General features: G+C 73.2%; 44 protein-coding genes (1 of these 44 cut by a window edge). 19 read left to right on the top strand and 25 right to left on the bottom strand.

The window, feature by feature from the left end; translation table 11 throughout:
- The first annotated feature begins 339 nt into the window (after nt 1–339).
- Nucleotides 340–1182: an AraC family transcriptional regulator gene (locus AB0D94_RS11200; RefSeq protein WP_362049137.1), complete on the top strand. Its 843-nt coding sequence runs from the start codon at nt 340–342 to the stop codon at nt 1180–1182.
- Here the strand turns inward: AB0D94_RS11200 and AB0D94_RS11205 are convergent.
- The 5 genes from AB0D94_RS11205 to AB0D94_RS11225 form a co-directional block, all read right to left on the bottom strand.
- Nucleotides 1139–1816 (bottom strand): class I SAM-dependent methyltransferase, encoded by a 678-nt coding sequence (locus AB0D94_RS11205; RefSeq protein ID WP_362049140.1) that lies wholly within the window; start codon nt 1814–1816, stop codon nt 1139–1141. The two genes, AB0D94_RS11200 and AB0D94_RS11205, sit on opposite strands and share 44 nt — an antisense overlap.
- Before the next feature lie 38 nt (nt 1817–1854).
- The gene (locus AB0D94_RS11210) at nt 1855–5295 is read right to left on the bottom strand and encodes an endo-alpha-N-acetylgalactosaminidase family protein (protein ID WP_362049143.1); all 3441 of its coding nucleotides are present in this window, start codon (nt 5293–5295) and stop codon (nt 1855–1857) included.
- A gap of 163 nt (nt 5296–5458) precedes the next feature.
- A complete protein-coding gene (locus AB0D94_RS11215) occupies nt 5459–5833 on the bottom strand; it encodes a YbjQ family protein (protein WP_266939111.1) in 375 nt (124 codons plus the stop codon).
- 52 nt (nt 5834–5885) lie between these two features.
- A complete protein-coding gene (locus AB0D94_RS11220) occupies nt 5886–6548 on the bottom strand; it encodes a response regulator transcription factor (RefSeq protein WP_362049148.1) in 663 nt (220 codons plus the stop codon).
- A gap of 47 nt (nt 6549–6595) precedes the next feature.
- The gene (locus AB0D94_RS11225) at nt 6596–7822 is read right to left on the bottom strand and encodes a histidine kinase (protein WP_362049151.1); all 1227 of its coding nucleotides are present in this window, start codon (nt 7820–7822) and stop codon (nt 6596–6598) included.
- A gap of 442 nt (nt 7823–8264) precedes the next feature.
- On the opposite strand from AB0D94_RS11225, the gene AB0D94_RS11230 reads away from it, so the two are divergent.
- Nucleotides 8265–8831 (top strand): hypothetical protein, encoded by a 567-nt coding sequence (locus AB0D94_RS11230; RefSeq protein WP_362049154.1) that lies wholly within the window; start codon nt 8265–8267, stop codon nt 8829–8831.
- Nucleotides 8832–8906: 75 nt separating this feature from the next.
- On the opposite strand, the gene AB0D94_RS11235 is transcribed toward AB0D94_RS11230, so the two are convergent.
- The 4 genes from AB0D94_RS11235 to AB0D94_RS11250 are packed head-to-tail and all read right to left on the bottom strand — an operon-like array spanning nt 8907 to nt 12816.
- Nucleotides 8907–9248 (bottom strand): NTP pyrophosphohydrolase, encoded by a 342-nt coding sequence (locus AB0D94_RS11235; protein WP_362049157.1) that lies wholly within the window; start codon nt 9246–9248, stop codon nt 8907–8909.
- Nucleotides 9249–9264: 16 nt separating this feature from the next.
- Nucleotides 9265–11559 carry an RNA ligase gene (locus tag AB0D94_RS11240; RefSeq protein ID WP_362049160.1) on the bottom strand — a complete coding sequence of 765 codons (2295 nt, stop codon included), beginning with the start codon at nt 11557–11559 and terminating at the stop codon, nt 9265–9267.
- A gap of 57 nt (nt 11560–11616) precedes the next feature.
- Nucleotides 11617–12303, bottom strand: coding sequence for an epimerase (locus tag AB0D94_RS11245; RefSeq protein ID WP_362049163.1), 687 nt, complete (start codon nt 12301–12303; stop codon nt 11617–11619).
- Nucleotides 12304–12336: 33 nt separating this feature from the next.
- Nucleotides 12337–12816: a VOC family protein gene (locus AB0D94_RS11250; RefSeq protein ID WP_362049166.1), complete on the bottom strand. Its 480-nt coding sequence runs from the start codon at nt 12814–12816 to the stop codon at nt 12337–12339.
- A gap of 60 nt (nt 12817–12876) precedes the next feature.
- On the opposite strand from AB0D94_RS11250, the gene AB0D94_RS11255 reads away from it, so the two are divergent.
- Nucleotides 12877–13659: a YoaK family protein gene (locus AB0D94_RS11255; RefSeq protein ID WP_362049169.1), complete on the top strand. Its 783-nt coding sequence runs from the start codon at nt 12877–12879 to the stop codon at nt 13657–13659.
- Here the strand turns inward: AB0D94_RS11255 and AB0D94_RS11260 are convergent.
- On the bottom strand, nt 13628–14572 hold the full coding sequence (locus AB0D94_RS11260; protein ID WP_362049172.1) for a tellurite resistance/C4-dicarboxylate transporter family protein: 945 nt from the start codon (nt 14570–14572) through the stop codon (nt 13628–13630). The two genes, AB0D94_RS11255 and AB0D94_RS11260, sit on opposite strands and share 32 nt — an antisense overlap.
- A gap of 287 nt (nt 14573–14859) precedes the next feature.
- On the opposite strand from AB0D94_RS11260, the gene AB0D94_RS11265 reads away from it, so the two are divergent.
- The 6 genes from AB0D94_RS11265 to AB0D94_RS11290 all read left to right on the top strand — a co-directional run bounded on the left by AB0D94_RS11265 (nt 14860) and on the right by AB0D94_RS11290 (nt 20909).
- Nucleotides 14860–15903: a PP2C family protein-serine/threonine phosphatase gene (locus AB0D94_RS11265; protein ID WP_362049175.1), complete on the top strand. Its 1044-nt coding sequence runs from the start codon at nt 14860–14862 to the stop codon at nt 15901–15903.
- Between the two features lie 112 nt (nt 15904–16015).
- Complete coding sequence (locus AB0D94_RS11270) at nt 16016–16195, top strand: CsbD family protein (protein ID WP_362049178.1); 180 nt, start codon at nt 16016–16018, stop codon at nt 16193–16195.
- Between the two features lie 275 nt (nt 16196–16470).
- Nucleotides 16471–16878 carry a YciI family protein gene (locus AB0D94_RS11275; RefSeq protein WP_362049181.1) on the top strand — a complete coding sequence of 136 codons (408 nt, stop codon included), beginning with the start codon at nt 16471–16473 and terminating at the stop codon, nt 16876–16878.
- 71 nt (nt 16879–16949) lie between these two features.
- The gene (locus AB0D94_RS11280) at nt 16950–18089 is read left to right on the top strand and encodes a DUF6596 domain-containing protein (protein WP_362049501.1); all 1140 of its coding nucleotides are present in this window, start codon (nt 16950–16952) and stop codon (nt 18087–18089) included.
- A 272-nt stretch (nt 18090–18361) separates the two neighbouring features.
- On the top strand, nt 18362–19261 hold the full coding sequence (locus AB0D94_RS11285) for a GNAT family N-acetyltransferase (RefSeq protein ID WP_362049184.1): 900 nt from the start codon (nt 18362–18364) through the stop codon (nt 19259–19261).
- A gap of 148 nt (nt 19262–19409) precedes the next feature.
- A complete protein-coding gene (locus AB0D94_RS11290; RefSeq protein ID WP_362049187.1) occupies nt 19410–20909 on the top strand; it encodes a cellulose binding domain-containing protein in 1500 nt (499 codons plus the stop codon).
- 65 nt (nt 20910–20974) lie between these two features.
- Here the strand turns inward: AB0D94_RS11290 and AB0D94_RS11295 are convergent, their stop codons facing one another.
- Nucleotides 20975–21298, bottom strand: a complete 324-nt coding sequence (locus AB0D94_RS11295) for a DUF427 domain-containing protein (RefSeq protein ID WP_362049190.1) — start codon at nt 21296–21298, stop codon at nt 20975–20977.
- 137 nt (nt 21299–21435) lie between these two features.
- On the opposite strand from AB0D94_RS11295, the gene AB0D94_RS11300 reads away from it, so the two are divergent.
- Complete coding sequence (locus AB0D94_RS11300; RefSeq protein ID WP_362049193.1) at nt 21436–21687, top strand: EF-hand domain-containing protein; 252 nt, start codon at nt 21436–21438, stop codon at nt 21685–21687.
- A gap of 26 nt (nt 21688–21713) precedes the next feature.
- On the opposite strand, the gene AB0D94_RS11305 is transcribed toward AB0D94_RS11300, so the two are convergent.
- The gene (locus tag AB0D94_RS11305) at nt 21714–23783 is read right to left on the bottom strand and encodes a DUF2264 domain-containing protein (protein ID WP_362049196.1); all 2070 of its coding nucleotides are present in this window, start codon (nt 23781–23783) and stop codon (nt 21714–21716) included.
- 362 nt (nt 23784–24145) lie between these two features.
- On the opposite strand from AB0D94_RS11305, the gene AB0D94_RS11310 reads away from it, so the two are divergent.
- Genes AB0D94_RS11310 through AB0D94_RS11320 form a run of 3 tightly spaced genes read left to right on the top strand, consistent with a single transcriptional unit; the run spans nt 24146 to nt 33694 of the window.
- Nucleotides 24146–31570, top strand: a complete 7425-nt coding sequence (locus tag AB0D94_RS11310) for an amino acid adenylation domain-containing protein (protein WP_362049199.1) — start codon at nt 24146–24148, stop codon at nt 31568–31570.
- Between the two features lie 8 nt (nt 31571–31578).
- Nucleotides 31579–32829: an FAD-dependent monooxygenase gene (locus AB0D94_RS11315; RefSeq protein WP_362049202.1), complete on the top strand. Its 1251-nt coding sequence runs from the start codon at nt 31579–31581 to the stop codon at nt 32827–32829.
- Nucleotides 32813–33694: an SDR family NAD(P)-dependent oxidoreductase gene (locus tag AB0D94_RS11320; protein WP_362049205.1), complete on the top strand. Its 882-nt coding sequence runs from the start codon at nt 32813–32815 to the stop codon at nt 33692–33694. Before AB0D94_RS11315 ends, AB0D94_RS11320 begins: the two co-directional genes overlap by 17 nt.
- A gap of 39 nt (nt 33695–33733) precedes the next feature.
- Here AB0D94_RS11320 and AB0D94_RS11325 read toward each other — a convergent pair whose 3' ends face one another.
- From AB0D94_RS11325 to AB0D94_RS11345, 5 genes are all read right to left on the bottom strand, one after another.
- Nucleotides 33734–35014, bottom strand: coding sequence for a LuxR C-terminal-related transcriptional regulator (locus AB0D94_RS11325; protein ID WP_362049208.1), 1281 nt, complete (start codon nt 35012–35014; stop codon nt 33734–33736).
- A 14-nt stretch (nt 35015–35028) separates the two neighbouring features.
- Nucleotides 35029–36771, bottom strand: coding sequence for a phenylacetic acid degradation protein PaaN (gene paaN / locus AB0D94_RS11330; RefSeq protein ID WP_362049211.1), 1743 nt, complete (start codon nt 36769–36771; stop codon nt 35029–35031).
- A 227-nt stretch (nt 36772–36998) separates the two neighbouring features.
- Nucleotides 36999–37622 (bottom strand): TetR family transcriptional regulator, encoded by a 624-nt coding sequence (locus AB0D94_RS11335; RefSeq protein ID WP_362049214.1) that lies wholly within the window; start codon nt 37620–37622, stop codon nt 36999–37001.
- Nucleotides 37619–38887 carry an MFS transporter gene (locus AB0D94_RS11340; RefSeq protein ID WP_362049217.1) on the bottom strand — a complete coding sequence of 423 codons (1269 nt, stop codon included), beginning with the start codon at nt 38885–38887 and terminating at the stop codon, nt 37619–37621. The genes AB0D94_RS11335 and AB0D94_RS11340 overlap by 4 nt, the downstream gene beginning before the upstream one ends.
- A gap of 177 nt (nt 38888–39064) precedes the next feature.
- Nucleotides 39065–39805 (bottom strand): PP2C family serine/threonine-protein phosphatase, encoded by a 741-nt coding sequence (locus AB0D94_RS11345; RefSeq protein ID WP_362049220.1) that lies wholly within the window; start codon nt 39803–39805, stop codon nt 39065–39067.
- Nucleotides 39806–40000: 195 nt separating this feature from the next.
- Between AB0D94_RS11345 and AB0D94_RS11350 the strand changes: the two genes are divergently transcribed.
- Complete coding sequence (locus tag AB0D94_RS11350; RefSeq protein WP_362049223.1) at nt 40001–40663, top strand: HAD-IA family hydrolase; 663 nt, start codon at nt 40001–40003, stop codon at nt 40661–40663.
- A 20-nt stretch (nt 40664–40683) separates the two neighbouring features.
- Here AB0D94_RS11350 and AB0D94_RS11355 read toward each other — a convergent pair whose 3' ends face one another.
- Nucleotides 40684–41076, bottom strand: coding sequence for a luciferase family protein (locus AB0D94_RS11355; RefSeq protein ID WP_362049226.1), 393 nt, complete (start codon nt 41074–41076; stop codon nt 40684–40686).
- A 413-nt stretch (nt 41077–41489) separates the two neighbouring features.
- Here AB0D94_RS11355 and AB0D94_RS11360 point away from each other — a divergent pair, with 413 nt between their 5' ends.
- From AB0D94_RS11360 to AB0D94_RS11370, 3 genes are all read left to right on the top strand, one after another.
- Nucleotides 41490–43313, top strand: a complete 1824-nt coding sequence (locus AB0D94_RS11360) for a serine/threonine-protein kinase (RefSeq protein ID WP_362049229.1) — start codon at nt 41490–41492, stop codon at nt 43311–43313.
- Between the two features lie 149 nt (nt 43314–43462).
- On the top strand, nt 43463–44719 hold the full coding sequence (locus tag AB0D94_RS11365) for a Gfo/Idh/MocA family oxidoreductase (protein ID WP_362049232.1): 1257 nt from the start codon (nt 43463–43465) through the stop codon (nt 44717–44719).
- Between the two features lie 213 nt (nt 44720–44932).
- Nucleotides 44933–47320, top strand: a complete 2388-nt coding sequence (locus tag AB0D94_RS11370; protein ID WP_362049235.1) for a polysaccharide lyase 8 family protein — start codon at nt 44933–44935, stop codon at nt 47318–47320.
- Nucleotides 47321–47371: 51 nt separating this feature from the next.
- Here AB0D94_RS11370 and AB0D94_RS11375 read toward each other — a convergent pair whose 3' ends face one another.
- From AB0D94_RS11375 to AB0D94_RS11395, 5 genes are all read right to left on the bottom strand, one after another.
- Entirely contained in the window at nt 47372–48310 is a 939-nt protein-coding gene (locus AB0D94_RS11375) for a carbohydrate ABC transporter permease (RefSeq protein WP_362049238.1), read from the bottom strand.
- Nucleotides 48307–49167 (bottom strand): sugar ABC transporter permease, encoded by an 861-nt coding sequence (locus AB0D94_RS11380; RefSeq protein ID WP_362049504.1) that lies wholly within the window; start codon nt 49165–49167, stop codon nt 48307–48309. The genes AB0D94_RS11375 and AB0D94_RS11380 overlap by 4 nt, the downstream gene beginning before the upstream one ends.
- A 139-nt stretch (nt 49168–49306) precedes the next feature.
- Nucleotides 49307–50569 carry a sugar ABC transporter substrate-binding protein gene (locus AB0D94_RS11385; RefSeq protein ID WP_362049241.1) on the bottom strand — a complete coding sequence of 421 codons (1263 nt, stop codon included), beginning with the start codon at nt 50567–50569 and terminating at the stop codon, nt 49307–49309.
- A 183-nt stretch (nt 50570–50752) separates the two neighbouring features.
- Nucleotides 50753–51769, bottom strand: coding sequence for a hydroxyacid dehydrogenase (locus AB0D94_RS11390; protein WP_362049244.1), 1017 nt, complete (start codon nt 51767–51769; stop codon nt 50753–50755).
- A gap of 123 nt (nt 51770–51892) precedes the next feature.
- The gene (locus AB0D94_RS11395; protein ID WP_362049247.1) at nt 51893–55222 is read right to left on the bottom strand and encodes a DUF3376 domain-containing protein; all 3330 of its coding nucleotides are present in this window, start codon (nt 55220–55222) and stop codon (nt 51893–51895) included.
- Nucleotides 55223–55396: 174 nt separating this feature from the next.
- On the opposite strand from AB0D94_RS11395, the gene AB0D94_RS11400 reads away from it, so the two are divergent.
- Complete coding sequence (locus AB0D94_RS11400; protein ID WP_362049250.1) at nt 55397–56056, top strand: DUF4389 domain-containing protein; 660 nt, start codon at nt 55397–55399, stop codon at nt 56054–56056.
- A gap of 107 nt (nt 56057–56163) precedes the next feature.
- Nucleotides 56164–56361 carry a hypothetical protein gene (locus AB0D94_RS11405; protein WP_266939149.1) on the top strand — a complete coding sequence of 66 codons (198 nt, stop codon included), beginning with the start codon at nt 56164–56166 and terminating at the stop codon, nt 56359–56361.
- Nucleotides 56362–56397: 36 nt separating this feature from the next.
- Here AB0D94_RS11405 and AB0D94_RS11410 read toward each other — a convergent pair whose 3' ends face one another.
- Together AB0D94_RS11410 and AB0D94_RS11415 are read right to left on the bottom strand one after the other, a co-directional pair.
- A complete protein-coding gene (locus AB0D94_RS11410; RefSeq protein ID WP_362049254.1) occupies nt 56398–57159 on the bottom strand; it encodes a metallophosphoesterase in 762 nt (253 codons plus the stop codon).
- Nucleotides 57156–57304, bottom strand: the 3' portion of a protein-coding gene (locus AB0D94_RS11415; protein ID WP_362049257.1) for a hypothetical protein. The gene runs 106 nt beyond the window's last position; 149 of the gene's 255 nt are visible here — the last part of the coding sequence; its start codon lies off the right edge, out of view — the gene reads right to left on this strand; it ends in the stop codon at nt 57156–57158. Before AB0D94_RS11415 ends, AB0D94_RS11410 begins: the two co-directional genes overlap by 4 nt.

The following is a 57304-nucleotide window of genomic DNA, read 5'->3' on the forward strand; positions in this document are numbered from 1 at the left end:
AGGAGACGCTCCGGAGCGTCCCCGGCCCACACCCAACGCCCAACCCAGCCCCGCCGGCGATTGAGGCGCGGGGCCTGGGGCAGAGCCCCAGCAACGGCGCCGCACCCGCCAAGCCCCCGCAGGGGAAGCGGCGGCCCCGGCCCACACCCGGTAAGCACGGCGCAGCCGAGGCCGCACCCGCCGAGCCCCCCGCAGGGGAAGCCGCGGCCCCGGCCCACACCCGACGCCAAACCCAGCCCCGCCGGCGATTGAGGCGCGGGGTCCGGGGCGGAGCCCCGTAACCGGCCTGGCGAACGCGTCCCCTTGAGGGCGCCCGGCCCTGTGGATCACAATCCGCAGATGGCGACGCCTCCGTACAGCAGCTGGATGCGGTACTTCTCCCCCACCGCCAACCACCGCAGACTCGGCCTGGTCTGCCTCGGGGTGGGAGTGCAGCAGGGTGCGCTCCCGGTCGTCGGGCCCCGCGCCCTCGACCACCACGTCGCCGTGGTCGTGACCCGCGGCCGGGGCTGGTTCAGCCACGGCGGACGGCCCGCGCAGCCGGTGACGGCGCCCGCGCTGCTGTGGCTGGTGCCCGGTGTGGAGCACCACTACGGGCCCGATCCGCGCACCGGCTGGGACGAGTGCTTCGTGGACTTCGCCGGCCCGAGCGTGACCGCGTACACCGACCTCGGCTACGTCACCCCGGACCGCCCGGTGGTGCCCCTGAGCGGGACGGCCGGGGTGCAGCACGTGGTCGACGGGATCGTGCGGGCCGCCCGACGCGGCGGCCCGCTGCTGGAGGTCGAGGCCGCGGCGGCCGTGCACGCGCTGCTCGTGGCCCTGCGTTACGCCCGCGCCGAGGTCTCCCGGCAGGGCGACACCGTGATGGACACCCTGGTGCGGGACGCCCTGCTGCCGATATCGGTGGCCGAGCACGCCGCCCGGCTGGGGATGCCGCTGCCGCAGCTGCGCCGCGCGGTGCGGCGCAGCACCGGGGAGGGGGTGAAGGAGTACCTCCTGGGCATCCGGCTGAGCCGGGCGAAGGAACTGCTGGCCCGCACCGACCTGCCGGTCGCCGGGGTGGCCCGCCGGGTCGGCTACGAGGATCCGGCCTACTTCAGCCGCCTGTTCAGCCGCCGCGTGGGCATGGCGCCGGTCAGCTTCCGCGCCCAGCAGTCGGTACGGGGTCCGGTCCGCTGACCTGTCGCAGTCCGCGCCGCGCGTAGCAGAAGAGGTGCTCCTCCGGGCCCGCCAGGGCGTCGGCGGGCTGGAAGGGCGCGGTGTGGTGGTGCAGCATCTCCAGGCCCCGGTCGGCGAGCCTGGCGAGGTGGTCCTCCGTGGAGAGGCTGCTGACGGTGACCTCGTGGCCCATCCACTCGATTTCCAGGCCCCGGATGTCCCCCGGCACCGTGGCCATCACGAAGTAGCCGCCCGGCGCGACCCACGACGCCATGCGGTCCAGGGCCGCCGCGACCTCCGGCTGGTCCATCACCAGCAGCGGGAAGAAGGCGCACACCGCGTCGAATCCGCCCGGCTCGGGCGTGTACGTGCGCACGTCGGCCTGTTCGAAACGGGCCTGGGGAACGCGGGTGCGGGCCAGGGCGACCATGGCCGCCGAGACGTCGATGCCGGTCACGGCGCAGCCGGCCCGGACCAGTGCCTCGGCGGTGGGCCGCCCGGTTCCGCTGCCCACGTCCAGTACGCGGGCGCCGCCGGGCAGCCGGGCGGTGAGCCAGTCGAGGGCGTCGAGCTGTCCGGGCACCCGCCCGAACGCGTCCTCGTAGCGCTCCCCCAGCGCGTCGAACACCTCTGCCGCTGACTTGCGTCGGCTCATCGGGCCGCCCTTCGTCTCGGTGGAGCCACCGTACAAGCTCACGGGCGGTGGCCGACGTTGAGTTCCGCGACCGAGGTCCACGCGTTGCCGCCCACCTCGCGGGTGGCCTTGAGCCTGATGTAGCGCGCGGTGCGCGGGGCGAAGGAGACGTCCTGCTGGGCGGTGCTGTCGGGGAAGGTCCCGGAGGCGGCGGCCGGGCCCCAGGTGAGGCCGTCGGTGGAGGTGAACACCTGGTGGTCGGCGATGCGGCCGTTGCTCTGGTTCTGCCGGGGCAGGTAGTGGAGGGCCGAGACGTTGTAGGAGGCGCCGAGGTCGAGGGTGATCTCGTGGGGCATCGGCGCGGTGGCGGTGTACCACTGGGTGTGCCAGAGGGTGGAGCTGTCGCCGTCCAGGACGTTGGCGGCGCTGCCGTTCTCCGCGGCGGTCTCCTGGCTGTCGACCGCGTGCACGCTCATCTGGCCCTGCGGTACGAGGAGTTCACCGCCGTCGGCCGGTCCCAGATCGTCCACGGTCAGGTCGTCGAGGATGAGGTCGGCCTCGTTGTGGGAGTTCTCGGGGGTGACCTTGCGTACGCCGATCCAGGCGTCGGCCCCGGCGGTGAAGGTCTTGGTGAAGGTGGTGGGCGTACGGGCCTGGTTCAGGGCGGTGGTGGTCTCGGTGGAGCCGGATCCGGTGACGAACTGGTAGTCGCCGCTGAATCCGCTCTCGTAGCCGAAGGTCACCTTGTACGAGCGGCCCTGGGTCAGGCGCAGGGTCTGCGGGAGGGTCCGGTAGACGAGACCGGTGCGCTCCTCGTGCGACTTGAGGGAGTTCTGGCCGGAGATCACGTCGTCGACCAGTTTCCCGTTCCAGCCGGCCTGGGTGTACGGGGCGTTGCGCTGGGCGATGTGGGTGCGCGGGTCGGTGGCGGAGCCGCCCGCGCCGCCGAAGGCGAAGGGGCCCCAGCCGGCGTCGACGTTCTCGAAGTCCTCGGCGAACCAGTGGCCGCCGAGCGGGGCGCGGGCGGAGCGGACCACGCGGACGTCGTCGAGGTACACGGTGCCGGATCCGGCGGCCGCGGACAGTCTGAGGGTGGCGGTGGACCGGCCGGCCGGGACGTCGAAGAGCACCTTCATGCGCTGCATCCGGGTGCCGTTCTTCTCGCTGCCGCCGAGGCTGTTGGTCAGGGTCGAGGAGTCGGCGTACACGGAGGCCGCGGAGCCGCCGGCCGGGGTGACGGTCAGGGTGGTGGCGCGGCCCGTGGGGGCGGAGACCCAGACGGAGGCGGCGTAGGTGCCGGGGGTGAGGCCGGTGAGCTGCTGGGACACGGCCGGGGTGGTGCCGGGGGCGAAGGTGAGCTCGCTCTGGCCCTGGGAGTTGCGGGTGACGGCCGCGCCGGTCCCGCTGACGTTCCAGGCCGCGAGGTCGCCCGCGTAGAAGGAGGGGTCCTTGACGGGGGTGCCCTCGCCCCAGCCGGGGTCGGCCTGGGCGGGTGCGGCGCCGTTGGTGACCACGTAGGCGGTGCGGGCGGTGGCGTTGAGGGTGACCTGGTTGCCGGAGCCGACGGTGAGGTCGCCGACCAGCCGGCGGCCGGTGTCGGTGAGGGCGTAGAGCTTGGGGGCGTTCCAGCCGGCGGGCAGGGTCCACGTGGTGGAGCCGCCCTTGTCGTTCCAGTGGTAGAGCTTGCCGTCGCGGGGCAGCAGGTAGGTGTCGCCGGACAGGACGGTGCGGCCGCCGGTGGTGATCCGGCGCTTGTTGCCCGTGGTGGTGACGGTGGTGCCGTCGGCGAGGGTGACCGTGTCGGCGGTCCACTTCACGACCGGGGATTCCTGGAGGTACTTGGTCGGCAGGTTGACGCCGAAGGTGGTGTTCAGGAAGGCGGTGAAGTCCTTCTTGCCCTGCCAGCCCTCGTAGGCGGTGATTTCGGCGCCGCCGAGCAGCGGGTGGCGGGCGATCCAGTCGTCCTTGGTGTGGTTGGCGACGAACCGGGCGATGGTGGAGTTGATGCCCTTGAGGTCGCTGCCGCCGTAGTTGACGTCGGTGGCCCAGTGGTGCCAGAGGGACTGCTCGGTCAGGGTGTTGGGAAATTCCGTGGTCAGCTGGAGGCCGAGGCCGGAGATCTCGCGCTGGAGCTTGCGCGAGACGTATCCGTCGCCGTACCAGACGTCCACGTACAGGAAGTCGAGCCCGGGTGCTGCGGTCTTGAGGTCCTGGAGGCGCTTGAGGCGCTGCCCGGACTGGCCGTCCTTCCTCGTGTCCACGTAGTACGACTGGTCCAGCCAGTCCCAGCCGAGTCCGCCGCTCTGGTGGGCCGGGTCGAAGGTGGCCGAGACCGGGTACTCCTCGGTGGCGTTGACGTGCACCCCGAAGTCGGCGTTGTAGGCGTGGCCCGCGGTGGTGAGGGTGTTGAGGTCCACGGCGCCGCCGAGTTTGGAGCCGACGTTCTTGTAGTCCATGTGCGCCGAGTCGTGGCCCTCGGAGGCGTAGCCCTTGAGGAGGACGAACTGGCCCAGGCCGTCGGTGGCGAGGCCGACGCGCTTGGTCTCGTCGAGGGTCTGGGCGAAGGGGTGCGTGGCCTGGGAGGCGAAGTTGAAGGGGATCCGCTGCACGACGCGGTCCGCGGTGTCCTGCCAGCCGGTGGGCGGGGTCCAGATGTCGCGGTAGGCGATGGCGGCGTCCTGCCAGTCGACGACGGAGTCGGCGTTGCGGTCGGCCGTGATCGCGACGCGGGCGTACGGGAGCGGTTCGGTGTCGCCGTCCGCGGCGCCCGCGGCCCGGTGGAGCCAGGCGCCGCTCCACAGGCCGGCCCGGCGGTAGCCGCCCTGGTCGGTGATCCGTTTGCTGATCCGGCCGTTCTCGCGGGCGGTGCCGCCCGAGGGGGTGTCGTAGAGGGAGTTCGAGTCGATGGCGGCGGCCAGCTTGCCGGTGTTGGCCAGCCCGTACATCACGGTGGTGGCGGCGGGGTCGACGGGGGTGTTCGCGGTGACGGGGGTGAAGGTGTCCCCGGTGCCGGTGGTGGCGGTGTGCATGGTCGCCGTGGACAGCGCGGCGCCGGGCTGGTCGCTGCGGACGCTGACGAGGTGGTGTTCGGGGATCGCGAGGCTGCGTACGCGCAGGGCGGCGGTGTCCTCGATGGCGGTGACCTTGAACTCCACGACCGAACCGGTCACCGAGAGCCGGGACCTGATGGTCACTCCGGAGAAGGCGAGCGCGTAGTCCACGCCGGAGGCGGAAGGGGTGGAGGTCACGGTGGGGGTGTAGGTGGTCCCGTTGACGAGGAGCGCGCCGATGGGCTGCTCGTTGCCGTGCAGCACGTCCCCGGTTGCCCGCCGCGTGTAGGAGATGACGCGGGGGAAGCCGCTGTCCACGCTCACGGCCAGTTCGGGCGAGGTGATCGTGACGGGTGCGGCTGCCACGGCGGGCGCGGCCGGCGCGGCCACGACCAGGGTGGCGACCAGGCCGGCCACCGCGGCCGCGGCCGGCCAGTGGGGGGTTCGCATCGGGCCTCCGGGAGTCGGCGCTTCCTTGGCGGAAGACCGCTCGGTTCGAAGGCCCGGGCGGTCCGCTCACTGACGAGACAGCTTGCGGACCGGGTGCCGGGCAGGCCCATGGACAAAGCGGAGCGCTGTCCTGGACTTCCGTGCACGGGAGGGGCGTACGGGGCTACGCGGAGGCGGGAACGAGGACGACGGCCGTGCCGTACGCGCACACCTCGGTGCCGACGTCGGCGGCGTCGGTGACGTCGAAGCGCATCATCAGGACGGCGTTCGCACCGCGTGCCTTCGCCTGTTCGATGAGCCGGTCCATGGCCTGGTTGCGGGTCTCCACCAGGGTCTTGGTGAGGCCCTTCAGCTCGCCGCCGATCATCGACTTCAGCCCCGCGCCGATCTGGCTGCCGAGGTGGCGGGAGCGTACGGTCAGCCCGAAGACCTCCCCGATGACCTGCTCGACCCGGTAGCCGGGGACGTCGTTGGTCGTCACGACGAGCACACCGGTCTCGTGGGCCCCCGCGCCGCCGCCATAGTCTTCGATACCCATGGCACCCACTCTGGCGCCGCCCGCCGCCGCCCGCATCCGGAGGGCGCGGGGGTCAGGGCATCCGGGCGGCGAGGCCGAACTCGTGGGCCACGACCACGGCCTGCGCCCGGCTGGACACCTGCAGCTTGCTCATGCACCGGTGCACATGGGTCTTGACGGTGGCGGCGCTGAGGAAGAGCCGCCGGGCGATGTCGGTGTTGGAGAGCCCGGCACCCACCAGGCCGAGCACCTCGCGTTCGCGCGGGGTCAGTGCGGCCAGGCCCGGGTGCGGGGCGCGGGCGACGGGGGCGGCGTACGCGTCGATCAGCCCGCGCAGCGCCTGGGGGCTGAAGAGCATCTCGCCGGCGTGCACGGTGGCGATGGCGGCGAGCAGCCGGTCCGGCGGGGTGTCCTTGAGGAGGAAGCCGGCCGCCCCGGCCTGGATGGCCCGGAAGACGTACTCGTCGGAGTCGAAGGTGGTCAGGACGAGCACCTTGGGCCGGTCGGGTGCCGTCCCGTGCGCGGCGAGGATCTGCTCGGTGGCGGCGATGCCGTCCGTGCCGGGCATCCGGATGTCCATGAGGATCACGTCGGGGCGGGTGTCGGCCGCGAGCCGGACCGCCTCCTCGCCGTCCTCTGCCTCGCCGACGGTCTCGAAGCCGGGGGCGGCGGACAGCAGGGCGGTCAGCCCGGACCGGATGAGGAACTGGTCGTCGACGACGAGCACCCTCAGCATCCGCGTCCCTCCTCCCCCGTTGTCCGTCTTCGTTCTTCGTTCTTCGTTCACGTGCCACGGCCCGCGCGTGGCACCGGCACCCGCAGGCTGACCTCGAAACCGCCCTCGGGGGCGGGTTCCGCGGTCACCGTGCCGTGGTAGATCGTCGCCCGCTCGCGCATCCCGATCAACCCCTGACCGGCAGTTTTCCGGGTGGCGGCGGCCGGGCGGGGCCGTGGGCGGCCGCTCCCGTCGTCCTTGACGCGGACCTGGACCTCGTCCGCGGCGTAGTGGACGCGGACGGTGGTCCGGGCGTCCGGAGCGTGCTTGATCACGTTCGTCAGCGCCTCCTGGACCACGCGGTAGGCGCACAGGTCGATCCCGGGCGGCAGGTCGTACGCCGTCCCCGTGATGCGCACGTCCACCGGCACCCCCGCCTCGCCGACCCGCCGGACCAGCTCGTCCAGCCGGCCTAGCCCGGAAGCCCCTGAGGCGGTGGAGGTCCCGGGGTCGCCGGGGTCCGCCTGCGCCGCCGCGCGGGCGGGGTCCTCCTCGCGCAGGACCACCAGCATCCGGCGCATCTCCGCCAGGGCCTCGCGCGCGCTGGCGCCGATCGTGTCCAGGGCCCGGCGGGCGGTCGGCGGGTCCGAGGCGAAGACGTATCCGGCGAGTCCGGTCTGGACGGAGATCACCGAGACGTGGTGCGCGATCACGTCGTGGAGTTCCCGGGCGATCTGGATGCGCTCATCCCTGACCGCCCGGCGGGCCTTCTCCTCCTGCTCCAGGCGGAGTTGGCGGGTGAGCTCGCGCAGGCGGCGGGAACCGTCACCGGCGACCCAGCACACGACGGTGGCGACGGTCACGAAGGCCGCGCTCATCGCCCCGACGCCCGGCTCGGCGAGGCGGGTGCCCCACAGGAGCACCGCGAGCGTCGCGGCGGCGCACCTGAGCGACACCCGGCGGGGGCACAGGGAGGCCACCGTGTAGAGGGTGGTGAACATCCCGCAGGCGGCGACCACGTGGTAGTAGCCGAGGGTGAAGTAGGTGGCGACCCAGATCCCGGTGCTCACCATGACCGCCAGGGGGTGACGGCGGCGCAGCACGAGCGGCAGGTAGACCGCGGCGAGCAGGGCGTAGGCGAGCGCGTCGGTGTCCCGCCAGTAGCCTTCCGGATCCGGCCAGTTGTGGAGCAGCGTGGAGGACATCCACATGGAGCCCGCGGCCCACACGATCTCGCCGACGGCCGGAAGCACGGCACGGATCCGCACCGCCACCGGGTGTGCGGACAACTGCACGTCAACCCCCTTTGTGTACCACTCTGGTTGTACAGGGTCGCTCACCAGAGGGGTAGGCGGGTTTCAATCCGTGGATGGGCGCGCGCCAGGGGTGTCCGTCCGTAGATTTCGTCTCGCCGGTTCACCGGCCGGCAGTGGCCCCACCCCCTGGGCCCCGCCAGGCGGCCGTGCCCGTTCGGGGGCGGGCACGGCCGCTTGCTCGCCTGCGTGCCGGAGGCGGAACGGGCGAAAGGCCGGAGGCGGACCGGGGTCGGGACGGGGTCGGGACGGGGTCGGGACGCGCGCCGGACAATGCCCCGGATGGGGCATATCGGGCTAAATGGCGGTGAGTCATCCCGGCTGTACGCCCCTCGATGGCCATAGTCGTCCGTGGCAACCCCCCGGTTGCCGCCCCGTGCCGCGTGCCGCGGCCGGGCGGATGACTTCGAAGAGGAGCCGGCTCATGCTGAAGCCCACCAGGACCATCCTCGCTCTCGCCGCCGGAAGCCTGGTGCTCGGTCTGGTCGGGGCGGGCGTCGCCGTCGCGGACGACGGACCGAAGGCCACCACGCCTTCGCACGAGACCGTCGCCGGCGGGTCCGAGTACAGGTCCGTCATCGGCAAGGTCGTCTCGCGCGGCCCGCTGAAGATCCGCAGCAAGCCGACCACCCGCTCGGAGAGCCTCGGCGAGGTGTACCCGAACCGCACCGTCGAGATCGAGTGCAAGAAGCGCGGCGAGTCGGTCGACGGCAACCGCATCTGGTACCGCCTGCAGGAGAAGTGGAACGAGTGGGAGAACGGTAACGAGGAGAACGGTAGCGAGGAAGACGGCAGCGAGGAGGACGGCAGCGAGGAGAACGGCAGCGAGGAGAACGGGACCGGCGAGAACGGCACCGGGGGCAGCGGCGACTGGCAGAACCGCCCGAACCGCCCTGGCCAGCAGACCCCGCAGAGCCGTAAGTACGCCGAGGAGCGCTGGGTGGCCGCCCGCTACGTCCAGAACCAGTCCTCGGTGCAGTACTGCCGCTGACCCCCGGCCGCCGTCCCACCCGCCGTCCGGCGCCCGTCGGGGCGCCGGACGGGCCCGTGTGCGGGGCCGGCCCGGTCAGTCCGCCGGGCGTACGGTACGCGGACCCACGCACCGCACGCCGTACGCCCGGACCCGCTCGCGCAGTTCGCGGTCCGCCGTGACCACCACGCAGCCGCGGTCCGCATGGGCGGCGGCCAGCTCCACGATCCGGTCGTCCCCGCTGCCGGGCGCCGAGTCCACCCGTACCCCGGGCACGGACTCCACGCCCCGGGCGGCGCCCTCGACGACGAGGATGATCTCCTCGCCCTCGTTGCGCGCCGCCAGCAGATCGCGCAGCCGCTCGGCCGCGCCCCGGCGGTCCCGCCACCAGCCGTCCGGGACCGATCCGACGACGTTGGCGGCGTCCACGATCAGCACGCCACCCTCCCGCCCGTCAGAAGTCACCGTAGTTGACCTGCCAGGTCGGCAGGCCCATCCGGCGCCAGACGGCCACGACCCGGTCGCGGTCGTCGAGCGAGAGCCGCACCGCGTACCGGTGGCGTACGTGCGCGTCGAACAGCTCCGCCTTGACCAGGTCGTCGCGGCGCGTGTCTCCGGCCGCGCGCATCCACAGCTCGTCGTAGGGCACTTCGTGCCGCCGCAGCCAGGACTCGGTCTGCGGACGGTGCTCCTCGCTGCGCCCCGACAGCAGCACGATGACATCGCCGTCGGCGCGCCGGAAGGCGTCCAGCGCGTGCCGCACCGACTCGTTGAGCAGGTCGAGCTCGCAGCGCGAGAAGTCGTACGGCCCGCGGTTGCCGATCAGGGCGAGGGTGCCGTCGATGTCGCACATCACGGCCGAGGGCAGCGCCGGGTCCGGGACGTACTGCTGCACGGGCGGCACGGCCATTGCGCCGGACCCGCCGTTCATCCACTCCGTCGTCAGCCGCCAGCCGCCCTGGCGAGCCTTCTGGTGCTTGTCGGCCAGTATCCGGATGATCTCCTCGCCGACCTGGCGCTCCCGGGCGGCATCACGGCGCAGGCACTCCTCCAGCGGCACGTCGGTGAAGTCGTGCACGACGAAGGTGGCGAGTCCGCCGACCGCCGCCTTGAGCCGCTTGGGAATGTGCTTGGTCAGGTGGGTGTTGTCGACGACCACGTCGAATCCGCCGTCGACGGCCGCACGGACCGCCGCGTCCTGGACCTCCAGCACGGTCTTCTCGTGGGCGAAGGACCGGCTCCGCTCGGGGTCCGGCAGGTCGAGCATGGCCCGCAGGTCGTCCAGGTTGACCCGGCGCATCCGGCCGCCGGACTGCGCCTGGAGGGCGCGCGCGGCGGTCGTCTTGCCGGAGGCCGGCAGCCCCGTCATGACGTGCACGACGGGCAGCGGGGTCTCCCCTGCTTCCGCTTCCCGCGCCGCGTCGTCCCCTACGGCGGGACGGCGTACGGCGGAGGCCGCCGGACGGGCCGCGGCCGGTACGGCGGCGCGCGGCGCCGGAGCGGGCGCGGGAGCCGGCCGGCTCGTCCCCGCGGGCCCTTCGGCGCCCTCCCCGTCGGTGATGTACGCGTCGGCCACCTCCGGCCGTACCTGGCGCCAGGTGGTGAGCTCCGTCGAACGGCCGTCGAGCCGCTGGAACATCGCCGGGCGGACCTCCCGGTCCGGCAGTTCCTTGACGGCGCGGGCGAAGGCCCCCCGGTCCGCCGCCAGGTGCACGAGGCTCGCGTAGGCCGCGTCGATGGCGCGCTCGTGTGCCGCGGCCTGCTCCTCCAGCCGGGCGATCACCTCGCGGACCCAGGCGTCGAACTCGTCGGGTACCTGCTCCAGCAGCGCGTCCAGCGGCTTGCCGCCCGAGGCCTCGACCTCGGCAACGGTGCAGTTCAGGCCCTGCGCGAGCCGCTTGGCGGGCAGGCCGGCGAACCGCTGGACGCCGTAACTGCGCCAGATGTCCCGCTCGTTGACGCCGGTGAGCACCCGGTGCAGCCGTACGTACTCGGACAGCTTGGCCTTGGCGCGCACGCCGGAGGCGAAGCGCAGGACGAAGCCCTCGGCGTCCGTGCCGGTGGCCGCGGCGCCGCCGGGCATGGTGCTGGACTCGGTCAGCGCGATCAGCTCGTCGAGCGGCATGGCGGGCCACACGGTGACGACGGAACCGATGCCCTCCCAGTGGGTCGCGGCCTCGGCGAGCGGGACCTCGGTGCCGTCGCGGCCGAAGGCGGCGAGCAGGACGAGGTCACGGCGCTCGCCGTAGTTCACGACGATGCGGTTCTGCGGGTACAGGATCTCGGCGAGGTAGGTGACGCCGGGGCGCAGCGCGGAGGTGTCCTTGCCGTCGAGGCGTCGCTGGGCCCAGGTCGCCTGGGTGCTGATGAAGGAACCCTTGGAGGCGACCCGCCAGTGGCCCGCGTAGTGGAACACCACCGCGAGGCTGCCGTCGACCTTGTCGTACACCTCGAACGGCTCGTCGGGGAGTGCGGGTGCGTACGGCATGCCGGCCTGGTGCTCGCCGACGTTGAAGAACTTCGGGAGGGGCAGGGCCACGACCGCGCCGGTGGTGTCGTCGGCGACGAGTCCGCGGCAGCGCGTGGTGACCTGGTCCCAGACGCCTTGGTACTGGGCCGTCCGCGTGTACGTGTAGATCGACAGCGGCAGTTCGGGGTGCGACTTGCGGGTCACGTACCCGGCGGCGATCGACTCGGCCAGTGCCTGGGCCGGCACCAGGTCATGCAGAGTCAGGTGCTCCTGGCTCATGGGTTCCTCCCGGTTTGAGATGGTCCATTCTCATGTGCGGGAGGGGGTGCCCGGTAGTCAATTATGCCTGGTCGCCGCAGCGCCCAGTCGGTTGATGTCCCGGGGTCGCAGGATGCGGCCGGGAACCTCGGTGCCGGGCGTGGCGACGGCGATCATGGCGCGGCCGAGGTCCTCGGTGGTGACGACGAGGTTCGGCGCGACCCTCCGCAGCAGCGGGATCAGCGGTGCGGTGACCGCGTAGAGGACGCGGTAGAGCCGGGTCTTGGAGGGTACGCCGGGCGCGGGCTGGACGATGCCGGGGCGGAACATGTAGGCGTGGAAGGGCAGTTCCAGCAGGTCGTTCTCGGTCCTTCCCTTGACCCGGGCCCACATGGAGCGGCCCCGCTCGGTGCTGTCCGTGCCTTCGCCGGAGACGTACACGAAGGTCAGACCGGGGTTGGCGGCGGCCAGGGGGCGGGCCACGGCGAGCGTCAGGTCGTGGGTGACGCGCCGGTAGGCCTCCTCCTTCATCCCGAGGGAGGAGACGCCGAGGCAGAAGAAGCAGGCGTCGTAGGCGGCGAGGTCGAGGTCCGGCGCGGACAGGTCGGACGGGTCCTCCTGGACCCGCTCGCGCAGCTTGGGGTGGCTGACGCCGAGCGGGCTGCGGCCGACGGCCAGGACGCTGTCGACGGCGTCGTCGCGCAGGCAGGCGCGCAGGACGCCCCGGCCGATCATGCCGGTCGCGCCGAAGAGGATGACGTTCACCTGACGCAGCCTAGGGGCTAGTTCCTGTCCGGCCTAAGGGGTGCCTGGGCTCTCCGGGCTGCCGGGACCGTCCTGGCTGTCGTAGCAGATGCAGAGTTCGTTGCCCTGCGGGTCGGCGAGGGTGGTCCAGGTGAAGGGGCCCTGGCGGCCGTCGTGGAGGAAGGTCGCGCCCTTGGCCAGCAGGCGGTCGACGACGGTCTTCGGGTCGTCGGAGCCGATCTGGACGTCGAGGTGCACGCGGTTCTTGACCGTCTTGGGCTCGGGGACGTACTGGAAGAGGACGCGCGGCGCGCGGTCCGTGCCCTCCGGGTGGCGGATGGCGGTGCCCGCCTTCCAGACGAGGGTCCCGCGGTGGGTCGTGGTGTCGTCCTCGCTCGCGTGGCCCGCGGCGATCAGGCCGCGGATGAACGCTTCGTCGCTCGGCTCGACTTCCCAGCCGAGGGCGTCGGCCCACCAGTCGGCGAGCGGGTGCGGGTCGGCCGAGTCGATGGTCACCTGGAACGTGTACGCCATGCCGGGACCCTACTGAGATCGGTCCCCGGCTGCCACCGGAGACGGCCAGGGAGGGATCCGATGACGTCGACGGCCCGGCGCGGCATCCTGCGGCCGCTGGCCGCGCTGCTCTTCCCGCCGGGGCCGCACGGAGCGGGCGGGGCGGAGGGCCCGGGCGGGGCGGAGGGTCCGCACGGGGTGCTGCCTCCGCTGCTGGTCGTGCTCACCTTCGTGAGCGGGCTGGTGGACGCCGTGAGCTTCCTCGGGCTCGATCACGTCTTCGTCGCCAACATGACCGGCAACGTGGCCTTCCTCGGCTTCGCCCTCGCCGGGGACCGGGAACTGTCCGCCTCGGCCTCCGTGCTGGCGCTGGGCGCGTTCCTGGCCGGGGCGACGGCAGCCGGCCGGCTGCGGCGCGCGCGTCCGGCGCGGCTGATGTTCGGGCCGCTGGTCGGGGTGCAGGCCGTCCTCGTGGCCGCGGCCCTCGCGACGACGACGGCGACGACAGCGGTGACGACGACCGCCGGCGGCGCGGTCCAGTCGGCCGTCGTCGCCCTGCTGGCCCTCGGGATGGGGCTGCAGAACGCCGTGGTGCACCGGCTCGCCGTCCCCGATCTGACCACCACGGTCGTCACCCGGACCCTCACCGGCCTGGCCGTGGACCCGTGGGGAGCCGCGTCCGTACGGCGCCTGGTCTCGGTCGGCGCCCTGCTGTGCGGGGCACTGGCCGGGGGCCTGCTGACGCTGGGTCACGGGCCGCGGTGGACGCTGCTTGCGGCGGTCGTCCTGCTCGTGTGGGTGGCGGTCCTGGGCTTCCGGGCGCGTACGGGGATCAGCCCCGGTGGGCGGCCAGGCGCGAGCTGACCAGCGCGGCGAAGGTCAGCAGCCACGCGCCCACGGCGATCCAGAGCAGGACCTCGCCCAGCGGGCGCAGCAGGCCCACCCCGGTGGGTCCGGCCGCGGAGAGGCAGGCGGTGGCGGTCATGCCCAGCGGGAAGACGGTGGCCCAGCGCCGGATGTCGTAGCGCGCCCGGGGGTGGCGCAGTTCGGCGGCGAGCAGGACCGCGTACCAGACGAGGGACAGGCCGAGCGTCACCAGGGTGACGGTGCTCAGCGCGCTGTGCGCCCAGCCGGTCCATACGGGTGACGCGGTCAGTTTGGAGCCGGCCAGGGCGGAGATGGAGAGGGCACCGCCCGCCACCCAGTGGTCGCCCGCGCCCCCCGACACCTCGCGGAAGTCGAAGCGTACGAGCGCCTGCGCGTAGAGCAGCAGCCCGAGGCAGAAGGCGGCCAGGGCCGCCCAGGCCAGCCAGTCGTGGCGGCCGGTGGTGGAGAGGACGGCCGCGAGGACGGCGAGCCCCTGGGTGGCCACGCAGACGAGGAAGGCCGCACCGGGCATGCGGCGCCGCCAGTGGCGCACGACGGCGATGAGCAGGCCCGGCCACAGGGCGGCGGCCAGCGCGAGCAGCGCGGCGGCGAGGGTGGTCCAGCCGAGCGGGACCAGCCGGGCGCCGAGGACGGCGGTGGCGGCGACGGCGGTCAGCGCGGCCGGGGTGTCGGCCTCGGCCCGGAACCGCCCGCGGTCGCGGAGCAGCCGGATCGTGAAGTCCGCGGCGAGTACGCACCACAGCGCCGCGGCGGCGGCCAGTGCGGCCAGGGACAGCAGGTCGTATCCGGTCAGGTCCAGTCCGACCGAGAGGATTCCGGTGGCCATGACGGCGGCGCCCGCGGCCGGCGGCAGTCCGCCCCACCAGTCGCGGCCTGGTAGCAGGCTCACCCCTCAAGCGGACACCACCGGCCTGCGGCCCGCCAGCGGACCGGACGGGGTCGGGACCGGGCGACCGCGGGCCACCAGGCCACCGGGCCACCAGGCCACCGGGCCGCGGGGCCACCAGGCCACGGGGCCACCAGGCCGCCGGGCCGCGGGGGAAGGGCCCGACCACCCCTTTCCGACGGCCTGGCTTGGGGGCTTCCGGCCGTCGCGCGGTGTATGCAGGGGGGATGGACCTCCGGCTGCCGCGTACGACCCGTACGCCTCGTCATCGACCACGGCAGACGGGCCATGTGCAGCTCGCGGTCCCGTTCGCACTGATCGCTCTGGTGACCGTCGTCGACATCCTCGCCCCGCCCGAGGTCCACCTGGGGCCGTTCCTGGTCGCCGCGCCCGCCGTCACGGCCTCGTTCGCGGGGCCGCGGATGACGGGGTTCGTGGGGCTGGTCGCCGTACTGGCCCAGGTCGTGGTCGCCGTCGTGCGGACCAGCCTGACCGATCTGAACCACTCCTTCCAGGTCACCGCCCTCATCATGATCTCGGTGTTCGTGACCCTCTTCGCCCACCTGCGCGAGGTGCACGAGAAGGAGCTGATCCAGCTGCGCTCGGTGGCCGAGACCGCTCAGCAGGTGGTCCTGCGGCCGCTGCGCGAGCGGATGGGTCCGCTGCGCGTCGCGTCCGTGTACCTGGCCGCCGCGGCCGAGGCCCAGATCGGCGGCGATCTGTACGCTGCCGCCCGTACGGCCACGGGCACCCGGCTGATCATCGGCGATGTCCGCGGCAAGGGCCTGGAGGCCGTCGGGGACGCGGCGCTCGCCCTCGGGGCCTTCCGGGCCTCCGCGCACCAGGAAGCCGATCTGCCGGGGCTGGTGACGTACCTGGAGGGGGCGGTCTCCCCGGACCTCGACGACCCCGAGGACCGGGGCGAGGGCTTCATCACCGCGGCCGTCCTGGACATCCCCGACCGGGAGCCGGTGCTGCACCTCGTCAGCTGCGGCCACCCGCCGCCGCTGGTGCTGCGCGGCGGCCGGGCCGTCCCCCTCGTGGTGGACCGGCCCGCGCCGCCGCTGGGCCTCGCCGGACTCGTGGAATCCGCCTTCGCCGCGCAGTCGTTCGACTTCGCGGTGGGTGACGTCCTGCTGCTCTACACGGACGGCGTACTGGAGGCCCGTGACAGCTCGGGGGCCTTCTTCCTCCTGGAGGAACGCGCGGCCGCCCGTTCTGGCGCGGACCCGCGCGCCCTGCTGGAGGGGCTGTGCGCCGACCTGCTCGCCCATGCCGCGGACTACACCCTGGGAGACGACGCCGCGATGGTGGCGATCGAACGGCTGCCGTAGCCGCGGGGCGCCCCCGGAGGGTCAGCGCTGGCCGTTTTGTCACGGATTGCGCATCGGTGGCTCCGGACGCATGGTGGGCTTGCACATTCCCCTCAGGAAGGACGACCTCGTCATGGGCAAGGCAAAGGGCAAGGCCAAGCAGATGAAGGGCAAGCTCAAGGAGTCCGCGGGCGACGCCATGGACGACCACCGCATGCAGGCGGAGGGCACCGCTGAGCGGATGAGCGGCAAGGCCGAGGAGACGGTGGCGAAGGCCGGCGACAAGATGAAGAGGTCCAACGGCAAGCACTGACCGCCCGACGCCCCGGCATCCGCCCCGGGCCGCGCCCGCGTAGCCACCCGGGCGCGGCCCGGGCGCGTCTGCGTCCGCGCCTGTTCCGCCGGCACCGCCGCCGCCTCCGGGTGGCCGCGCGCCGCCCTGGACCCCGACACCGCGGGACGGCTCACCAGGCCCCTCTACGAGAGCCAGAAAAACTTCGCGCGGGGATGTCGAGAACCGGTGACCGGCTCCGTCCCCGAAGTGAACGCGGCCACAATGGGTCGCACAGCACACCGAGGAGAACCGCGATGGCCAAGTACCTGCTGCTCAAGCACTACCGAGGCGCCCCGGCTCCGGCCAACGACGTGCCCATGGACCAGTGGAGCCAGGAGGAGATCTCGGCGCACGTGCAGTACATGAACGACTTCGCGGCCCGGCTGGAGAAGACGGGCGAGTTCGTCGACGGTCAGGCGCTCGCCCCCGAGGGAGCGTGGGTCCGCTACGACGGCGAGGGGCGCCCGCCGGTCACCGACGGACCGTTCGCGGAGACCAAGGACCTCATCGCAGGCTGGATGATCATCGACGTCGACACCTACGAGCGCGCCGTCGAGCTGGCCGGGGAGCTGTCGGCCGCCCCTGGGGCGGGCGGGAAGCCGATCCACGAGTGGCTGGAGGTGCGCCCGTTCCTGACCGCGCCGCCCACCATCACGGAGTGACCTCTCAGGTGGACGAAGTGGACGGGATGACCGAGGTGGACGGGGTGACCGAGGTGGACGAGGTGACCGAGGTGGACCAGGCCCTGCTCCGGAGCCTCACGCCGGGCGTCCTCGGGATCCTCGTCCGCCGCGGAGCGGACTTCGCGGCGGCCGAGGACGCCGTGCAGGACGCGCTGGTCGAGGCGGTCCGCGTCTGGCCGGCCGACCCCCCGCGGGACCCCAAGGGCTGGCTGGTCACCGTGGCCTGGCGCCGGTTCCTCGACGCGACCCGGGCGGACGCCGCCCGGCGCCGGCGCGAGGACCTCGTAGACCAGGAGCCGGCGTCCGGGCCTGCGCCCGCGTCGGACGACACGCTCCAGCTCTACTTCCTGTGCGCCCACCCGTCGCTGACGCCGTCGTCCGCGGTCGCGCTCACGCTGCGCGCCGTCGGCGGGCTGACCACCCGCCAGATCGCCCAGGCCTACCTGGTGCCGGAGGCGACCATGGCGCAGCGCATCAGCCGGGCCAAGCGCACCGTGTCCGGCGTGCGGTTCGACCAGCCCGGTGACGTCGCCACCGTGCTGCGCGTCCTCTACCTGGTCTTCAACGAGGGGTACTCCGGCGACGTCGACCTCGCCGCCGAGGCCATCCGGCTCACCCGGCAGCTCGCGGCCGCGATCGACCACCCCGAGGTGGCGGGGCTGCTCGCCCTCATGCTGCTCCACCACGCCCGGCGTGCGGCCCGGACCACGCCCGACGGCAGCCTGGTGCCGCTCGCCGAGCAGGACCGCGGCCGGTGGGACACCGAGTCGATCGCCGAGGGCGTCAAGATCCTGCAGGCGGCCCTCGCCCGCGACCGGCTGGGCGAGTTCCAGGCGCAGGCCGCCATCGCTGCGCTCCACGCCGACGCGCCCACCGCGGAGGAGACGGACTGGGTACAGATCGTCGAGTGGTACGACGAGCTCGCGCGCCTGACCGACAGCCCGGTGGTCCGGCTCAACCGCGCGGTGGCCGTCGGCGAGGCCGACGGACCGCGCGCCGGCCTGGCGGCGCTTGCCGCGCTGGACGACTCCCTGCCCCGCCACACCGCGGTGGCGGCGTACCTCCACGAGCGCGACGGCGAACTGGCCACGGCGGCACGGCTGTACGCCGAGGCGGCCCGGAAGGCCCCCAACCTGGCCGAGCGCGACCACCTGACGCGCCAGGCCGCCCGGCTCAACTCCCGCCGGTGAGCTCGGGTTGACGGGCGACGGACCACGGTGCGGCCAGGGCGAGCGGGCGAGACCCGTTGCACCGTCCCGCGAACCCCTCCATCAGGGGGCGGAAATCCGTGGACGGACCCGCGGAAGATCTCGTACCGTGTGGCTTCACGCCCTGAGATGGACGGAAGGAGGCGAGTGCCGTGCGGTTCACACCTTTCCAGCGCTCCCTCTTCCGCTGTCCCGGCGTGGTTCGTGAGTTCTGACCGGGAGCGCTCCAAGCAGCCTGTATCCCGGAGGAATCCATGACCGATCCGGTCATCCGCGCGCTCTCCGCGAGCGACGCCCATCTCTTCGACGCACTCCCCGACCCCCTGGGCGCCCGTGAAGGCCATCGGCGTACCCAGTTCCGCCCCGACTGGAAGCGCGTTGCCCTGCGCGACGGCGAGGTCGTCGCACGCGGCGCGTGGTGGGGCGGCCCCGACGACTCGGAGCCCGTCAACATCAACTGGTTCGACGTGGCCGAGGGCGAGGAGGAGGCGGGGGCCGAACTCCTGCGCTCCGCTCCCTGGCAGGTGGAACTCGAGATCAACCTGCCCGGCGGCTGGCGGGAGAAGAGCGACCTGCGGGCCGGCGCCGAGGCGCGCTTCGCCGCCGCACGAGCCGCAGGGTACGAACCCCTGGTGGAACGCTTCCTGTACCGCTGGACCCCGGAGCGAGGTCTGCCCGAGCGGCCCGGACGCCTGCGCTTCGGCGCCGAACCCGACGACACCGTGTTCTTCGACGCGTTGCGCCGCATCCACTCCGTCACCCTGGACGCCCACGTGCTCAGGGCCGTCGAGGAGGGCGGCCTCGACCAGGCCGCCCAGGAGGAACTCGACTTCTTCCACTGGTGCCCCTCCCCACGGGAGTGGTGGCAGGTCGCGCACACGCCGGAGGGCGACCTGGCCGGCATCCACATCCCGGCCCACAACCCCTCCGGCCCGACCATCGGCTTCATCGGAGTCGTCCCGGAACAGCGCGGCCGCGGCTACGCCTACGACCTCCTCGCGGAGTGCACCCACTTCCTCGTCGAGCAGGGCGCGGAGTTCGTCAGCGGAGCGACGGACCAGGGCAACTTCCCCATGGCCGCGAACTTTGCCAGGGCCGGCTTCCCCGTCATCAGCGAACGCATCAACTTCCACCCGGCGGGCCAAACGGCCTAGCGAGCTCCCTTCCTGAGGTCCCGCTTACCCCTTCCTTAAGCGGAACCTAAGAGTCAACCACCCCGCCCCGAAACGGACGAATGTCCGTTTCGGGGCGGCTAGCGTGCTGCCGACCCCAACTCCCCAGTAACACAGAGGCAGGCACGCGATGAGCAGCACAGGCGGTCACCGGCGCAGGGCGAGCCGTACGGCCAAGGTCACGGGCGCGATCGGGGCGGCGGCGGTGATCGGCGGCGCGGCCTTCGCGTTCAACGGCACCGCCCAGGCCGCCTCGGTCGGAGCCGTGTACACCAAGTCCAGTTCCTGGAGCGGCGGTTACACCGGCCAGTACGTGATCAGCAACCCCACCGGGCAGAACCGGTCCGACTGGACCCTCCAGTTCGACCTGCCCGCGGGCACGAAGATCGACTCCCTCTGGAACGGCACCCACACGGTCGACGGACAGCACGTCACCGTGAAGCCCGCGAGCTGGAACCGGGAGCTCGCGGCGGGGGCTTCCGTCACCGTCGGCTTCGTGACGAGCGGCTCCGGCGCTCCGGGAGACCCGACCGGCTGCCGCATCAACGGGCTGAAGTGCTCCGTGGACCAGGGCGCCACGGCCCAGCCGAGCGGACGCCCCACCAGCCGCCCCACCCCCGCGCCGACACCGACGCCGACCGCGAGCACCTCCCCCACGTCCCGGCCGACCGCGACCGCGTCACCGGCCCCCACACCGACCGCCACCACCACTCCCCCCGGCGGCGGCGCTCCCGCGGCCGGCGCACGCTTCGCCCCGTACGTGGACACCTCGCTGTACCCCTCGTACGACCTCCTCGACACCGCGGCCAAGACCGGAGTGAAGGAGTTCCACCTCGCCTTCATCACCTCCGGCGGCGGGTGTGCGCCGCTGTGGGGCGGTGTCACCGATCTGGCGAGCGACAAGGTCGCCGCCCAGATCGGAGCGCTGCGGGCCGCGGGCGGGGACGTCCGGGTCTCGTTCGGCGGGGCCGCGGGGCACGAGCTGGCGCTGAACTGCGCCACCGTCGACGAGCTGGCCGCCGCGTACGGGAAGGTCATCGACCAGTACAAGCTCACCAAGGTCGACTTCGACATCGAGGGCGCGGCCCTCCCCGACACCACGGCCAACGCCCGGCGCGCCCAGGCCATCGCCCGGCTGCAGAAGTCCCACCCGGGCCTGGACGTGGCCTTCACGCTGCCCGTCATGCCCGAGGGCCTGACCCAGCCGGGGGTGGCGCTGCTGGCCGACGCCCGGACGAACGGCGTACGGATCGACGCCGTCAACATCATGGCGATGGACTACGGCCCGGCCTACAGCGGGGACATGGGCCAGTACGCGATCCAGGCCGCGACGGCCACGCAGGCACAGCTCAAGGGCGTCCTCGGGCTGTCCGACGCGGCGGCCTGGAAGGCCGTGGCCGTCACCCCGATGATCGGCGTCAACGACGTCGTCAGCGAGGTCTTCACCGTCGCGGACGCCACGCAGCTCGTGGACTTCGCGGCGGCGAAGGGGATCGGCCGGCTCGCGATGTGGTCGGCGACGCGCGACAAGCAGTGCCCGGCCGGGGCGGTCAACTACGCCGATGCCACGTGCAGTTCGATCCTGCAGGAGCCGCTGGCCTTCACCAAGGCGTTCTCCGCCCTCAAGTGACCGCCCGCCCGGCGGCGCCCCGCCTGACGCCCGGCGCGAGCGGCGCCGGGCGTCAGGGGGATCCGTCAGACGACTTCGGTGTCGTAGAAGCAGAAGTGGTCCGCTATCCCGGCCGCGACCGCCTTCGGCTCGGGATAGCCCCAGACCACGTCGTCCCCACCCGGCACCGACCAGTACACGGCTTCTCCCTTGAAGGGGCAGGGGGTCCGGGTGTCCGAAGGGGTCAGCAACTCGGTGCGCACGTCGGCGGCCGGGATGTAGTAGCGGACAGGGCAGCCGGTCTCGCGCAGCACCAGGGGCCGCCGGCTCTCGGCGAGCAGCCGCCCGTCCCGTACGACGCGGATGTGCTCGGTGCCCTGACTGATCGTGATGTCGTGTCCAGAAGTCATGGCGGTACCAGCGCGGCCGGGGGTCCCGCCTATTCCTCCCCTGCCCCCGGTCGTGCGGGAACCAGGGCGGCACCCGCGTCGTTCTCTGCCCACAGGGTGCATGGACCGGCCAGGCCCCTTCGGAAGGGGACCGTGTGATGAGTGAGAAGGCCCGCAAGCTGTTCGACGCGCTCGACCTGAACGCGGACGGCACCCTGACCAGGGCCGAAGTGATCTCCGCCCTGCGGACGAAGGGCCCCACCCTCGCGGCTCGGGGCGATCTTCCGTTCTGGGGCGTGAGCGACGCAGACGCCTCCTCGGCGCTCTTCGACGCCGCGAACCTGGACGGCGACGACGTACTGACCTTCGAGGAGTTCTCGAGGGAGGTCGACCGCCGCTTCGGCTGGTAGCCCTCGGTCGCCGCCCGCAGCCGCCCCTACTGCCTCGCCTGAGCTCCGGCTGGGCCGCACCCCGGCGGCAGGTGCTCCACGTGGAGCGGCGGGCCGAAGGAGATCCGGGTCAGCGAGCCGTCGTCCGCCCAGCGCACGTCGAGCGAGGCGGCGCTCGCGCCGACCTCGGTGACCGCCGCGGCCAGGGGCGCGGGCTCCGGCTCCCCCGTGAGCGTGGCCAGCGCCGCGTAGAGGGCGGTCCCCTGCGCCTCGGCCGTGAGCCGGGGCACGCGGGCCCACGGGGTGAAGGCGGTGCCCGCGGGCGCCCGGGGCTCGTCGGCGTCTCCCCAGCCGTGCAGCGGGTGGAGTGCGGACAGCAGGGGTTCACCGGGTCCGGTGGCCCAGCCGGTCTGCTCCACGCGCGCTCCGTACGGGGCCCCCTGGACCCGGTGCGCGCGCAGTTCGTACCGGCCCCGGACCACGGTGACGCTCTCCACGCGCAGCCCCGGCAGGGTGGGGGAACCGGCGCCGCCGAAGACCGGTCGGTGCCAGGAGGCGGCCCAGCCCCATCCGTCGCCGTGTCCGGCCCCGAGCGGGTGGATGCGGCGCCGGGTGCTGCGTACCCCTGACACGACCAGGCCCAGGTGGTTGTCGGCGGTGTTGCCGCGTGCCGTGGGGCCGGTGCGGGTGGAGTAGGCCTGGCGGCCGTAGTGCGGGTCGTCCTCCGCCGCGGACTCGGCCGCGTCCGGCTGTACGTGGTCGCTGCCGTGGTTGTGGAGCCGTACGATCCCGTCGGCGCGGGTGCTCTGCACCAGGAAGCCCGGCGCGGACAGGGCGAGGACGCGGTCCGGGCCCTCGCTCGGGGCGGGTTCCTCGGGCGCGGTCCACAGCGGGTGGGCGGCCGGGGCGAGCAGGCAGACGAAGGCCTTGGCGGCCCAGTAGGGCGAGGCCGGGCCGGAGTAGGGCTGGAGCGTCGCTGCGTGCGGGCCGTGCCAGCCGGGGTTGAGCAGGCCGGCCGCGCCGACGGCGCCCCGGTCGAGGAAGTAGCGCAGCGATCCGCTCAGCAGCCGCCCGGAGGTGCCCGGTGTGAGCGGGGTGTGGCCGGTGACCGCTCCGAGGGCGACGGCCGAGGCGGCGGCGAAGCGGTAGGTCAGGGAGCGGCCGAAGTGGAGCGGCGCGCCGTCGGCGCCGAAGAGGAGCCCGAGGCCGTCGAGGTGTTCGCGCAGCCGGGCGCCGTGCGGGGCGGCCGGGGCGGCCTCGGCGATTCCGGGGGCGTAGGCGGCTCCGGGGGCGTAGGCGGCTCCGGGAGCGTCGGTGGCCCCGGGAGCGTCGGTGGCAGCGGTGGCTTCGGTGGCGTCAGCAGGTCCGGGGGCACCGGCGGCAGCGGCGGCCTCCTCGCCCGCCGCGAGGTGGGCGTCGAGCACCGGGTACAGGTGCAGCGCCCAGCCGTTGTAGTGGTCGAAGGCGCGGCCGTCGCCGTCGGCGTACCAGCCCTGGCCCCGGTACCAGCCCTCCAGGAGGTCCAGGGCGCGGCGGCGCGCCCGGGCGGTCTCCTGGTCGCCGCGGCCCACCGACTCTAGGAATCCGGCCACCGTGTAGGGGAAGAGGTACCAGTTGTTGGGGGCGGGCCGGTGGCGCAGGGCGCCGCGCAGCCAGTGCTCCGTGCGGTCCTGGACCCCGCCGTCCAGGCGGTCCCACAGCCAGGGCCGGGTCAGCCGGAGGCCGAGGGCCACGGAGGCCGACTCGACCATGGGCTGGCCCTGGACGTGCAGGTCCAGGATGAGCGGCCAGGACTCCGCGTCGTCGCGCCCGGGGGTGCGGGTGCCCGCGGCGAGCCCGTCCGCGTACCGGCCGAGCCAGCCGTACGGGTCCCTGCCCTCGGCGCCCTCGACGCGGAAGGCGGCGGCGAGGAAGGTGCGCGCGTACCCTTCGAGCCCGTCGGAGCGGACCCCGGAGGCGGAGGGCCGGCCGGGCAGGTCGAGGCGGGCGCCGTGCGGCGTGGCCCAGCGCCAGGCGGCGCTCAGCAGCCCGTCCGCGGCCGCCTCCCAGTGCTCGCGCGCGTAGCCGGTGCGGGGGCTGAGCGCGTGGTCGGCGGCGGGAAGTCCGGTGATGCTCATACGCGGTGGCCGGCCTTTCACGGGGCACGGGGCCTGGGCGGGGGCACGGGCGGCGGACGGGGGACGGGTTTCTCAGGGGTGCGGGCGCGCGCTCCGCAACGCGCCGGCGTGCGGCGGGACATGAAGATCCTGATCGCACGGGCACCCCGGGTCAATGGACCGGACGGTGAAACCGGAGCGTGCGAACGATCAGCCCCCCTTCCCGCGGGGTCGATATCCCGGCCAAACACGCGCTACTCAAACGAGTAGTCGGGCCACTCGTTCCGGTAGTGGATCTTCAAGTAGTGCCCTGCCTACGATTTCGGAGGAATTCGATTGCGGATTTTCATTTGGCCGACAAGATCCGAAAGTGAGGAAAAGCTGTGGCTGTCCGCCGCACCCTCCCACTCACCTCCTACCAGCGTGACATCTGGGCCGCCGAGTCCCGGACCCCGAACGACCCGCAGTTCAACGTGGTCCTCCACGAACGGCTGTCCGGGGAAATCGACCTGCCGGCCCTGCGGGCGGCAACAGCGCACGTACTGCGCGCCAGTGATGCATTCTCGCTCCGCTTCGGCGAGCGGGACGGAATTCCTTTTCAATGGTTCGCGGATTGCTCCCGCGCGGGCGACGAGGAATGGGTGGGCGAATTCGACCTGTCCGGGGAGAAGGATCCCGAGGCCGCGGTCGAGCAGCTGAAGGAACGTTCTCTCGCCCAGCCCTTCGACCTGAGGGCCGGTGTCCCGCCCTTCTCGGCCGCCGTGGTCCGCGAGGGCGGCGCCGTGGTCCACCTGCACATCAACGCCCACCACATCGTCGCCGACGCCTGGGCGCTGAACCGGATCAGCCTCCGGATCTGGGCGCGCTACGCGGAGCTCACCGGCGCCGCAGCCCCCCGCGCGGCCGACGGGGCCGACGCAGCCGACGGCGCCGACACGAGCAGCACGAGCAGCACAAGCAGCATCAGCGGTACGAGCAGCACGAGCGACGGCCTCGGCGACGCCACGCCGTCCTACGCCGACTTCGCCGAGGCCGACGCCCGCTACGCCGGTTCCGCCGAGCAGGAGGCCGACCGCGCCTTCCACCGCGCGGCCCTGGACGGCGTGACGCCCGCGCTGTTCCCGCGTTCGCCGGACCGGCTGCCCCGGGGCGGCGCCGAGCGGCGCGGACGGCACGGCTTCACCGTCGACGGGGACCTCGTCGCCCGCATCCGTAAGGGAGGCAGCTCCCCGTTCGCCTTCCTCGCCGCCGCGTTCGCCTCCTACTTCGCCCGGGTGCACCGGACCGAGGAGATCGTCCTCGGCGTCCCGTTCCTCAACCGCCGCACGGAGCGCGAGCTGGCCACCGTCGGCCAGTTCGCCAACAGCCTGCCGCTGCGCGTCCGCGTCGGCGTCGGCGTCGGCGAGGAGGCCTCGCTGAAGGAGCTCGCCGCCGGGATCCGCGCGGACGCGGACGCCCTGCGCGGACACGAGCGGCTGGCCCTGGGCGACGTACTGCGCGAGGCGCCCGCCGTCCCCGGCGAGCGCCGGCTCTTCGACATCACCCTTTCCTACCTTCGCTTCCCCCGGCCCCCGGCTCCCGACGGCGTCGTCCACGAGACCGTCATCGCCGCTCCCGTCCACCACCAGGACGCCCTGTCCGTGATGGTGCACGCCTTCGAGGACGACGGCCCGCTGCGCGTCGACCTCGACTACGCCGTCGACGTCTTCGACGAGGACCTCCCCATCGAGGCCGTGGCCGCGCACCTCGGCCGCCTCCTGCGGGCGGCCGTCGAGGAGCCCGGACGGCCCGCGTCCACCCTGCCCGTCCTCGACGCCGGGGAGCGCGAGCGGCTGACCGAGCGGGACCAGGGAGCCGTCGTGCCCTACCGGGACGACATGACCCTGCACGGCCTCTTCGAGGAGCAGGCCGCCCGCACCCCGGAACGGATCGCCGTCGTCGACGCCGCGGACCCGGACGCTGCGCTCACCTTCGCCGGGCTCGACGCCCGGGCCGAGCGGGTCGCCCGCGCCCTGCGGGCCCGCGGGATCGCCACCGGCGACCGTGTGGCCGTCCTCCTGGAGCGCGGCCCGCACACCCTGCCCGCCCTGCTCGGCGTGCTCAAGTCCGGCGCCGCGTACGTGCCGGTCGACCCCGGCTACCCGGCCGACCGGATCGCCTTCCTGCTGTCCGACAGCCGGGCGGGCGCCGTCCTCACCGGTCCGGGCTCGCCGGAGCCGCGGACCGCCGCCGGGGTCCCCGTCCTGCGCGTGGACGAAATACCCGACGACACGGCCGGTGTGCCGGCCGACACGGTGCCGGCCGGGGCGGGCGCCGGGCCGCGCGACGTCGCGTACGTCATCTACACCTCGGGATCCACCGGCACCCCCAAGGGGGTCATGGTCGAGCACCACTCCGTCGTCAACCGGCTGGCCTGGATGCAGTCCCGGTACCCGATCGGCGCCGGGGACGTGCTCCTCCAGAAGACTCCCGTCTCCTTCGACGTGTCCGTGTGGGAGCTGTTCTGGTGGGCCGTCGAGGGTGCCTCGCTGGCGCTGCTCGCGCCCGGCGGCGAACGCGATCCCCGCACCCTCCTCGCCACGATCGCCGCACGCGGGGTCACGACGGCGCACTTCGTGCCCTCCATGCTGGGCCCGTTCCTGGACCTGCTGGAGGACCACCCCGCGCTGCGGGCCGACGCGGCGAGCCTGCGGCAGGTGTTCTGCAGCGGCGAGGCCCTCTCCCCGGCCCGGGTCGAGCAGTTCCACCGCGTCTTCGCCGGTGACGGGCCGCGCCTGGTCAACCTGTACGGTCCGACCGAGGCCACCGTCGACGTCTCGTACCACGACTGCGCCCCCGTACCCGGCGAGCCGGTGCGGCGCGTGCCCATCGGCCGGCCCGTCGACAACACCCGGCTGTACGTGCTCGACGCGCACGGCGAGCCGCAGCCCGTGGGCCTGCCCGGTGAACTGTGCATCGGCGGCGTCCAGGTGGCCCGCGGCTACTTCGAACGCCCCGAGCTGACGGCCGAGAAGTTCACGGACGACCCCTTCGTCCCGGGCGGACGCATGTACCGTACGGGCGACCTGGCGCGCCGCCTCGCCGACGGCTCCCTCGAATACCTCGGCCGGATCGACGGCCAGGTCAAGATCCGCGGGAACCGCGTCGAGCTCGGCGAGGTCGCCGCGGCCCTCGCCGCCGTCCCCGGGGTGCGCGACGCCCTCGCCGTGGACCGGAACAGCGCCACCCGGGGCACCCACCTCGCGGCCTACTACGTCGCCGACGAGGAGCTCGACCCGCTCCGGCTGCGCGCCGAACTCGCCCGCACACTGCCCGAGTTCATGCTCCCCGCGTACTTCGTGCGGATCGCCGCCGTGCCGCTGACGCCCAACGGCAAGGCGGACCGCCGGGCGCTGCCCGAACCGGCCGCGCCCGATGTGCCCACCACGGCGTACACGGCTCCGCGCACGGCCGTCGAGGCGGCGCTCGCGGAGGTGTGGGCCGAGGTGCTCGACGTCGAGCAGGTGGGTGTCCACGACGACTACTTCGCCCTCGGCGGCGACTCGATCCTGATGCTGCGCGTCCTGGTACAGGCGCACAAGCGGGGGCTCACCTTCGATCTGAGCGACCTGATGCGCAGGCCCACCGTCGCGGCCCTGGCCGCCGTGACCCGGAGCGACGCGGACGCGGGTGGATCCGCCCCGGACCTGGCCCCGTTCGCGCTCGTCGCCGGTGTGGACCGGGCCCGTCTGGAGGGCCGGGCCGACGCCTACCCCGTCAGCCGCCTCCAGCTGGGTCTGCTCTACCACAGCCGGGCCGAGCAGGATTCGGCCGTCTACCGCGACGTGTTCCAGTACAGCCTCGCCGTGGACTGGGACGCGGAGCTCTTCACGGGCGCGTTCGACCGGCTCGTGGCCCGCCACCCCGTCCTGCGGTCCTCCTTCGACCTCGGCGGGTTCTCCGAGCCCCTCCAGATCGTGGACACCACGGTCGAGCGTGCCCTGGACGTCGCCGACCTGCGCGGGCTGCCGCCGGCCGCCGCCCAGAGCGAGATCACCGCTCACATCGAAGAGCGCCGCTTCTGGCCGTACGAGTTCGAGCGTCCCCCGCTCTACCACCTGCGGGTCCACGCACTGCCCGGGACGGTGGAGCTGGTCCTCAGCTTCCACCACGCCCTCCTCGACGGCGGAAGCGTCGCGAACCTCGTCCGCGAACTCCTCCAGGACTACGCGCACACGCTCGGCCAGGACATCGGGCCCGTCCCTGAGCTCGACCTCCCCTCGGCCGCGCACCACATCGTCGCCGAACGGCGCGCCCTGGAATCCCCGCGGACCAGGGACTACTGGCGCCGCACCCTGGCGGGCGCCAAGCTGCTCCAGCTCGACGCCTTCCGCCCGCACACGGCGCCCGGCGGCGAGGAGCTGATCACCCGGCGCGTCGACCTGTCCGCCGGACTCGTCGGCGCGGTACGGGAGTTCTCCCGCGCCCACACCCTGCCGGTGAAGTCCGTCCTGTTCGCGGCGCACCTGCTCACGCTGCGCCTGTTCTCCGGCAGCGACGACGTGACCACCGGCCTGGTCACCCACGGCCGGCCCGCGCGGGAGGACGCCGAACGCATCGCCGGCCTCTTCCTCAACACCATGCCGGTCCGGCTCGACACGGCCGCCGCGGACAGCTGGCTGTCCGTCGTCCGCGAAGCCTTCCGCGCCGAGCAGGACAGCCACCCGCACCGCCGCTACCCGCTCAGTGCCATCCAGGAGGACCTCGGCACCACGGTCCTCGACACCGCCTTCAACTACATCCACTTCCGCCAGCTCGCCGCCGTCTTCGGCCTGCCGGGCGTGCGTTCGCTGGACTTCCGTACCTGGGAGGAGACCAACTTCTCGCTCCTGGTCAACGCCGTCACCGAACCGGCCGACGACCGCATCTGGCTGCGGATGGACTACCAGGGGCGCCTCTTCACCCCCGAGCAGGCCGACCTGTACACCCGGCGCTTCACCGACATCCTGCGCCGGGTCGTGGAACACCCCTCGGAGCGGGCCGACTTCGCCTTCCTCACCGAGGCCGGCGCACGGGTACCGGCGCGCCCGGCCGCCGCGCACGCCCCCGACGTCGTACGCGCCTTCGAGGCGCAGGCCGCCCGGACCCCGGAGGCCACCGCCCTCGTCTTCCGCGACCGGCGGCTGAGCTACGCCGAGCTGGACGCCCGGGCCGGCCGCGTCGCGCGCCGGCTGCTGGCCCTCGGAGCGGCCCCCGGTGACCGGATCGGCATCGCCATGGACCGCTCCCCCGAGACCGTCGCCGTGATCCTCGGCGTCCTCAAGGCGGGCGGCGCCACCGTGCCCCTCGACACCGGCTACCCGCGCGAGCGGATCGCCTCCATGCTGGAGCAGGCCCGGCCGTTCCGCGTGGTCGCCCACCGCGCGTACGCCGAGCAGCTCGACGGCACCTCCCCGGTGCTGGCCGCCGAGGAACTGTTCCCGGAGACCGCGGAGACCTCCGAAGCCGGCGGGACGGGCGGGGCGGACGGGGCGGACGGGGCGGACGGACCCGCCACGGGCACGGCGGCGGACCGTAGGGCCACAGCCGGCCCGGACGACGACGCGCTGCCCGTGATCGACCCGGACTCCATCGCCTACCTGCTCTTCACCTCCGGATCCACCGGCCTGCCCAAGGGCGTCGAGATGCCCCACCGCTCGCTCGCCAACCTCGTCGCCTGGCAGAACTCGATCCCCAGCGGCGTGGTGGGCGGCACCACCGTCCAGTACGCGCCCCTGAGCTTCGACGTCTCCTTCCAGGAGATCTTCTCCACGCTCTGCGGCGGCGGCACCCTGCTCCTGGTGTCCGAGGGCGAGCGCCGAGACATGCCGGGCCTGCTGCGCCTGCTGGACCGCGAGGGCGCCGAGCGCCTGTACCTCCCGTACGTGGCCCTCCAGCAGTTCGCGGAGACCGCCCTGGCGCTGGACACCGTCCCCCGCGCACTGCGGGCGCTGCTCTCCTCGGGCGAGCAGCTGCGGGTGACGGACGAGATACGCGCCCTGTGCCAGGCCCTGCCCGGGGTCATCCTGGAGAACCAGTACGGGCCCACCGAGTCGCATGTCGTCACCAGCCACACCATGACCGGCGATCCGCTGCGCTTCCCCGCGCTGCCGCCGATCGGCGTGCCCATCGACGGCGCGGAGGTGCTGGTCCTGGATGCGCGGATGCGGCCCGTGCCCCCCGGCGTCAAGGGCGAGATCCACCTGGGCGGCATCTGCCTGGCCCGCGGGTACGCGGGGCAGCCGGAGCTCACCGCGGAGCGGTTCGTGCCCCGTCCCGGCGGGGCACCCGACGAGCGTCTGTACCGGACCGGCGACCTCGGCCTGGTCCTGCCCGACGGCTCCGTGGTGTGCCTGGGACGCTCCGACGCGCAGGTCAAGGTGCGGGGGTTCCGCGTCGAGCCGGCCGAGGTCGAACTCGCCATCACCCGCTTCGCGGCCGATCACCCCGGCCTGACCGGGGCGGCCGTCGTGGCCCGCCGCCGCGAGGGCAACGACTCCTTCCTCGCCGCGTTCCTGACGGGCGACCCGCAGCGGGCCGACCTGGAACAGCTGATGAAGCAGCTGCGTTCGGCGCTGCCCGACTACATGGTGCCCTCGCACGTCCAGTGGCTCCCGGAGCTGCCGCTCACCCCCAGCGGCAAGCGCGACGACAAGGCGCTGCGCGAGATGCGGCTGACGGCCTCGGTGTCCGCCGACGCCACCGCCCCGCGCGACGCGTACGAGCGCGTCCTGGCCGACATGCTCGGCGAGCTGCTCCAGCTGCCCGAGGTCAGCGTGCACGACAACATCTTCGACCTGGGGGGCACTTCACTGACCGCGATGCGCCTCGTGGTCAGGATCGAGCAGCGCTTCGGCATCGGTGTCCCGCTGTCCGAGTTCATCTCCGCGCCGACGGTGGCGGAGCTGGCGGCCCGGCTGCGTGCCGGAGGGGCGGTGGCGGCCTTCGATCCGCTCGTGCCCATCCGGGACCAGGGCGACCGGCCCCCGCTGTTCTTCGTCCACCCCATGGGCGGCAACGTCCTGTGCTACGTCCGGTTCGCCAAGTACCTGCCGCAGGACCGGCCGTTCTACGCCTTCCAGGCCGCCGGTGTGGCCCCGGGCAGCGATCCGCTGCGCAGCGTGGAGGAGATCGCCGCGAGCTACGTGGCGCGGATGCGCGAGGTGCAGCCGAGCGGCCCGTACCTGATCGGCGGCTGGTCCTTCGGGGGCTTCGTGGCCTTCGAGATCGCCCGGCAGCTGCGGGCGGCGGGCGAGGAGGTCGGCAAGCTGATCCTGCTGGACACCACGGCCCTCAATCCGGGGCGCCGGCTGCGCACCCACGACGACGCACTGCTGGGCTGGTTCTTCTGGGAGCTGCTGTGGCTGCGGCGCGGCGGCGACTCACCGCTGGAGCTGATCCCGTCCCGGCTGCGGACCCTGGACGAGAAGTTCGACTTCATCGCCCGGCTCGCGGCGGACGAGGGGGTGCTCCCGGCGGGCAGCACCGGGGTCCTCGTACGGCGGCTGTTCGACGTGTACGAGGCGAACTGGCGCGGGGCGTTCGCGTACCGGCCCGAGGTGGTGGACCAGGACATGGTCCTCATCCACGCCTCGGAGCCGCTGCCCGAGGTCCTGGACTCCATGCACACGGCCATCGACTCGATGCACCGGGATCCGGCGAACGGCTGGCGCGAGCGCACCAGCGGCGAGCTCACGGTCCTCGACGTACCGGGCGACCATCTGACGATCATGGAGGAACCGCACATCGAACACGTGGTCCGGGTCGTCACCGAACTGATCGGGAAGTGAGGGCGGACATGAAGGCGATCGTGATCGGGGCCGGTATCGGGGGCCTCGCGGCCGGCGCCGCGCTGCGCAGGGCGGGGCTGGACGTCGAGATCCACGAACGGGCCACGGAGCTGCGGGCGGCGGGTTCGGGGCTTTCGGTGATGAGCAACGCCATCGCGGCCCTGGACTCCATCGGCCTGGACCTGGGGCTGGAGAAGCGGGGCCAGGTGCTGGAGTCGTACCACGTGCGCACCGCGCGGGGGCGGCTGATCAGGGAGTTCCCCTTCCCGTCGATCATCGCCCGGCTGGGGGTGCCCAGCGTGCTGATCACCCGGTCCGAGCTCCAGCAGGCGCTCCTCGCCGCCGCGGACGGCATCCCGCTGCGGCTCGGGGCCGCCGCCCGCGAGATCGCGGTGGACGAGCGGACCCAGCAGGTGTGGGTGGGGTTCGAGGACGGCACCGAGGCACACGGTGACGTGCTGATCGGGGCCGACGGCTTCGGTTCGGCGGTCCGGCGGCAGTTGGTGGGCGGCCCGGAGGAGTCGCGGGACAGCGGTTACATCTGCTGGCTCGCGCTGACCCCCTTCAGCCACCCGCGGTTCACGCCGGGCTCCGTGACGCACTACTGGGGCAGCGGCCGGCGTTTCGGCATGGTCGACATGGGCAACGGGCTCCTCTACTGGTGGGGCACCAAGAACATGCCCGCCCACGAGTCCGCCGACTGGCGGGGCGGCAAGGAGGGGGTGGCCGCGGCCTTCGCGGGCTGGGCCGAGGAGGTGGGGCAGGCCATCGACGTCACCCCGCCCGAGGCGATCCTGGCGGTGCCCTCCCGGGACCGCGTGTTCCTCGAACGCTGGGGCAGGGGGCCCGTGACCCTGCTCGGCGACGCGGCCCACCCCATGCTGACCAGCCTGGGCCAGGGCTCCGGGATGGCGCTGGAGGACGCCGCCGTCCTCGCCCGGCACCTGGGCGACGCCACCGACGTGCCGCGGACACTGCGCCGCTACGAGGACGAACGGCGCGAGCGGACACGGGGCATGGTCGCCGCCTCGCGTTCGATCAGCGAGTTCGAGCAGTCCGAGAACCCGGTGCGGCGGCCCGTGCGCGACGCGTACTTCCGCTTCATGCCCGAGCGCAAGCTCGTGGCGACGCTGGAGGGGGCGCTGTCCTTCCCCGGCGCCGGCCGCCGCACCGCGCCCTTCCCTGCCCCCGTCCCTGCCCCTGCCCCTGCCCCTGCCCCTGCCACCGTGGAGGAGAGCGGCCATGCCCGCACCCAGTAGGAAGCCCCTCGCGCCCCACGGGCGTGCCGTCCTGATCACCGGGGCCTCCAGCGGCCTGGGCCGGGCCTGCGCGCTGCACCTGGACCGGGTGGGCTTCCGGGTCTTCGCCGGAGTGCGTGACGAGGGCGCCGGCAAGGAGCTGGAGGAGGCCTCCCCGGACGGCCTGTTGAGGGCCGTACGGGTCGATGTCACCGATGCCGGGCAGATCCGCGAGGCCGCCGCCCGCATCGACCGGGACACCGGCGGGCAGGGCCTGTGGGGCCTGGTCAACAACGCGGGGGTGTGCGTGCCGGCCCCGCTGGAGTGCGTGACGCCCGAGCGGCTGCGCTGGCAGTTCGACACCAACGTGGTGGGCCAGCTCGCCGTCACCCAGGCCTTCCTCCCGCAGCTGCGCAGGACGCAGGGCCGCCTGGTCAACGTCACCTCGGGCCTGGGGACGGTGGCCCTGCCGTACCTCGGCGCGTACGCGTCTGCCCAGTTCGCCAAGGAGGCGCTGAGCGACGTACTGCGCCGGGAGCTGCGGGAGTTCGGGGTCGCGGTGAGCGTGGTCCAGCCGGGAGCCGTCCTGACGCCGATCTGGGACAAGGTCACCGGGCTGGGCCGGGAGGCGCTGGACGGCATGCCCGGGGAGCTGGCCGAGCTCTACCGCATCCGGTTCAACCGCTTCCTGTACGAGAGCGAGCAGGCGGCCCGGGCCAGCCGGACCACCCCGGCAGTGACGGCCGACAGCGTGCGCCGAGCGCTGACCGACGCCCGGCCCAGGACCCGCTACCGGGTCGGGACGGACGTGAAACGGCTGGTGGCCCTGGCGAGGCTGCTGCCGGACAACGCACTGGACCGCTACCTGCGGCCGGCCGCAGGCTGAGCCCGGCCGCCCGGAGGACCCGGGCGGGCGGGCTGGTCCTCACCCCGTGAGCCGTGGAGCGGCCTCCCGCTGCCGCTCCACGGCCCGCAGCAGGTCGATGCGCGAGCGGACGCCGTAGCTGTGGAACAGCTTGCGCAGGTGGTAGTTGACGGTGTGCGGGGAGACCTCCAGCCTGTGGGCGATCTGCTGGTTGGTCAGCCCCTCCGCCACGAGCCGGACGACGGCGCTCTGCCGGTCGTTCAGCGGCACGCTCCCGGGCCGGCTCTGGTACCCGGGTCCGGGCCCGCCCCCGGGTGCGGCGGTGCGCGCCGCCGGCACCCGGGGCCGGCGCGCCTCCTGGGCTTCCCGCAGCAGCGCCCGCTTGAGGGAGGCGGGCACCGAGCCCGCGATGAGGCGGCGCAGCAGTTCGCTGCGGAAGACCGTCCGTACGCCGTCGCTGTGCACGGCGCCCGTCGCGACGGCCTCGTCCATCAGCTGGACCATCCCCGAGGGGGAGGTGCGCAGCATCGGCGCCAGCACCTCGTACTCCAGTTCCCGCCCGAGGACGGCGGCCATGCGCAGCAGTTGGCGGCAGTCGGGCGAGAAGGTCTCCATCGTGGCGGCGACCTCCGCCCGCACCCTCTGCGGGAGCCCTCGGCCGGCGAGGTGCGCCTCGCCGTCGGCGATGCGCAGGCCCTGCTCCTCGCGCAGTCCGGTCAGGAGGGCGACGATCAGCCGGGGAAGTCCCTCGGCCTGGTCGACGAGTTCGATGAGGGAGGGCGCGGCGGGCACGCCGAGCACGTCGGCCGCGAGCAGGGCCGACGCGGCGGGCGCCAGCGGGGAGAGGGTCAGCCGGTCGCGGCGGCCGGTGGGCGTGGCGAGCACCGCGCCGATGGACTCGGGGCCCTTGCCGCTGCGGTGGGCGACCACCGAGACCGCGTGGTGGCCGTGCAGGCCGGCCCGCCTGGCCAGCAGGGTCTCCAGGGCTTCCGCGCCGAGCCGGTCGGCCTCGTCGATCAGGAGCAGCAGCGGCGGGCCGGTGTGCGCCCGGCCGAGGCCCAGGCCGGAGCGCAGTCCGTGCCGGGTGAACGGCCCGTGCTTGTACCGGGGGCGCGGGGAGTCGTCCCGTCGCCCGGTGGTCGGGCGGTCGGCCATCGCGTACCCCATCTCCTGTGCCATGGTCGCGCACGAGCGCAGCAGCCTCGTCTTGCCGGAGCCCGGCGGGCCCTCGATGACGAGCAGGGCGCTCCCTTCGGTGCAGCCGTGCACCAGGACGTCGCGGATGTGGGCGAGTTCGCGCTCGCGTCCTCGCAGCGGAAGGTCGAGTGAGGTGACGAACACGGACGACCTCCGGGTCACATGAAGCCGTCGGCGGCCTTGCGGCGCACGGCGACGGTGCGGAAGCGGTTCGCGACGAAGGCGGCGTCGCAGTAGCTGGCGTTTCCGGCCGGGTTGAGGCCGGTGCCGTGCAGGTCGGAGTAGACGGCGGACTGGGTGAGGTACCAGTCCCCGGTGAGGTTCAGCGAGAGCATGACCCCGCTGTCGGCGCACGCGTCCTCCAGGGCCCGTTCCACGTCCGGGGAGGTGGTGTACGCGCCGACGGAGAGGGCGCCGCTGTGGCGGACGGTACGGGCGATCAGTGCGACCCCGGCGCGGGCGGAGTCGACCGCTGCGACGAGGACGACGGGTCCCGGCCACTCGGCGGCGAGGGTCACCCGGTCCCGGTCGCGTGCGGCGTCGAGCCGGAGCAGTACGGGGGTGCGCACGACCGCGTCGGGGAAGTCGGGGTGGACCACGGCGCGGGTGTGGTGGGCGACGGTGCCCAGCCGGCCCGAGTCGGCGAACTCGACGCGTTCGCGCACGTGCGGGGCGTAGAGCGCGCCGAGTACGGCGGCCGCCGCGGCGTCGTCGGCGAGCAGCCGGTCCAGGGCCGCGCCGAGGTCGGCGAGGACCTCGTCGAAGGTCTTGTGGCCCTGGTCGGTGGCTATGCCGTCGCGGGGCACCAGGATGTTCTGCGGGCTGGTGCACAGCTGTCCGCTGTAGAGGGCGAGGCTGAAGGCCAGGTTGTCGAGCATGTCGCGGTAGTGCGGAGTGGACTCCACGAGGAGGCTGTTGACGGCCGAGGTGCTCGTGTACACCTGCGCCTGGGTCGCGTTGGCGGTGAGCCAGCCGCCGAAGGCGGTGGTGCCGGCGTAGTCGACGATGGCGACGTCGGGGTGTACGGCCAGCCGCTTCGCCAGGGCCTCGCCGGGCCGTTCGGGGGCGAGGGCGACGAGGTCCGGGGAGAAGCCGGCCTCGATCAGCACCTCGCGTGCGGTGCGGACGGTCAGCGCCAGGGGCAGTACGGCGCGCGGGTGCGGTTTGACCAGGACGGCGTTGCCGGTGGCCAGGGAGGCGAAGAGGCCGGGGTAGCCGTTCCAGGTGGGGAAGACGGAGCCGGCCACCAGCAGGGAGATGCCCCGGGGAACGGCGGAAAACGACTTGTCGAGCGCGAAGATCCGGCCATCGGCCAGTGGTTTGCGCCAGGTCAGCGCGGCGGGCAGCCGGGTCTGCTCGGCGTGGGCCTGCGCCACGGCCTCCAGCCCGCGGTCGAGTGCGTGGGCGGCGCCCGCGTGGAAGGCCATCACGGGGTTGTGGCCGCTGGTGTGCATGGCGGCCCGGGCCAGTTCGTGGCTGCGGGAGGCCAGCCTGGCGAGGATCTCCGCGCACACGGCCGCCCGCGCGTCGGGCCCGGCCGCGCGCCACGGCGGCATCGCCGCGCGCATCGCGGGCAGCAGGACGGCCGGGTCGCTGTGCGGGTAGGAGATGCCGAGCGGGAAGCCGTACGGGGAGACCTCGCCGCCGTCCTCGGCGGCGGGACCCACGGTTGCGTCCCGGCCGGGCTGGTCGAGGGCGAAGGGGCGGCCGAGGCGCTCCCGGAAGGCCCGCTCGCCCTCGGCGGCGCCCTGGTCCCCGTACGCGGCCGGATCTTCCGGGTAGGGGGACCAGTGCTCGCGGCTGCGCAGCACCTCGTGCGCCCTTGAAATCAACGGGAGATGCCGTTGTGTAAGTTCCGTTAACAAGGCTTGCTCCTTACTTGAACTGGCGTCATGGTACAAAAACGCGCCGAAGGGCGCGGCTCGATATGGAGAGCGAGGGGCGGGGACCGGCCATCGGGGCCGCGGGGCCACGGCGGGGTACGGCGGCGGCCCGCCGGGCTCGGGGCGCGGCAGCTGCCGCGCCGGGTCACCGCGGAACAGGACCGGGGCCGGGCCGGGACCGGGCAGACCGGGGCGGGCCGGAGCGGCGAACCGCTCGGCGCGCCGCCGTACCCCTCGCGGCGGCGTCAGAGCAGGACGGCCCGCAGGACCTCTTCGAACTCGTCCGCCGTGGGCGGGGTGTCGGTCAGCAGCGCCTGCATCAGCAGGCCGTCCATGACCCCGCTGAGGATCCGCAGGCGGACCGGGTCGTCCGTATGACATCGCCCGAACTCGGCGATCGCATCGAGCCAGTCCTGGGTGGGCCCGCGCAGCTCCGGGCGGCGGGCGGCGAGCAGGTACAGCTCGTACTCGGCGAGCAGGTGGTCCGGCCGGGCGACCACGGCCGACATCAGCTCGGCGAGCGCCCGCAGGCCCCCGGGGCCGCCGCCGGTGCCGTCCGTCAGCGCACGCATCCGCGCGGCGTCCTGGGCCATGCAGCGGGTGAGGGCGGCGGTGAGGAGGTCGTCGATGCTCTTGAAGTAGTACGCGGCGGCGGTCGGCGGCTGGCCGGCCTCGCGGGCCACGGCCCGGTGGCTCACCCCGGCCACGCCCTCGCGGGCGACGACCTGCACGGTGGCGTCGATCAGCTCCCGCTTGCGGCGCTCGCCCTTCAGGCGGCGGCCGTCCGTGGTCGGTTCACCCACCGTCTCGCCCACTGTCACTCCCGCCCTGCGCCCGACCGTCCGCTCCAGACCATACCCGCCGGTCACGAACGCACCTCGGTCGCCCGGGCCGCATCGGCGGTCCCGGCCGCCCCGGCGCCGGCGGGCGCCGCCTCCTGACGCCCGGCCAGCCGCCGGGTCAGCGGCCCCCGGGCGAACAGGGCCAGGAGCAGGGCGGTGGCGCCTGCCGCGATGGCGACGAAGAAGCCGCCGCGGGGCCCGAATTCGTCGACCATGTTCCCGGAGACGGCGGCGCCGAGCGCCACGCCCACGCTGAGTCCCGTGATGGCCCAGGTCATGCCCTCGGTCAGCTGCGCGGGCGGCACGCTCTTCTCGACCATGCCCATGACGACGATCATGGTGGGGGCGAAGAAGATGCCGGAGAAGAAGACGGCGACGGAGAGCGTCGCGATGTTGCCGACGAGGAGCAGCGGCAGGGTCGTCAGCGCCGTGCCCGTGGCCCCGAGCAGCAGCAGCCGGGGCAGCGGCACCTTGGTGTCGAGCGCGCCGAAGACCAGTCCGGCGAGCGCGGAGCCGACGGCGTAGACGGACAGCACGATGCCCGCGCTCGACGGCGCGCCCCGCTCCTCGGCGAAGGCGACGCTGACCACGTCCACGGTGCCGACGATGGCGCCGCCGGCCACGAGCAGCAGCGCGAGGATGCGTACGGAGCCGTTGCGGATCGCCGAGCCGCCGGCCGAGGCGACGTCGGCGGGGGCGTGCACGGGCGGTTCGGTGCGCTTCTGCGGTACGAACAGCAGGACGCCCACGGCCAGCAGGGCGACGGCGACCAGCGGTCCGGCCTCGGGGAACAGCGCGGTGGACAGGGCCACCGACAGCGCGGGCCCGACGACGAAGGTCATCTCGTCGACGACCGACTCCAGTGAGAAGGCGGTGTGCAGGCGCGGCGAGTCCCGGTACACGTGGGTCCAGCGGGCGCGCACCATCGCCGCCATGTTGGGCAGGGTCCCGGCGAGCGCGGCGAAGACGAACAGGCTCCACACGGGGGCGTCGTAGCGCGCGCAGAGCAGTAAGACGCCCATGGAGGCGACGCTGACCCCGGTCGCGGGGAGCAGCACCCTGCTCTGCCCCTTCCGGTCGACGATGCGGGAGATCTGCGGCCCGAAGAAGGCCGTGGAGAGGGTGAAGGTCGCGGACACGGCTCCGGCGAGCCCGTACTCGCCGCGCATCTGGCTGAGCATCGTGATGATGCCGATCGCGGTCATGGAGATCGGCATGCGCCCCACGAAACCGGCGGCCGAGAAGGCCACGGATCCGGGTGCGCGGAACAGCTCTCGGTAGACGTTGGCCACGTCAGGGCCCTTCCGTTCGGTCTGAACAACTTGAACGATCGCAAGACATTGAACGAGTGTTACATTTTCTACTGTAGGGCACGCCCGGAGGACCCTGTCAACGTCAAGAGGGAGGAAGCGCCGAGGACTTGCCCGCGACGTACGCCGTCGCCCGGGCGGCGACCGGGCGGCGCCCGGCTACTCGCCGATGCGCACCAGGGCGAGCGTGATGTTGTCGGGGCCGCCGGCCTCGATGGCGGCCTTCCACAGCTCGAAGGCGGCCTTGCCGTCGTCGTGCACCGCCAGCAGGCTGTCGATCGCCTCGTCGGGGACCGGGTCGGTCAGTCCGTCGCTGCACACGAGGTAGCGTCCGCCCACGGACAACTCCCGGGTGCTGACATGCGGCACGACGGGGCTGAACCCCCGGGTTCCGCCGAGCGTCTGGGTGACGACCGAGGTGGTGCGCCGTCCCGGCTCCGGCGGCGGGCTGTCGTCCACGCTCAGCTGGCGCAGGCCTTCCCACGTCACCTCGTACACCTTGCTGTCGCCGACGTTGAACGCCAGCAGCGACTCCGCCAGTACGAGGAGCCCCGCGACCGTGGTCCCCATGGTCGCGAGCTCGGGCCGGCCGTCGGCGGCCGCGTACAGCTCGCGATTGCACACGTCCAGTGCGTCACCGAGGGCCTCCGCGCCGTCCAGGGCGGCCCCGAGGGTGGAGATCCTGCGGACGACGAGCGCGCTGGCCACCTCGCCGCCCGGCTGCCCGCCGAGCCCGTCGGCGACGGCGACGACGAGCGGCCTGCCCAGGGGGAACACGAGGGTCTGCGGGTTCTGGGTCACGGTCGCGCACAGCGTCCACGGGCCGACGACGAGGCTGTCCTCGTTGTGCTCACGGATCAGCCCGACGTGGCTCAGGGCGGTCACAGCTATGTACGGCACCTCACCGACCCGCCTCTCCACAGCGGCAGGCGCATCCCTCACCACCATTGTCACGCCGCACGCGGCAGAGGGCAGCCGGTGGCCGCGGGGCCACGGGCGTCGCGCCCGCCGCCGCGGAGGCCCGATGCCTGAGCCCGATGCCTGAGCCCGGCACCTGAGCCCGGCGCCGGTGGGGCCTGCTGGCATGATCGGGACATGATCGACGAACCCGCACCCCGGCCTCGGACCGGCCCCCACCCGAAGTACGTCCTCTTCGACGTCGACGGCACGCTGATGGACGCGGTGGACAACCAGCGCCGGGTCTGGGGAGTGTGGGCGCGGCGCCACGGGCTGGACCCGGACGAGGTCTACGAGGTGGCACTGCGGACACGGCCGGTGGAGACCTTCGCCCACGTGCTGCCCGGCCGGGATCCGCAGGAGTGCCTCGCCGCGCTGCACGAGCTGGAGGACGAGGACGTCCGGTCCGGCAGCTACGCGGCGTTCGACGGCGCGTCCGAGCTGCTCGGCGCCCTGCCGTCGGGAGCCTGGGCGCTGGTGACCTCCAACTACGGGCACCGGGTGCGCGGACGCTTCGCCCGGACCGGCCTGCCGGTCCCGGAGGTCGTCGTGGACGCGGCCTCCATCACGGAGGGCAAGCCCTCCCCCGTCCCCTACCTGCTGGCCGCCGAACGGCTCGGCGCCGCGCCCGGTGACTGCCTGGTCGTCGAAGACGCCCCCGCCGGTGTGCGGTCAGGGCTGCGCGCCGGAATGACCGTATGGGGCGTCAACGCGCCCGTGGCGGTGGAGGGTGTGCACCGCCACTTCACGAGCCTGCGCGAGGCGGTCCCCGGCATCCTCGCCTTCGCGTCCGGCAGCTGAACCCGGCCTCGGGCCTGGACTCAGGCGGCTCCCACGACGACCCGGCTGCCCTGGTGCGTGCAGGGGTCCGGCCGCCCGCCGTTCTCGGCCGCGTCGTGCGCGGACCGGGTGGCCGCCTGGAGTGCGGCGCTGACGAGAGTGGCCAGCAGGTCGACGTCGGAGCTGATCTCCAGACGCACCGTCACCCAGTCCGATCCGGTGGACAGCCGGATGGCCGTGGAGCCGGCGAGGGCCGGCCGGAGTTTTGTGATCATGGGACGGGTGAGGTGCACATCGGCTTCGTGTGTCCCGTGGAAGTGGACGATCTCCCGCGAGCCGGCGTTCAGTCCGAGTCCGGCGCCACACGCCGGGCGGCCTTCGCTGAGCGCAGGCCAACTCATCAGCTGTTCACTGGCGTGCCTAGCTGTGTTCATGCCCCGAGCCTGCCCGCCTGGAGGCCCCCGCACAAGGCCCGTGGCCCAATACCGTTGCCCTGGGGCGGGATGCGTGCGCCACCCTTGCGGGAGCGGTGAGCGGAAGGTGACGGAGGGGGCCCTCGTGCCGGGTCCGCAGGGTAGCGGCACGGCCCGGCTGGAAGCGCTCTGGGCCGTCAGGAGCCCGCCGCCACGGCGGCCGGGCAGCAGGGTCGGGGCAGGGCCTCGCCGACGGGGGTTGCGGCGAGGCCCTGGCCGTGACGATACATCCCGCCGCCCGGATCGTCCGCAGAGTCGACGAATTGCAAGGCTCCTGCATCACCTCCGCCCATCGCCCCTCGGCCCGCCCCCGCGGGGTCGCGGATAATGCTCCTGGCGGAGGCGCTGATCACGGGGATACGGGGGCCGAGCGGGTGCGGGAACTGATCGAAGACCGGTACGAGTTGGACGAGTTGCTCGGCCGGGGTGGATTCGGCGAGGTGTGGCGGGCCCGCGACAGCCGGGTCGGCCGCTGGGTCGCGGTCAAGATCGGTTATCCCGAAACCCCTGAGGACACGCGCCGGTTCGAGCGCGAGGCGAGCCTCGCCGGAAACCTCGCCCATCCCAACATCGCCACCGTGCACGACTTCGGCCGCACCCGGCACGCCGGACGGAACGCTGTCTTCCTGGTGATGGAGCTGCTCCAGGGCCGCAGTCTCGCCGAGGTCCTGGCCGGCGGGGTACCGCCGCTCGCCGACGCCCTGGACTGGGCGATGCAGGTCGCCGCGGCTCTCGGCGCCGCGCACGACGCGGGAGTCGTCCACCGGGACGTCAAGCCGGCCAACGTGATGATCACCGAGGGCCGGGTGGCGAAGGTCCTGGACTTCGGCATCGCCAAGGCCCAGGGCGGTTCCGGGACGGATCTGACGGCCACGGGCATGGTCATCGGCTCGTTCCCCTACATGGCGCCCGAGCGCTGGACCGGTGGCGCGGGCGGGGTCCCCGTCGACGGGCGGTCCGATCTGTACGCCCTGGGCTGCGTGCTCATGGAACTCGTCACCGGCACCCACCCCTTCACCGCCCGCGACATGTACGAGGCTCTCGGCCAGCACCTCCAGGCCGCGCCGCCCGCCCCCAGCTCGCTCCGCCCGGGGCTGCCGGCCGCGCTCGACCCGCTCGTACTGGACCTGCTCGCCAAGGACCCGCGCCACCGCCCCGCGAACGCCCGCGAGGTGACCGCACGGCTGGCGGCGATCGTCCGGGACCGGCAGCCGGAATCGACAGACATGGACGCCGCACCGGCGGGCGGGGCACCGCGGGTGCCGGCCCCGCCGCCCTACCCGCCGACCGTACCGGGCACCCTGCTGGAGTCGGCCGACGACCCGGTACGGACCCTGCTGCGCCGCCGGCTCGCCCAGTTGGTGGAGGACGCCCCGGCCGACCAGACGGAACGACTGGGCGCCCTGGTCACCGACCTGACGGAGGAACTCGGCGCCAACGACCCACTGACGGTACGGGCTGCCTACCACCGGGCCATGGCCGTACGCGGCCGCTCCGGGGCCGAACTGGAACGCGTACTGCCCAGGATGATGCGGGTCCTCGGCCTCGAACACCCAGACACGATCACCGCGCGCGCCACGTCCACCGGCGAGGCGGCGGCCCGCGGCCCCGGCGACGGGCGCCGCCACGAGGGAGAGCTCCGCGAGATCATCGAACAGGCGGGCCGGGTGCTCGGACCGCTCCACCCCGTCACGCTGACCGCCCGGTACCACCTCGCCAAGGCCCTGCACCGCGGCAACGGCGCCCTCGACGGTCAGTGGGACCCGCGCACCCCCGAGCGGGCGGAGAGCCAGCGCGCCTGGCTGGGACCGCTGCTGCCCGATCTGGAACGGGGCCTGCCCGCCGACAGCCCGGTGCTGCTCGACGTATGGCGCCGGCTGGCGCACGACGCCTGGCTGGTCGGTGATTTCGCCGCCGCCGCAGCGCTGTACGCACGGCTCTTCCCCGACCTGGAGGGCCTGGTCGAGGAGGGCGACGTGGAGGTGGGCTACCGGGTGGTCCGCAGCATCGGCGAGGCCGGGGATCCCGCCCGGGCCCTGGCGCTGGTCAAACCCCTGCTGCACCGCCTCCAGATCGGCTTCGGCGGTCCCCGCTGGCTGGTCGACGAACTGATCGACACCCGCGCGGACTTCCGCCAGGCGGTGCGGGAGGGACGGCGGGCTGACGGCGGCGGGCTGTTCCGCCTGTTCGGGCGCTGACCGCCGCCGGTGCGTCCGAACGCCCCGGCATCCGTACGTCCGTTCACCCCGCGGCACTCCTCCGTTCCGTCTTGTCCGGGGCGTCCGTGCTCGCTAGCCTCGCGCCCCGTACCGGGTGCGCCGGGACAGCGAACAGGGACGGGGAACGGATGCCTTCCGGAGTCACTCTTGCGGTCGTCGGTGCCGGGGACCGCGGGTCCGCGCACGCGCGCTGGGCGCTCGCGCACCCGGAGCGGGCCCGGGTCGTCGCGGTGGCCGAGCCGCGCGCGGTCCGGCGGGACCGGTTCGCGGCGGACCACGCCCTGGCGCCCGGAGCGGTGGTGGCCGACTGGCGGGAGCTGGCAGCGCGCGGACGCGTCGCGGACGCGGTGCTGATCTGCACCCTGGACCGGGAACACCTGGAGCCGGTCCTGGCGTTCGCCGCGCTCGGCTACCACATCATGCTCGAGAAGCCGATGGCGCTGACCGAGGACGAGTGCCGGCGCATCGTGGCCGCGGTGGAGGACGCCGGGGTGATCCTCTCCGTCGGCCACGTGCTGCGCTACACCGCCTACACGCGGGCCCTGAAGGAGGTGCTCGACTCCGGCCGGATCGGGGACGTCGTCAGCGTGCAGCACCTTGAACCGGTCGGGTTCTGGCACCAGGCGCATTCGTTCGTACGCGGCAACTGGCGCCGCGCGGACGAGGCGACCACCATGCTGATGGCGAAGTCCTGCCACGACCTGGACTGGCTCCAGTACGTGCTCGGCGGGCCCCCGGCGCGCGTGTCGAGCTTCGGCCGCCTCTCCCACTTCCGGACCGAGAACCGGCCCGCCGGAGCCGCCGACCGCTGTCTGGACTGCACGGTGGAGACCACCTGCCCGTACTCCGCCACCCGCGACTACGGCGACCGGCTCGCCCAGGGCCGGCACGGCTGGCCGCTGAGCGTGGTGATCGACGAGTTCACCCCGCGGGCCCTGGAGACCGCGCTGCGGGAGGGCCCGTACGGGCGCTGCGTCTACGCCTGCGACAACGACGTGGTCGACCACCAGGTGGTGGCGCTGGAGTTCGCCTCCGGGGCCACCGCCACCTTCACCATGACCGCGTTCACCGAGCAGGCGGACCGCCAGACCCGGGTCTTCGGCACGCGCGGCGAACTCCGGGGCGACGGCAGGCAGTTGCGGGTCTACGACTTCCTGACCCGCACCGAGGAGGTCCTCAGCCCCGCCGCCGCGGGGGCGATGGACGCCGCCGGGGGACACGGAGGCGGGGATGCGGGGCTGATGGACGCCTTCGTCCGCGCGGTCGCCACCGCCGACCCGGGTCTGGTGCGTTCCGGCCCGCGGGAGTCCCTGATCAGCCACCTGACCGTACTGGCCGCGGAGCGGGCCCGGCGCGGGCGCACCGTCGAGGCCGTCCGGCTGTGACCGGCGAGCAACCGAAGCGGCAGGAGCAGCAGGAGCGAAGGAGCAACAGGAGCAACAGGAGCGAAGGAGCAACAAACAGAGCGATCGATCAATACGCTCACCCGAGTTGCGATTCTTACGCGCCTCTTGAGCGCTCATTCATATGCGTGCTAGAAACCCGGTCAGCGGGGCACCCCCCTCCCACCCCCGCGCGCCCCAGTTTCTGGAGGCTCCATGTCCACGCCCTGGTCCCGCCGTTCCTTCCTCCACCTCTCCGGCAGCGCCGCACTGCTGACCACGATCTCCTCGACGGGTACCGCCTTCGCCGCGGGCGACGCGTACGACACCCTGCGCGCGACCTGGCGCGCGACGGTCCTGGGCAGCGGGTTCGACCCGGCGGCCGAACCCTTCGCCGGGAAGCTGGCGCTGATGGGGAGTCAGGCTGCCGAACACCGCGCCACCATGGCGGCCGTGACCGGCTCGCTCTGGCCCGACCTGCCCCTGACGGTGTCCAGTTCGATCACCGGCAGCTACTCCCGGCTGGGCACGATGGCCCAGGCGTACGCCCAGCCCGGCACCGGACTGACCGGCGACCCCGCGCTGGCCGCCGGGATCAAGGCCGGTCTCGACCACCTCCACCAGCAGGTCTACAACCCGGCGAAGAACCAGTTCGGCAACTGGTGGGACTTCCAGATCGGCTCCCCGCAGAGCCTGCTGGACACCTGCACGATCCTCTACGACCAGCTCTCCGCGGCGCAGCTCGCCAACTACCTCGCCGCCGTGGACCGCTTCGTACCGGACTCCTCGGTCGCCGCCTACACCGGCACCAGTACCGGCGCCAACCGGGTGGACCTGTGCCGCTCGCTGGCCCTGCGCGGCATCCTCGGCAAGAACGCGGCCAAGATCGCACTCGCCCGCGACGCCCTCTCCCCGGTCTTCCCGCTCGTGACGGCCGGGGACGGCTTCTACGCCGACGGGTCCTTCGTCCAGCACACCTACCTCTCCTACACCGGCTCCTACGGCGTGGTGCTGCTCAGCGGTCTGGCCTCCCTCTTCTCCCTGCTGAACGGCTCCGCCTGGGCCGTCACCGACCCCAGGCGGCAGATCGTGCTCGACTCCGTGGAGGGGTCCTTCGCCCCGTTCCTCTTCAACGGCCTGATGATGGACGCGGTGTCCGGACGCTCGACCAGCCGGGGCAACCCGAGGAGCAGCCCGTACGGGTTCCAGGGCGGCGACCACGGCCGGGGCCACGGCGCCCTCGCCGCCATCGCCCAGCTCGGGACCGCCGCGAGCGGCGCGGAGGAGCGGCGCTGGCGCGGTCTGGTGAAGGGCTGGATGCAGCGGGACTACTACAGCCCGGTGCTCACCGACACCGACCTGGGCGTCGCCGCCCTCGCCCGCCTCAAGGCCGTGCAGGACGACCCCGCCGTCACCGCCCTCGCCGAACCGACCGGGCACAGGCTGTTCCCCAGCATGGACCGGGCCGTCCACCGCCGGCCGGGCTGGGCGGCGTCGATCAGCATGGCTTCCAAGCGGATGGGCCTGTACGAGACGGGCAACGGCGAGAACCTGCGCGGCTGGCACGCCGGGGCGGGCATGCTCCAGTGGTGGGGGAACACCTTCGCCAACGGCCAGTACACCGACGCCTTCTGGCCCACCGTGGACCCGTACCGGCTGCCCGGCACCACGGTGTCCCGCAAGCCCCTCGCGGACGCGGAGGGCGGCGCCTGGGGCCTGCCGCGACCGGACGTCAGCTGGGTCGGGGGCGCCACGGACGGGGAGTACGCGTCCATCGGCCAGTTCGTGCGCGGGCTGTCCAGCACGCTGTACGCGAAGAAGTCCTGGTTCTGCCTGGCCGATTCGATCGTGTGCCTCGCGGGCTCCGTCCGGGGCTCCGACGGCTTCGCGGCCGAGACCGTCGTCGAGAACCGCAACCTCGGCGCGAGCGGCACCCAGGCCCTCACCGTGAACGGCGCCGCGCAGTCCGGCGCGCTCGGCTGGTCGGCCACCCTGGACGGAACCTCCTGGGCGCAGATAGCCGGCCACGGCGGGTACGTCTTCCCCGGCGGGGCCACGGTCAAGGCGCTGCGGGAGGCCCGGACCGGCTCCTGGCGCGCCATCAACGCCGGGGGCAGCGCCGACCCGGTCAGCCGCCGCTACCTGACGCTCTGGTTCGACCACGGGGTCGACCCGGCGGGAGCGGCCTGCTCCTACGTCCTGATGCCCGGGGCCACCGCCCAGGCCACGGCCGCGCGGGCCGCCGACACCGGCTGGGTGACGCTCCTCGCCAACGACAACGACCAGCAGGGCATCCGGGTCGCCTCGCTCGGTGTCACCGCCGTCAACTTCTGGTTCGCCGGGACCGCCGGCGCCCTCGCCGCCGACGGGCCCGCCTGCGTCCTGGTCCGGGAGCACGGCGACGGCACCGCCACCCTCTGCGTCAGCGATCCGATGCGGGCCCGGACCGGCCTCACCGTGACCTGGAACCGCCCGGTGGCCTCCGTGCTCTCCCGCCCGGCCACCGTGGTCTCCGCCGGTACGGGACCGGCGCTGACCCTCGTCTTCGGGGACCTCACCGGGCAGGCCGGTGCCACCCAGCGGATCAGGGTGGCGCTGGGCTGACGGCCGGGCCGAAGGTGACGGGCCGCGCGAACCGCCGGGCGGGTTCCCCGGCTACTTCACCGCGCCGGCAGTCAGGCCCGAGCGCCAGAAGCGCTGGAGGCAGAGGAAGGCGATCACGAGCGGGATCACGGCGATCAGCGATCCGGTGATGGCCAGCGAGTACATTTCGGGGCTTTCGGTGATCGAGAGGTTCCACATGTGCAGGCCGAGGCTGACCGGGTACAGGTCCTTGTCGTTCAGCATGATCAGCGCGCCGTAGAAGTTGTTCCAGCTCGCGGTGAAGGAGAACAGGAACAGGGTCACGAACCCGGGGGCGAGCATGGGCAGGACGACGGAGCGGAAGGTGCGCACGTCGCCCGCGCCGTCGACGCGGGCCGCCTCGATCACCTCGTAGGGGACGTAGCCCTCGGAGAAGACCCGTGCGAGGTAGACGCCGAAGGGGTTGACCAGCGAGGGGATCAGCAGCGCCCAGTAGGTGTTGGTGATCCCGGCCTGGGAGGCGAGCAGGTACATCGGCAGGGTCAGGACGGCTCCCGGTACGAGGACGCCCGCGAGGACGACCCCGAAGATCTTCTCCTTGCCGGTGAACTCGTACTTGTCGAAGGCGTAGCCGGCCGCGACCGAGATCAGGGAGGAGAGGGCCGAGCCGATCACGGCGTAGAGGACCGTGTTGAGCAGCCAGCGCCCGTAGATGCCGTCGTCGTGGGTGAACACCTCGTGGATGTTGGAGAAGAGGTTGAACTCGCCGAGGCTGAACCCGTTGGTGCCGAAGAGGTCGCGGCGGTTCTTGGTGGCGGCGATGAGCAGCCAGCTGACCGGCATCAGCGTGTAGAACGCCAGCATGAGCAGTACGGCGTTGACGGCGGTCTTCGAGGCCCAGGCCCGGCGTGCCGGGGTCCGGGGACGGTGCGGCGGCGCGGGGGCGGCGGTGCGGGTGGGGCCGGTCGCGGCCGGTTCGGTGGTGTGCGGGGCCGCGGTGCGCGTGCTCATGATTCCTGCCACCGCTTCCCGATCCGGGTGACCAGGAAGGACAGCGCCCCGGCCACGAGCGCCAGGAGCAGTGAGGCGGCGGCCGCGCTCGCGTAGTCCTGGTCGATGAACGCCTTGCTGACGATGTACATGGTGGGCGACCAGTCGTTGCCGAGGGCTTGCGCCTTTTCGGAGAGCAGCCGGGGCTCGGTGAAGAGCTGGACGGCTCCGACGCAGGTGAACAGGACGGTCATGACCACCGAGGAACGGATGATCGGCACCTTGATCCCGAGGGCGGTGCGCCAGGCTCCGGCTCCGTCCACGGTGGCGGCCTCGATGACCTCGCGGGGCACGGCCTGGAGCGCGGCGAAGAAGATCACCATGTTGTAGCCGATCCACTGCCAGACGGCGATGTTGACCATGGACGAGAGGGAGTTGCCGGGCGAGAAGAAGTTCCAGCTGCCGCCGGCTGCGTCGATCCAGTCGATCACCGGGCTGAGGCCCGGTGTGTAGAGGTAGATCCAGATGATCGCGGCGATCAGCCCGGGCACGGCGTGCGGCAGGAAGAAGGCGAGCTGGAAGAACCGCTTGGCCCGGGCATAGGCCGAGTCGACCAGCAGGGCGAGGCCGAGCGCCCCGCCGATCATGACCGGGATGTACGCGAGGCAGTACGCGGCGATGTGCAGGAAGGAGGCGCGGAAGGCCGGATCGGCCAGCACCGCCGAGTAGTTCGCCAGTCCCGTGAAGCTGCGCTCGACCCCGCCGAACCCGAGCCCCGAGGACTGCTCCCGGAAGAGGCTCATCCAGCCCGCGTAGGCCACCGGCGCCACGATCACGACGGCGAACAGGACGAAGAACGGGGAGAGGAAGAGGAACAGGGCGCCGCGTCTGCCGCGCCGGGAGGTGCTCGCGGCGGCCGCCGCGGTGGTGGAGGTTGATGCCACGGGGGTGCTCCTTGGCGGTGCGGGTGTTCCTGACGAGGGGGTGGCCGGGCCCGGCCCGGCCACCCCTGAGAGCTCAGTCGGCGAGCTCGAGGCCGCGGCTCTCGATCGCCTTCCGGGCCGATTCCTGGGCCTTGACCAGGCCGCTCGACAGGCCGTTGCGGGCCGCCTCGTCCTTGAAGTCGGCGTTGACCTTCCCCCAGACGGGGCCCCAGGTCCATCCGGGAACGATGGTGGCGACCTGGTCCCCGGTCAGCTTGTAGAGGTCCTGGCCGCCGAAGTAGGAGGTGTCGAAGGCCTTGGCGGCCACCGCGGCCATGTCTGGGTTCGCGGGCAGGGCGCTGCTGGGGCTCTTCAGGGCGCCGATCCGGGCTTCCATGGCCGCCGGGTCGGTGGTCGCCCACTTGATGAACTCGGCGGCGGCCTTGGTGTGCTTGCTTCCCTTGGTCACGGCGAAGCTGGTGCCGCCGTACATGCCGCTGGCCGGGGTTCCCCAGTGGGGGACGGGGGCGACGCCCCACTTGCCCTTGAGGTCCGGCATGGCGGCGATCATGCTGCCCGCGCTCCAGGAGGCACCCAGGACACTGGCGGTCGTGCCGTCGGCCCTGGACTTGTTCTCCTCCGGGCTCCCGGCGCCGTAGTTGAAGACCAGGTCGTCCTTGAGCATCCCCTGCCAGTAGGCGGCGACCTTCTGCGACGGGGCGTCGTCGATCTCCGGCTTCCAGGCGCCGTCCTCGATCTGGAACCACTTGGCGCCGGCCTGCCAGGAGAGGGTGGCCTGGAGCGGGGTGTCCGTCGGGAAGTTGCCTATGCGCGCCCCGGGTTCGGCGGCCTTGATCTTCTCGGCGGCGGCGCGGTACTCGTCCCAGGTGGTGGGGACGCTCACGCCGTGCTTCTCGAAGAGGTCCTTGCGGTAGAAGTAGACCTGCGGGGTGGCGTCGAAGGGGACGGACCAGGTCTTGCCGCCGAAGGTCACCAGGTTCTGGACCCCTGCCGGGAAGCTCTTCTTCACCAGGTCGCCGGAGGTGGCGGTGAGGTCCTCCAGGTAGCCCTGGCTGGCGAACTCCGGGACCATGCTGTACTCGATGGTCGCCACGTCCGGGGCGTCGCCCGCCTTGATCGCGTTGCTGATCTTGCTGTAGCCGTCGGCGCCGCTGGGGATCTGGGAGAACTTCACCTGGATGTCCTTGTGCGAGGCGTTGAACGCGGCCGCCGCGGCCTCGGCTCCGCTGGTCCAGGTCCAGTACGTGAGGGTGACGGGCTTGCCCTCGTCCCCGGCGGCTGCCGAGGCCGGGGAGTCGGATCCGGCGCAGGCGGAGGTCAGCAGGGCGAGGGACACGGCTGCGGCGACCGCACCGTAGGCACGCAGGGACTGAGCTTTCGTTGACCTGCTCCTTGGCGAGTGGGCTGAACGGGTTGAATCATTCGCCCCGCCATATTGAACGTCAAGAGCATATGAACAATTGATCAATACGATCATCCAGCCTCGGCCGCCGCGGCGTACGGAGCGGGCCGCACGGCGTCAGGCGGTACGCCGGAGCTCCTCGCGGCGGACCCCGTGCGCGAACGGCAGACCCGCGGCGTAGCGGGCGATCTCCTCGACCGCGGAGCCGGCCATCCGGTGCAGTTCATTGCCGACGGAGCCCGCGATGTGGGGGGTGAGCAGCACGTTCGGCAGGTCGTACAGCGGGGATTCGGCCGGCAGGACCTCCGGCTCGGTCACGTCGATGACCGCGTGGAGCCGGCCCGAGAGCAGCTCCTCGGTGACGGCGGCCGCGTCGACCAGCGACCCCCGCGCCGTGTTGATCAGCGTGGCGCCGTCGCGCATCAGCCCCAGCCGCCGGCGGTCGATCATCGACCGGGTCTCGGGCAGCTCCGGCGCGTGCAGGCTGACCACGTCGGACGTCCCGCACAGTACGTCGAGCCCCACCTTGCGGACGCCGAGCGCGACGGCCTCGGCCCCGCTCACGTAGGGGTCGTAGAGGATGAGCTGGAGATCGTAGGGGCGCAGCAGCTCGATCACCCGGCGGCCGATCCGGGAGGCGCCCACGATGCCGACGGTGCGGCGGTAGTTGCCCGCGTGGCCGTACCTCAGATGCCAGTCGTGAGGCCGGCCCCGGACGGCGCGGTACTCCTCCCGGAGCTGCAGCACCCGTTTGTTGGAGAGCAGGACCATGGCGACGGTGTACTCGGCCACCGGTACGGAGTTGGCCTCGGCGGCGGAGGACACGGTGATGCCCCGGTCCCAGCAGGCGTCGGTGACGAGGTGCTTGACGGATCCCGCGGCGTGCACGACGGCCCGCAGGTGCGGCGCGGCGGCGAGTACGCGGGCGTCGACGCGGGGCGCGCCCCAGAAGGTGAGCAGCACCTCGGCCTGCGCCAGCGCCGCGGCGGCCCCGGGTCTGCCGAAGTCGTCGGCGATCAGGTCCGTGTCCAGGTCGGCCACTTCGTGGAGCCGGCGGGCGGTCGCGTCGTCCAGCAGGCGGGGGCCCAGTGCGGGGGCCATCGCGAGCAGGGTTCGCGGGCGGCGAACGGGCATCTGAGTGCTCCTTGCGGCTGAGTGAGGCCGCGCCGACTCTATGAAGCCGGATTACGATCGTCAAGATCTATCAATCATAAAGCTCGATTCGATCGATACGATCGCAGTGAAAGCGACCGCGAATCACCGGGCCCTCGGGCGCAGCCAGTTGAGGGCCGTCGACACCAGGGCCAGGACCGCGTAGAGGATGAGGACCGCCCACCAGGGGCCCATCCCCGGCGCACGGCTCTGCAGGAAGAAGGCGAGCACCCCCGCCACCACCGCGACGCCCGCCATGGCCTCCCAGTGCGTGTCCCCGTCCGAGCCGACGTACAGGACGGCGCCCGCGGCCGCCGTCATCGTGGCGCCCACGATCAGCCACCGCATCGGGTGCGGGAGTCCGTCCGCGCCGGAGGCCGGGCACAGCTCCGCCACCACGCACAGCAGGACCGCGAGGAGCACGGCCGGCAGTAAGGCCAGGCACAGTCGTCCCAGGGCACGGGGCACACCCTCCCCCGCGGTCCGGATGCGCATGCCCACCGCCAGGGCGGGTGCGAAGGCGCAGATGAGGACGGTGTGGCCCGGAGGTGAGAACCAGGACCCGGCGCTGAAGGCGATGCCCACCCAGGCCAGTGACGCCGCGAACGCGGCCCACAGCGGCGCGACCAGCGCGAAGACCTCCGGCAGGCAGAGGAACGGCTTGAGCAGTCCCAGCGCGGCCTGCGGCAGCCGGGCGAGCCGCTTCCCGGACGGCTGGAGCGCCGGCCAGGCCAGGAGGCCCACCCGCAGGGCCGTCCGGCGGGGGTCGGGCGCACGCAGCAGGGAGGGCAGCCGCTCGGAGCCGATCGAGGCGAAGGTCTTCAGGGCGGTGGCGAAGTCGGGTTCCGGCGGGTCCTGCGGGACCAGGGGCCGGTTGCCGCCGCCGGGCATCCGGACCAGCGCGGCGACCGTGGGGAGCTCCTGCGCGAGGATCTCCCGCTGCCGGATCTGGGTCAGCAGATGGCGCAGCCGGTCCCAGGGCTCCGCCCCGTCCGGGGTGTCCTCCCAGAGCCGAGCCAGGGCGGTGGTGGCCGCCGCTTCGTCGTTAGGGCCGGCTGCGTCCCCCAGCTGCCCGGGCAGCCAGCCCAGGGACGGTGCGAGCCGGGCGGCGACCTCGTCGAACAGCCCTGGGTCGGCGGGATTCCCGAACGCCCGCTCCAGGCGGCTGTCGGTGGCGGCGACCCGCACCAGTGAGGCGGCGGCGTCCAGGCGCCCCCAGGTCCAGTCGCCGAGTCGCCAGCGGGCGCTGAGGTACGCGGAGAAGTTGCTCAGCTGGTTGCCGCTGAGCTTGCCCTCGACGAGTTCCTTCGGAGACCTCGCGTGGAGCAGGCGCTCGGTGGCCCAGCTGGTGTCGGCCGCGGAGATGGTGTGGAAGTCGACGGACACCGGCTCGGCGAGCGGGTCGGGGTACAGCGGCCCCAGCAGCACTTCCGCGGCCGCCAGCACGTTCCGCACGGCGTCGGTGTCCAGCGCGGCGGCCTCGTGGAGCGCCCCGAACCCCGGGAGGGGTGCGGGGGGCGGGCCGCCCGGGGCGGGGCACATCGCCAGGCCGATGTCCCGGCCGAGCTCTACGAGGCTCTGCCACAGGCACGCGTAAAGGGCGTCGCCCGGCGTGGGCGGCTCGGTGGCCGCCGGGTCGGCATCCGCGACGGCATCCGCCGTGGCGTACGCGGCGGGTTCCGGCGTGGCGTCCGCGGGCGGCTCCGGGCACGGTGCCGCGGGGTCTGCGGCCTTGCAGGCGAGCCGGGCCGCCCAGGTGTCCCACCTGCCGTCCGCCGGCGGCGCGGGCAGTACGAGGTCCAGCCGCGTGGTGGCCCAGCCCATCAGTACGAGCGGATCCCGCGTGCCGGCGGCGAGTCCGGTCGTGAAGGCGTGGAGGACCGCCCGGTCACGGGCGGCGATGAAGGTGGCGACGGCGAGCCGGTGCGCGTACAGGCGGGCGCGGCACTCCGTCAGCAACGGCAGGTTTCCGGTCCGCCCGCTCCGCTCGAACGCGCAGATCCACTCCAGCAGCAGACGCAGACAGCGGGCGAGCGTCATCGCCGAGCGTCCCCCGCGCGGGATGGCCACGAAGGAAGCGCCCTCGGGGAGGACCCAGTGGTCCCCCAGGGACCGCACGCGGGCGAGGAAGGGCACCGAGCGGTCCCCGCCCTCCGTGTCCAGCGCGTCGAGCGGGCCCGGGCCGCCGGGCAGCGGCAGCGGGTCCGCGCCGGTGACCTCGACGGGGTCCTGGAGCAGCCGGACCAGCCTGCGGGCCTCGGCGCTGCCCGCCAGGCCGCGGTAGGACGCCAGCCGGGCGGTGGCCGCCTCGACGCAGTGGCCGAGCGTGGCGGGCAGGACCCCGGTGAGGCCCTCGCGGCGTGCCACGGTGTCCTCGACGGCCTGGAACTCGGCGGCGTCGTCGAGCAGGGATTCCGCCCCGGCCTTGACCGCGAACGACTTCAGCGCCAGGCGCAGCAGGCGGGTGACCCGGCCGGGGTCCTCCGCCTCCTCGGGGACGGCCGGACAGGGCGGAACCGGCTGGAGGAAGAGCAGCCACCGGTCCACGCTGCGGTCGGCCGGTGATCCCGCGATGGCGCGCAGGGCCCAGGCCACCGGGATGTTGTCCAGCAGTCCGCCGTCGACCAGCTCCACCCGGCCGCCGGAGGCCGGGTCCGGGTAGCCGGTCTCGCTGCTGATGCCCCACAGGTTCGGGGGTTGCGGCGGCTCCGTGGCGTCCGTCGGCGGCATCCCGGTCACGGGCCGGGCCGGTTCGAAGGCGCCCGGGAAGGAGGACGAGGCGCGGGCCGCGTACGCGAGCCGGTTCAGTGCCTCGGCCTTTCCCCCATCGGTGGGGAAGTCCGTCAGAAAGGGCGCCGAGGGGTCCTCGACGGTCCGGTGCCGGAACCGGAAGTAGGCCCGGGACCGGCCCGTCAGCAGGGGTTGTCCGAGGGTGGGCCGTACCCGGTCGGGGCGTGGCCGCAGTCGCGTGGCCGTCAGGATCAGGCGCAGCGCGGCGGGGGGCTCGGGCGGCGTCGGTCCGGCGGCGATCAGCTGCTCCAGCTTTGCCCGCAGACGCGAGTAGAAGACTTCGTCGCCGCGCAGCAGGGAATCGGGGACCCTCCCCGGCAAGGAAGTGCCGCGGAGCAGTGATTCCAGGTCGCCGAGCTCCAGCCACACGTCGCGTACGCCCTGGCCGAAGGGCATCCCGTAGACGAGGTGGCAGGCGAGCAGTACGCCGTTGAGGCCGCCCGCGCTGGTTCCGGCCAGGACGTCGACCGTGACGTCCTCGTACGCGCAGACGTCCAGGAGCGGCCCGTAGACCCCCTCCTGATGTCGCAGGGCGGCGACCTCGCAGCAGGATCCGCCCATCCACACGGCGAGGCTCACTCCGCCGCGCATGGCCAGGGCCAGGCGCAGTTCCGTGCTCAGAGGACTCGGCTGGGCAGGGCTCATGACCTCAGCCTCGGTCACCCCGGCCCGGGCGGCATGACGGACTGCGCCAACCCGGCCACGGCGAGCGCCCCGGGCGGCGGTGCTGCGGCTGCGGGCGCCGTTGCTCCCGGCTGCGGAGGGCGGGGGCGGCCGGGATGATGGAGGGGAGCGACCTCCGAGAACTGGGAGAACGCGATGACAGAGCAGCCCGCCTCCTACCGGCCGGTCAGGGTGACGGCAGAGCTGGACGCACCGCTGTCGCGCTGGCTGTGGCTGGTCAAGTGGATCCTCGCGATCCCCCACTACGTCGTGCTGGCCTTCCTCTGGATCGCCTTCCTCCTGGTCAGTGTGATCGCGTTCTTCGCCATCCTCTTCACCGAGCGCTACCCGCGTGCCCTGTTCGACTTCAACGTCGGCGTGCTCCGCTGGTCCTGGCGGGTTTCTTACTACGCGTACGGCGCGCTGGGCACCGACCGGTACCCGCCCTTCAGCCTGGGCCCGGAGCCCGGCTACCCGGCCCGGCTCGACATCGCCTACCCCGAGCGTCTCTCCCGGGGCCTGGTCCTGGTGAAGTGGTGGCTGCTGGCCATTCCGCACTACCTCGTCATCAGCTTCTTCACCGGTGCGCCGCACGCCGGCTGCTGGGGCGGCGGGCTGATCGGCCTGCTCGCCCTGTTCGCGGTCGTGGTGCTGGCCTTCACCGGGACGTACCCGCGGGACATGTTCGACCTGGTGATCGGGCTCAACCGGTGGGTGCTGCGGGTGAGCGCGTACGCCTCGCTCATGACGGACGAGTACCCGCCCTTCCGCCTGGACCTGGGTGGTGAGGAGCCCGCCGCACTGGTGGCCCCGTAGGCGCCACTGGTGACCCCGCAGGCGTCGCCGCCCTCACGGTGGTCACGCAAAGGTGACGATGCGGTCACGCACCGCCACACCGGGCGCAGCAGGATCGTTGCTCCAGCATGCAGAAGACGCATTTCGCTACGGAGGCGACGGCCGGGCCACCACGACCGCTCAGTGCGGATCCTGTGCGGTCCGACTCGCCGATCTACGACCGGCTGGAACTCGAATGGCTGCGCGCGGGGCGGACGGTACCGCGGCCGGTGAGCCCGGCCGGCTGGCGGCGGGTGGACGACGACGACCGCTTCAGGAGGGCCTGACCCCGGCTGCCGTGCCGCGGAGCCGCGGCCGGGTCATCAGCGGCGGGGCCCCGTGCCGTCCGCCTGCGGCCGGTCGGGCGGGGTGAGGTGGTAGACGGCGAAGGCCCGGTCGATCACGGGCATGGCGACGTTGCGGACGCGGACCCCGCCGGCTGTCATGCCGTGTTCGGTGCCGGAGTGCGCGTGCCCGTGGACGGCGAGGTCCGCGCCCTCCTCGTCCATCGCCTCGGCGAGCAGGTAGCTGCCGAGGAACGGGTAGATCTCCAGGGGCTCCCCCGCCAGGGTGTCCGGCACGGGCGCGAAGTGCGTGAGCGCGATGCGCAGCGCGCAGTCCTGGTCCCGCAGTTCCCGCAGGGCGCGCCCCAGACCCTCGGCGCAGCGGTGGGTGAGGCGGACGAAGGCCTTCATCTCCGGTTCGCCGAACTCGCTGCCGCAGCGCCCCGCGAAGCCCCCGCCGAAGCCCTTGGTGCCCGCGACGCCCACGCGCGTCCCGCCCACGTCGAGGGCGACCGCCGTGCCCTCCAGGACGTGGACGCCGGCCGCGGTCAGCTCGTGCGCGACGGCCGTCTCCTGGTCGCTCTGGTAGTCGTGGTTCCCGAGTACCGCGACCACGGGCACGGGCAGGCCCGCCACCTCGCCGGCCACCACCCGGGCCTCCTCCCGGGTGCCGTGCCTCGTCAGGTCCCCGGCCAGGAGCAGCAGGTCCGCACAGGTGCCCAGCGTGTCGAAGGCCGGCCGGAGCACCCCGGCGCTGCCGGCGCCGAGGTGGATGTCCCCGACGGCCGCCACCCGGATCACGACAGCTCCTCGGTGTGGTCGGGCGGGCCGGACCGGGTGACGGTGAGGTCCTCGGACCAGTCCAGGCCCGCCAGCTCCTCCGCGGCGATCCGCAGCACGGCCGCCCGGATCTCTTCGGCGGCCACGCTTCCCAGGACGACGGCGC

It is taken from the genome of Streptomyces sp. NPDC048255, from assembly GCF_040652415.1.
Taxonomy (GTDB): Bacteria; Actinomycetota; Actinomycetes; order Streptomycetales; family Streptomycetaceae; genus Streptomyces.

What these genes read in the sequence shown, in the direction of transcription:
- AB0D94_RS11220 (WP_362049148.1), bottom strand. Translation starts at nt 6,548, where the DNA reads ATGCTGAGGGTGCTCGTCGTCGACGACCAGTTCCTCATCCGGTCCGGG.
- AB0D94_RS11400 (WP_362049250.1), top strand. Translation starts at nt 55,397, where the DNA reads ATGACAGAGCAGCCCGCCTCCTACCGGCCGGTCAGGGTGACGGCAGAG.
- AB0D94_RS11395 (WP_362049247.1), bottom strand. Translation starts at nt 55,222, where the DNA reads ATGAGCCCTGCCCAGCCGAGTCCTCTGAGCACGGAACTGCGCCTGGCC.
- AB0D94_RS11315 (WP_362049202.1), top strand. Translation starts at nt 31,579, where the DNA reads ATGAAGGCGATCGTGATCGGGGCCGGTATCGGGGGCCTCGCGGCCGGC.
- AB0D94_RS11320 (WP_362049205.1), top strand. Translation starts at nt 32,813, where the DNA reads ATGCCCGCACCCAGTAGGAAGCCCCTCGCGCCCCACGGGCGTGCCGTC.
- AB0D94_RS11375 (WP_362049238.1), bottom strand. Translation starts at nt 48,310, where the DNA reads ATGAGCACGCGCACCGCGGCCCCGCACACCACCGAACCGGCCGCGACC.
- AB0D94_RS11290 (WP_362049187.1), top strand. Translation starts at nt 19,410, where the DNA reads ATGAGCAGCACAGGCGGTCACCGGCGCAGGGCGAGCCGTACGGCCAAG.
- AB0D94_RS11215 (WP_266939111.1), bottom strand. Translation starts at nt 5,833, where the DNA reads ATGGGTATCGAAGACTATGGCGGCGGCGCGGGGGCCCACGAGACCGGT.
- AB0D94_RS11355 (WP_362049226.1), bottom strand. Translation starts at nt 41,076, where the DNA reads ATGAACACAGCTAGGCACGCCAGTGAACAGCTGATGAGTTGGCCTGCG.
- AB0D94_RS11205 (WP_362049140.1), bottom strand. Translation starts at nt 1,816, where the DNA reads ATGAGCCGACGCAAGTCAGCGGCAGAGGTGTTCGACGCGCTGGGGGAG.
- AB0D94_RS11285 (WP_362049184.1), top strand. Translation starts at nt 18,362, where the DNA reads ATGACCGATCCGGTCATCCGCGCGCTCTCCGCGAGCGACGCCCATCTC.
- AB0D94_RS11275 (WP_362049181.1), top strand. Translation starts at nt 16,471, where the DNA reads ATGGCCAAGTACCTGCTGCTCAAGCACTACCGAGGCGCCCCGGCTCCG.
- AB0D94_RS11300 (WP_362049193.1), top strand. Translation starts at nt 21,436, where the DNA reads ATGAGTGAGAAGGCCCGCAAGCTGTTCGACGCGCTCGACCTGAACGCG.
- AB0D94_RS11240 (WP_362049160.1), bottom strand. Translation starts at nt 11,559, where the DNA reads ATGAGCCAGGAGCACCTGACTCTGCATGACCTGGTGCCGGCCCAGGCA.
- AB0D94_RS11370 (WP_362049235.1), top strand. Translation starts at nt 44,933, where the DNA reads ATGTCCACGCCCTGGTCCCGCCGTTCCTTCCTCCACCTCTCCGGCAGC.
- AB0D94_RS11365 (WP_362049232.1), top strand. Translation starts at nt 43,463, where the DNA reads ATGCCTTCCGGAGTCACTCTTGCGGTCGTCGGTGCCGGGGACCGCGGG.
- AB0D94_RS11405 (WP_266939149.1), top strand. Translation starts at nt 56,164, where the DNA reads ATGCAGAAGACGCATTTCGCTACGGAGGCGACGGCCGGGCCACCACGA.
- AB0D94_RS11200 (WP_362049137.1), top strand. Translation starts at nt 340, where the DNA reads ATGGCGACGCCTCCGTACAGCAGCTGGATGCGGTACTTCTCCCCCACC.
- AB0D94_RS11230 (WP_362049154.1), top strand. Translation starts at nt 8,265, where the DNA reads ATGCTGAAGCCCACCAGGACCATCCTCGCTCTCGCCGCCGGAAGCCTG.
- AB0D94_RS11210 (WP_362049143.1), bottom strand. Translation starts at nt 5,295, where the DNA reads ATGCGAACCCCCCACTGGCCGGCCGCGGCCGCGGTGGCCGGCCTGGTC.
- AB0D94_RS11390 (WP_362049244.1), bottom strand. Translation starts at nt 51,769, where the DNA reads ATGCCCGTTCGCCGCCCGCGAACCCTGCTCGCGATGGCCCCCGCACTG.
- AB0D94_RS11350 (WP_362049223.1), top strand. Translation starts at nt 40,001, where the DNA reads ATGATCGACGAACCCGCACCCCGGCCTCGGACCGGCCCCCACCCGAAG.
- AB0D94_RS11250 (WP_362049166.1), bottom strand. Translation starts at nt 12,816, where the DNA reads ATGGCGTACACGTTCCAGGTGACCATCGACTCGGCCGACCCGCACCCG.
- AB0D94_RS11270 (WP_362049178.1), top strand. Translation starts at nt 16,016, where the DNA reads ATGGGCAAGGCAAAGGGCAAGGCCAAGCAGATGAAGGGCAAGCTCAAG.
- AB0D94_RS11295 (WP_362049190.1), bottom strand. Translation starts at nt 21,298, where the DNA reads ATGACTTCTGGACACGACATCACGATCAGTCAGGGCACCGAGCACATC.
- AB0D94_RS11255 (WP_362049169.1), top strand. Translation starts at nt 12,877, where the DNA reads ATGACGTCGACGGCCCGGCGCGGCATCCTGCGGCCGCTGGCCGCGCTG.
- AB0D94_RS11305 (WP_362049196.1), bottom strand. Translation starts at nt 23,783, where the DNA reads ATGAGCATCACCGGACTTCCCGCCGCCGACCACGCGCTCAGCCCCCGC.